The organism is Pseudomonas sp. AC193 (assembly GCF_979258075.1).
Genome location: NZ_OZ409832.1, coordinates 4567501 through 4623515, shown reverse-complemented (window position 1 = coordinate 4623515; position 56015 = coordinate 4567501). Strand labels below are relative to the sequence as shown.

At 60.3% G+C, this 56015-nt stretch carries 51 protein-coding genes (2 of these 51 only partly in view); 18 read left to right on the top strand and 33 right to left on the bottom strand.

Features of this window, described 5'->3' with window-relative positions; all coding sequences use genetic code 11:
* Window positions 1–1717, top strand: partial view of a pilus assembly protein TadG-related protein gene (locus tag ACZZ0D_RS20860; protein ID WP_463554175.1) — the 3' portion only. The gene continues 272 nt to the left of window position 1, outside the view; only the last 1717 of its 1989 coding nucleotides appear in the window; the start codon falls outside the window, past its left edge; its stop codon occupies window positions 1715–1717.
* On the opposite strand, the gene ACZZ0D_RS20855 is transcribed toward ACZZ0D_RS20860, so the two are convergent.
* On the bottom strand, window positions 1714–4467 hold the full coding sequence (locus ACZZ0D_RS20855) for a PAS domain-containing sensor histidine kinase (RefSeq protein ID WP_463554174.1): 2754 nt from the start codon (window positions 4465–4467) through the stop codon (window positions 1714–1716). The genes ACZZ0D_RS20860 and ACZZ0D_RS20855 overlap by 4 nt on opposite strands.
* On the bottom strand, window positions 4464–4919 hold the full coding sequence (locus ACZZ0D_RS20850) for a TadE/TadG family type IV pilus assembly protein (RefSeq protein WP_463554173.1): 456 nt from the start codon (window positions 4917–4919) through the stop codon (window positions 4464–4466). The genes ACZZ0D_RS20855 and ACZZ0D_RS20850 overlap by 4 nt, the downstream gene beginning before the upstream one ends.
* Before the next feature lie 75 nt (window positions 4920–4994).
* Between ACZZ0D_RS20850 and ACZZ0D_RS20845 the strand changes: the two genes are divergently transcribed.
* A complete protein-coding gene (locus ACZZ0D_RS20845) occupies window positions 4995–5465 on the top strand; it encodes an A24 family peptidase (protein WP_463554172.1) in 471 nt (156 codons plus the stop codon).
* A 126-nt stretch (window positions 5466–5591) separates the two neighbouring features.
* Window positions 5592–6359, top strand: coding sequence for a response regulator (locus ACZZ0D_RS20840; protein WP_463554171.1), 768 nt, complete (start codon window positions 5592–5594; stop codon window positions 6357–6359).
* A gap of 685 nt (window positions 6360–7044) precedes the next feature.
* On the opposite strand, the gene ACZZ0D_RS20835 is transcribed toward ACZZ0D_RS20840, so the two are convergent.
* Genes ACZZ0D_RS20835 through cpaB form a run of 8 tightly spaced genes read right to left on the bottom strand, consistent with a single transcriptional unit; the run spans window position 7045 to window position 14500 of the window.
* Window positions 7045–7317, bottom strand: coding sequence for a DUF3613 domain-containing protein (locus ACZZ0D_RS20835; protein ID WP_463554170.1), 273 nt, complete (start codon window positions 7315–7317; stop codon window positions 7045–7047).
* A 10-nt stretch (window positions 7318–7327) separates the two neighbouring features.
* The gene (locus ACZZ0D_RS20830) at window positions 7328–8050 is read right to left on the bottom strand and encodes a tetratricopeptide repeat protein (protein ID WP_463554169.1); all 723 of its coding nucleotides are present in this window, start codon (window positions 8048–8050) and stop codon (window positions 7328–7330) included.
* 23 nt (window positions 8051–8073) lie between these two features.
* Window positions 8074–8958 carry a type II secretion system F family protein gene (locus ACZZ0D_RS20825; protein WP_463554168.1) on the bottom strand — a complete coding sequence of 295 codons (885 nt, stop codon included), beginning with the start codon at window positions 8956–8958 and terminating at the stop codon, window positions 8074–8076.
* A 1-nt stretch (window position 8959) separates the two neighbouring features.
* Entirely contained in the window at window positions 8960–9844 is an 885-nt protein-coding gene (locus ACZZ0D_RS20820) for a type II secretion system F family protein (RefSeq protein ID WP_463554167.1), read from the bottom strand.
* Window positions 9845–9862: 18 nt separating this feature from the next.
* Window positions 9863–11131, bottom strand: coding sequence for a CpaF family protein (locus tag ACZZ0D_RS20815; protein WP_463554166.1), 1269 nt, complete (start codon window positions 11129–11131; stop codon window positions 9863–9865).
* Window positions 11128–12318, bottom strand: a complete 1191-nt coding sequence (locus ACZZ0D_RS20810; protein WP_463554165.1) for a pilus assembly protein — start codon at window positions 12316–12318, stop codon at window positions 11128–11130. Before ACZZ0D_RS20810 ends, ACZZ0D_RS20815 begins: the two co-directional genes overlap by 4 nt.
* Window positions 12315–13538, bottom strand: a complete 1224-nt coding sequence (locus ACZZ0D_RS20805) for a type II and III secretion system protein family protein (protein WP_212546352.1) — start codon at window positions 13536–13538, stop codon at window positions 12315–12317. The genes ACZZ0D_RS20810 and ACZZ0D_RS20805 overlap by 4 nt, the downstream gene beginning before the upstream one ends.
* A gap of 20 nt (window positions 13539–13558) precedes the next feature.
* Window positions 13559–14500 carry a Flp pilus assembly protein CpaB gene (cpaB, locus tag ACZZ0D_RS20800; protein ID WP_463554164.1) on the bottom strand — a complete coding sequence of 314 codons (942 nt, stop codon included), beginning with the start codon at window positions 14498–14500 and terminating at the stop codon, window positions 13559–13561.
* A gap of 338 nt (window positions 14501–14838) precedes the next feature.
* Between cpaB and ACZZ0D_RS20795 the strand changes: the two genes are divergently transcribed.
* The 3 genes from ACZZ0D_RS20795 (at window position 14839) to ACZZ0D_RS20785 (ending at window position 15850) form a co-directional block, all read left to right on the top strand.
* On the top strand, window positions 14839–15045 hold the full coding sequence (locus tag ACZZ0D_RS20795) for a Flp family type IVb pilin (RefSeq protein ID WP_463554827.1): 207 nt from the start codon (window positions 14839–14841) through the stop codon (window positions 15043–15045).
* A 118-nt stretch (window positions 15046–15163) separates the two neighbouring features.
* On the top strand, window positions 15164–15376 hold the full coding sequence (locus ACZZ0D_RS20790; RefSeq protein WP_159813475.1) for a Flp family type IVb pilin: 213 nt from the start codon (window positions 15164–15166) through the stop codon (window positions 15374–15376).
* A gap of 63 nt (window positions 15377–15439) precedes the next feature.
* A complete protein-coding gene (locus ACZZ0D_RS20785; protein ID WP_053116932.1) occupies window positions 15440–15850 on the top strand; it encodes a response regulator in 411 nt (136 codons plus the stop codon).
* A gap of 596 nt (window positions 15851–16446) precedes the next feature.
* On the opposite strand, the gene ACZZ0D_RS20780 is transcribed toward ACZZ0D_RS20785, so the two are convergent.
* The 4 genes from ACZZ0D_RS20780 to ACZZ0D_RS20765 form a co-directional block, all read right to left on the bottom strand.
* A complete protein-coding gene (locus tag ACZZ0D_RS20780) occupies window positions 16447–18117 on the bottom strand; it encodes a ShlB/FhaC/HecB family hemolysin secretion/activation protein (protein WP_463554163.1) in 1671 nt (556 codons plus the stop codon).
* A gap of 131 nt (window positions 18118–18248) precedes the next feature.
* On the bottom strand, window positions 18249–20063 hold the full coding sequence (locus ACZZ0D_RS20775; protein ID WP_463554162.1) for a collagen-like triple helix repeat-containing protein: 1815 nt from the start codon (window positions 20061–20063) through the stop codon (window positions 18249–18251).
* A gap of 487 nt (window positions 20064–20550) precedes the next feature.
* Complete coding sequence (locus tag ACZZ0D_RS20770; protein ID WP_463554161.1) at window positions 20551–21405, bottom strand: MaoC family dehydratase; 855 nt, start codon at window positions 21403–21405, stop codon at window positions 20551–20553.
* A 3-nt stretch (window positions 21406–21408) separates the two neighbouring features.
* Complete coding sequence (locus tag ACZZ0D_RS20765) at window positions 21409–22761, bottom strand: 3-oxoacyl-ACP reductase (protein ID WP_463554160.1); 1353 nt, start codon at window positions 22759–22761, stop codon at window positions 21409–21411.
* A 257-nt stretch (window positions 22762–23018) separates the two neighbouring features.
* On the opposite strand from ACZZ0D_RS20765, the gene ACZZ0D_RS20760 reads away from it, so the two are divergent.
* The 3 genes from ACZZ0D_RS20760 to ACZZ0D_RS20750 all read left to right on the top strand — a co-directional run bounded on the left by ACZZ0D_RS20760 (window position 23019) and on the right by ACZZ0D_RS20750 (window position 26880).
* Window positions 23019–24296 carry an acetyl-CoA C-acetyltransferase gene (locus ACZZ0D_RS20760; RefSeq protein WP_159813463.1) on the top strand — a complete coding sequence of 426 codons (1278 nt, stop codon included), beginning with the start codon at window positions 23019–23021 and terminating at the stop codon, window positions 24294–24296.
* A gap of 319 nt (window positions 24297–24615) precedes the next feature.
* Entirely contained in the window at window positions 24616–25512 is an 897-nt protein-coding gene (locus ACZZ0D_RS20755; RefSeq protein ID WP_053116938.1) for a PA4780 family RIO1-like protein kinase, read from the top strand.
* Between the two features lie 159 nt (window positions 25513–25671).
* The gene (locus ACZZ0D_RS20750; RefSeq protein WP_463554159.1) at window positions 25672–26880 is read left to right on the top strand and encodes an MFS transporter; all 1209 of its coding nucleotides are present in this window, start codon (window positions 25672–25674) and stop codon (window positions 26878–26880) included.
* On the opposite strand, the gene cueR is transcribed toward ACZZ0D_RS20750, so the two are convergent.
* The 3 genes from cueR to ACZZ0D_RS20735 form a co-directional block, all read right to left on the bottom strand.
* Window positions 26834–27247 carry a Cu(I)-responsive transcriptional regulator gene (gene cueR, locus ACZZ0D_RS20745; RefSeq protein ID WP_064387762.1) on the bottom strand — a complete coding sequence of 138 codons (414 nt, stop codon included), beginning with the start codon at window positions 27245–27247 and terminating at the stop codon, window positions 26834–26836. The genes ACZZ0D_RS20750 and cueR overlap by 47 nt on opposite strands.
* Window positions 27244–29637 (bottom strand): copper resistance metal-translocating P1-type ATPase CueA, encoded by a 2394-nt coding sequence (gene cueA / locus ACZZ0D_RS20740; protein WP_463554158.1) that lies wholly within the window; start codon window positions 29635–29637, stop codon window positions 27244–27246. The genes cueR and cueA overlap by 4 nt, the downstream gene beginning before the upstream one ends.
* Before the next feature lie 164 nt (window positions 29638–29801).
* Window positions 29802–30185: a hypothetical protein gene (locus tag ACZZ0D_RS20735; protein WP_053116942.1), complete on the bottom strand. Its 384-nt coding sequence runs from the start codon at window positions 30183–30185 to the stop codon at window positions 29802–29804.
* Window positions 30186–30333: 148 nt separating this feature from the next.
* Here ACZZ0D_RS20735 and ACZZ0D_RS20730 point away from each other — a divergent pair, with 148 nt between their 5' ends.
* Both ACZZ0D_RS20730 and ACZZ0D_RS20725 read left to right on the top strand, forming a co-directional pair.
* Window positions 30334–30531 (top strand): cation transporter, encoded by a 198-nt coding sequence (locus ACZZ0D_RS20730; RefSeq protein ID WP_025111719.1) that lies wholly within the window; start codon window positions 30334–30336, stop codon window positions 30529–30531.
* A 170-nt stretch (window positions 30532–30701) separates the two neighbouring features.
* Window positions 30702–31904 carry a multidrug effflux MFS transporter gene (locus ACZZ0D_RS20725; RefSeq protein WP_053116943.1) on the top strand — a complete coding sequence of 401 codons (1203 nt, stop codon included), beginning with the start codon at window positions 30702–30704 and terminating at the stop codon, window positions 31902–31904.
* A 5-nt stretch (window positions 31905–31909) separates the two neighbouring features.
* On the opposite strand, the gene ACZZ0D_RS20720 is transcribed toward ACZZ0D_RS20725, so the two are convergent.
* The 3 genes from ACZZ0D_RS20720 to ACZZ0D_RS20710 all read right to left on the bottom strand — a co-directional run bounded on the left by ACZZ0D_RS20720 (window position 31910) and on the right by ACZZ0D_RS20710 (window position 33619).
* Window positions 31910–32083 carry a hypothetical protein gene (locus tag ACZZ0D_RS20720; protein ID WP_172680068.1) on the bottom strand — a complete coding sequence of 58 codons (174 nt, stop codon included), beginning with the start codon at window positions 32081–32083 and terminating at the stop codon, window positions 31910–31912.
* A gap of 196 nt (window positions 32084–32279) precedes the next feature.
* Complete coding sequence (locus tag ACZZ0D_RS20715; protein WP_463554157.1) at window positions 32280–33293, bottom strand: zinc-binding alcohol dehydrogenase family protein; 1014 nt, start codon at window positions 33291–33293, stop codon at window positions 32280–32282.
* A gap of 32 nt (window positions 33294–33325) precedes the next feature.
* A complete protein-coding gene (locus tag ACZZ0D_RS20710) occupies window positions 33326–33619 on the bottom strand; it encodes a putative quinol monooxygenase (RefSeq protein WP_159813453.1) in 294 nt (97 codons plus the stop codon).
* A gap of 119 nt (window positions 33620–33738) precedes the next feature.
* On the opposite strand from ACZZ0D_RS20710, the gene ACZZ0D_RS20705 reads away from it, so the two are divergent.
* The 3 genes from ACZZ0D_RS20705 to ACZZ0D_RS20695 all read left to right on the top strand — a co-directional run bounded on the left by ACZZ0D_RS20705 (window position 33739) and on the right by ACZZ0D_RS20695 (window position 37208).
* Window positions 33739–34668, top strand: coding sequence for a LysR family transcriptional regulator (locus ACZZ0D_RS20705; protein ID WP_053116946.1), 930 nt, complete (start codon window positions 33739–33741; stop codon window positions 34666–34668).
* 315 nt (window positions 34669–34983) lie between these two features.
* Complete coding sequence (locus ACZZ0D_RS20700) at window positions 34984–35718, top strand: ArsR/SmtB family transcription factor (RefSeq protein ID WP_463554156.1); 735 nt, start codon at window positions 34984–34986, stop codon at window positions 35716–35718.
* A gap of 107 nt (window positions 35719–35825) precedes the next feature.
* Window positions 35826–37208, top strand: a complete 1383-nt coding sequence (locus ACZZ0D_RS20695; RefSeq protein WP_463554155.1) for an MFS transporter — start codon at window positions 35826–35828, stop codon at window positions 37206–37208.
* A gap of 118 nt (window positions 37209–37326) precedes the next feature.
* Here ACZZ0D_RS20695 and ACZZ0D_RS20690 read toward each other — a convergent pair whose 3' ends face one another.
* The 3 genes from ACZZ0D_RS20690 to ACZZ0D_RS20680 form a co-directional block, all read right to left on the bottom strand.
* Window positions 37327–38280, bottom strand: a complete 954-nt coding sequence (locus tag ACZZ0D_RS20690; protein WP_008082147.1) for an adenosine deaminase — start codon at window positions 38278–38280, stop codon at window positions 37327–37329.
* Window positions 38281–38360: 80 nt separating this feature from the next.
* Window positions 38361–39326 carry a 2-oxoglutarate and iron-dependent oxygenase domain-containing protein gene (locus ACZZ0D_RS20685; RefSeq protein WP_463554154.1) on the bottom strand — a complete coding sequence of 322 codons (966 nt, stop codon included), beginning with the start codon at window positions 39324–39326 and terminating at the stop codon, window positions 38361–38363.
* Between the two features lie 145 nt (window positions 39327–39471).
* Window positions 39472–40545 (bottom strand): BMP family ABC transporter substrate-binding protein, encoded by a 1074-nt coding sequence (locus tag ACZZ0D_RS20680; protein WP_053116955.1) that lies wholly within the window; start codon window positions 40543–40545, stop codon window positions 39472–39474.
* A 287-nt stretch (window positions 40546–40832) separates the two neighbouring features.
* On the opposite strand from ACZZ0D_RS20680, the gene ACZZ0D_RS20675 reads away from it, so the two are divergent.
* Window positions 40833–41924 carry a calcium:cation antiporter gene (locus tag ACZZ0D_RS20675; RefSeq protein ID WP_422606684.1) on the top strand — a complete coding sequence of 364 codons (1092 nt, stop codon included), beginning with the start codon at window positions 40833–40835 and terminating at the stop codon, window positions 41922–41924.
* Between the two features lie 126 nt (window positions 41925–42050).
* Here ACZZ0D_RS20675 and ACZZ0D_RS20670 read toward each other — a convergent pair whose 3' ends face one another.
* The 3 genes from ACZZ0D_RS20670 to ACZZ0D_RS20660 form a co-directional block, all read right to left on the bottom strand.
* On the bottom strand, window positions 42051–43409 hold the full coding sequence (locus ACZZ0D_RS20670) for an 8-oxoguanine deaminase (RefSeq protein ID WP_212546367.1): 1359 nt from the start codon (window positions 43407–43409) through the stop codon (window positions 42051–42053).
* Window positions 43410–43667: 258 nt separating this feature from the next.
* Window positions 43668–44351 carry an SDR family oxidoreductase gene (locus ACZZ0D_RS20665; protein ID WP_150709029.1) on the bottom strand — a complete coding sequence of 228 codons (684 nt, stop codon included), beginning with the start codon at window positions 44349–44351 and terminating at the stop codon, window positions 43668–43670.
* A gap of 25 nt (window positions 44352–44376) precedes the next feature.
* A complete protein-coding gene (locus ACZZ0D_RS20660) occupies window positions 44377–44727 on the bottom strand; it encodes a MerR family transcriptional regulator (RefSeq protein ID WP_008088665.1) in 351 nt (116 codons plus the stop codon).
* 83 nt (window positions 44728–44810) lie between these two features.
* Here ACZZ0D_RS20660 and ACZZ0D_RS20655 point away from each other — a divergent pair, with 83 nt between their 5' ends.
* Window positions 44811–45245 carry a hypothetical protein gene (locus tag ACZZ0D_RS20655; RefSeq protein ID WP_463554153.1) on the top strand — a complete coding sequence of 145 codons (435 nt, stop codon included), beginning with the start codon at window positions 44811–44813 and terminating at the stop codon, window positions 45243–45245.
* A gap of 40 nt (window positions 45246–45285) precedes the next feature.
* On the opposite strand, the gene ACZZ0D_RS20650 is transcribed toward ACZZ0D_RS20655, so the two are convergent.
* The 7 genes from ACZZ0D_RS20650 to ACZZ0D_RS20620 form a co-directional block, all read right to left on the bottom strand.
* Complete coding sequence (locus ACZZ0D_RS20650) at window positions 45286–46212, bottom strand: ABC transporter permease (RefSeq protein WP_008088667.1); 927 nt, start codon at window positions 46210–46212, stop codon at window positions 45286–45288.
* On the bottom strand, window positions 46212–47318 hold the full coding sequence (locus ACZZ0D_RS20645) for an ABC transporter permease (RefSeq protein ID WP_463554152.1): 1107 nt from the start codon (window positions 47316–47318) through the stop codon (window positions 46212–46214). The genes ACZZ0D_RS20650 and ACZZ0D_RS20645 overlap by 1 nt, the downstream gene beginning before the upstream one ends.
* A gap of 13 nt (window positions 47319–47331) precedes the next feature.
* The gene (locus tag ACZZ0D_RS20640) at window positions 47332–48879 is read right to left on the bottom strand and encodes an ABC transporter ATP-binding protein (RefSeq protein WP_463554151.1); all 1548 of its coding nucleotides are present in this window, start codon (window positions 48877–48879) and stop codon (window positions 47332–47334) included.
* Window positions 48880–49486: 607 nt separating this feature from the next.
* Window positions 49487–50068, bottom strand: a complete 582-nt coding sequence (locus ACZZ0D_RS20635) for an IMPACT family protein (RefSeq protein WP_463554150.1) — start codon at window positions 50066–50068, stop codon at window positions 49487–49489.
* 7 nt (window positions 50069–50075) lie between these two features.
* Window positions 50076–50726 carry a TetR/AcrR family transcriptional regulator gene (locus ACZZ0D_RS20630; RefSeq protein WP_008088675.1) on the bottom strand — a complete coding sequence of 217 codons (651 nt, stop codon included), beginning with the start codon at window positions 50724–50726 and terminating at the stop codon, window positions 50076–50078.
* 88 nt (window positions 50727–50814) lie between these two features.
* Window positions 50815–52203 carry a uracil-xanthine permease family protein gene (locus tag ACZZ0D_RS20625; RefSeq protein ID WP_053116961.1) on the bottom strand — a complete coding sequence of 463 codons (1389 nt, stop codon included), beginning with the start codon at window positions 52201–52203 and terminating at the stop codon, window positions 50815–50817.
* A gap of 143 nt (window positions 52204–52346) precedes the next feature.
* On the bottom strand, window positions 52347–53267 hold the full coding sequence (locus ACZZ0D_RS20620; RefSeq protein ID WP_053116962.1) for a LysR family transcriptional regulator: 921 nt from the start codon (window positions 53265–53267) through the stop codon (window positions 52347–52349).
* Between the two features lie 138 nt (window positions 53268–53405).
* Between ACZZ0D_RS20620 and aptA the strand changes: the two genes are divergently transcribed.
* Complete coding sequence (aptA, locus tag ACZZ0D_RS20615; RefSeq protein ID WP_008088681.1) at window positions 53406–54755, top strand: omega-aminotransferase AptA; 1350 nt, start codon at window positions 53406–53408, stop codon at window positions 54753–54755.
* A 145-nt stretch (window positions 54756–54900) separates the two neighbouring features.
* Window positions 54901–56015, top strand: the 5' portion of a protein-coding gene (locus tag ACZZ0D_RS20610) for a CoA-acylating methylmalonate-semialdehyde dehydrogenase (RefSeq protein WP_053116963.1). Its footprint extends 379 nt past the window's final position; only the first 1115 of its 1494 coding nucleotides appear in the window; it begins with the start codon at window positions 54901–54903; its stop codon lies beyond the right edge, outside the window.

The following is a 56015-nucleotide window of genomic DNA, read 5'->3' as shown; positions in this document are numbered from 1 at the left end:
CACCCTCGCCACCACCTGTGGTTCGTTAGTCACGGCCGCGACTGGATTGCGCTCGTTCACCGTGGATGCCACGCAAGCGGCAGCGGTGCGCGTAGTCGGCAGTCACACCCTCACCACCAGTTTTGCTGGCGGCGTGCAGGCGTTATTCAGCGGCACGGCGGTCAGCCTCAACACCACGCTTAACGCCACGGCCGTCGCCGCGAAACCCCAGCCGACCATCGCCCAACTGAACATTCGCAGCACCTTGGCCACGATCAATACCGCGCAATCGAACATCCTCAATCCGCTGTTTTCCGGGCTGCTCGGCGGTAACGTCAACCTCACGGCGCTGGGCTGGGACGGCTTGCTCAAAACCGATATCAACCTGCTCAGCTACCTCAACCAATTGGCGATCAACCTCAACGTCGCCGCCGGTAATTACACGCAACTGCTCAACACCCAGGCCACGGTCACTCAACTGATTCAGGCCGCCGCGACGGTGGTGCAACTTAACGGCGCCACCGCAGAGGTGATCACCGCGCTGGGCCAGTTGCAGGTGGCGGCGATCAACGCGGCGCCGGTCAAACTTGGCGATATTCTGCAATTGCAGACCGGCACCACGGCGGCGGGGCTCGACGCCAATCTGCAACTGCTGCAACTGGTGCAGGGCGTGATTCAACTGGCCAACAGCAAAAGCGCGGTGGCGGCGACGTTGCCGATCAGTGTGTTGGGGCTGGCGAATGTCACGGTGAAAGTGAAGGTGATCGAGCCGCCGCAGTTTTCTGCGATTGGTGATCCGGCGCGCGCCAAGGTCGACCCGTTGGGTGCGGATCGGATTTTTGTGCGCACCGCGCAGATTCGCACTTTGATCTCGGTGGATCTGACGGGATTGTCCGGGGTCACCGGGCTGACCAATGCGGTGCTGGGACTGGTTGGTGGATTGACCTCGACACTTAATGCGGCACTGAACCTGAATCTCGTGGCGATACTGGAATCGGTTGTTTGCATTGGCTGCAAGCAACTGGATCCGAAGCTGTTGTCGACCCCGAAAATCGATATCAGCCTGGATGCCGGCGGCGCGGAAAGTTATGTCACCGATTACAGCTGCCCAACCGGAACAACCGGCACCAAGAGCCTGACTGCGCACACCGTCACTTCAATTGCCGACCTCAAGCTCGGCACGATCGATCCAACTAACGCCTTCTCTTCCGTCGCCGAGCCCACCGTTACACCGTTGCCGCTGATAGACCTTGGCATCGTGAGTTGCTACCGGATCATCGGGCTGGGCAGTTGCGACCCCTCCACACATATTCAGTACGGTGCTGGTGGTATTGCAATCATGCTCGACACCAGCGTCGCGCAAAACTCGCAGGATCTGTTGTTCTCCAGCGCCACCCCGTTCGCGACTCCAGCCAACCTCAAATTGCCGCCGAGCATTCAATCGGCGGTGCCTACCAATAATATTGTCGGCAGCCTGTCGAGCACCTTGGCGGGTATCAATCTGATCGTTTACAGACCGCTTGGCAGCAATCCATTGGGGGCTATCGTGACGGGTGTTGCCTCTCTGATCAGTGATGTCACCAGCAAGATATTGCCCGTAATCACCAACCTGCTAAGCCCGCTCCTCGACCCCTTACTCAACAACCTGCTAAAAAGCCTAGGCATCAACCTGATGGACGTCGACGTCGGCGCCAACATGACCTGCGGCCAGACCGGCAAAGCCTATCTAGTCATCTAATCGTCCGCCGCAATCGGCAGTTCAATACAAAACCGCGCGCCCTCGACCGAGTTGCGCACGCTCAAAAGCCCACCCATGTTGTCGATAATCCCGTAACTCACCGACAGCCCTAACCCCGTGCCGACACCGATCGGTTTGGTAGTAAAAAACGGCTCGAAAATCCGCTCGAGCAATCGCGGATCAATGCCGCCACCGTTGTCCTCGACCCAAAGCCTGACCTTCTCATCATCACGCTCGGCATAAATCGAAATCCACGGTTTGAAGCTCGAATCCTTCTCGCGCTTGCTCAACAACGCATCGCGGGCGTTGACCATCAGGTTGATCAACACCTGCTCCAGTTGATCGACATAACCGCGCACCTGCACCTGAAAACCGGTGTCGCTGATGCGCAGATCCACGCCTTTACCGCGCATGCCTTCAGCCAACAGTGACAACGTGCCTTCGATGGCCGACGCCGGATTGAACAGTTGCTGCTCGATCTCCGAACGGCGGCCGAACACGCGCATGTGATCGACAACCTTGGCCGCACGCTGCACCTGCGCGTCGATGCGGTTGAGTTTGTCGGTCAGGTAATCAACCTGCACATCGCCGTTGCCCAAGCGCTTGAGCACGTTGACGATGGCCATGCGCATCACGTTCAGCGGCTGATTGATTTCGTGGGCGAGCCCCGTGGCCATCTCGCCGAGGGTGGCCATTTTTGCGCTCTGCGTGAGCTGCTGCTGCGAACGGCGCACTTCGGTGTTGTCGCGACCCACCGCTTGCACTTCGATCAACTGCCCGCGTTCATCAAACACGCCGCGATCCGACCACACCCACCAGGCATGTTCGCGGCCAGGCAATTGCAGACTTATTTCAGCGGTGCTCACCGGGTTGTCCGGGGTCAGCAGCGTCAGGCGCTGGACGAACGCGGCGCGCTGCTCGTCGGACATCCAGGTGCCCAGATCGATGCCCGGCAATTGTTCCGGCGTGCATTCCAGATAGTTAGCCAGTGGCCGGTTGCCGAAAGTCAGGGTCAGATTCGGGCGATAGCGGCAGATCATCGCCGGTGAATCTTCGACCAGAATCCGGTAGCGCTCTTCGCTTTGTTTGATCCGCTCAGCGGCCAGCGTTGCATCGGTGACATCCAGCCACAGGCCAACGGCTTCGACCGGCAAACCGAGGTCGTTGCGCAGCAATTTGGCCTCGTCAAGCAGCCAGTGATAATCGCCACGGCTGTCACGCAGGCGATAACGCGCACGCACCGAACCTTCGCGCAGCAACTGCCGAGTACGCTGGAAATACACCTCGCGATCTTCCGGATGCAGGCGCTCGATCAGCGCCGCCGCGCTGCAATCTTCCAGACGCAAACCGAGCAGCGGTTGCAGGCTGGCGCTGAAAAATGCTGGTTGCAACGCACCTTCGGCGTAGTGCTGCACGTAAATTACCGCCGGTGAACTGGCGATCAGATTGTCCAGCCGCGCATGAGCGGCGGCGGCCAGTTGTTGCTGGTTTTTGATGTCGCTGATGTCGAGCATGAAACCGACCAGCCGCCGGTGTTCGGCGCTGCCGGTGACTTGTCCTTGCACGCGAAACCACGTCGGCGCCTGCTCGTTATCCGCAGGGTGCAGACGCACGCTCAAGGTCAGCGGCTCGCCGTGTTGTTGCAGCGCGTGCAGACCGCTGCGCATTTCCTCGCGATCGGCAGGGTGGATCTGCGTCAGCCATTCTTCCTGGGTCAATCGTGTCGCCTGCAGATGCAGGGCGGCCGCCAATGACGGTGCCAATTGCACCGCATCGCCGACACCGGGGATTTCCCACCAACCGGTGCCGAGCAAGGTCTGTAGGGATTCCAGACGTTCGTGCTGGCGATGATGTTGCTGCTCGCGCAGACGCCCGAGCAACGGCGCCGCCAGTGAACTTGCCAGCCACATCCAGTCGCGCACGGTCAGATAGGGCGCTGCGTGATCAACGTCGTAAAAACCGCAGAGCAGCCATGCGACCACGCCGCGATCATCGCTGTAGGGCACGGCAAAACCGTCGGCGTTGCCGAAGATGATCTGTACGCGCGAATGTTCGTTGAGGCCGTGGTGCGCATCGAGTCGCTGCGGCGCGGTGCCGTTCAAACTGTCGAGCGGCGTGCCCAGTCGCTGACCGTCGTGCCACAGCGTGGGCGCGTCATGGGCCTGGAACTGTCGATAGATTTGCCAGCCCTGTTCCTGTTCATCGAGCAGCGCCAATGCCAGACAAGGGATGTGCCAGCGCTGGGCGATGACTTGCAGTTGTTCGCTGACAATCGCCGGCAAACGCAGCGGGCCGCAACTGCGCAATTGTTCGCTGATTTGCCCGGCGATCACTTGGCAGGCGTCGTGGTGACGCGCTTGCTGGCGTTCGATGAGCAAGTCGGCGATGTCCATCAATTGCAACAGCCAGCCGTTGCCCCAGCGCTGCGCCCAGCCGCGCAAATGCAGTACCTGATCGCCGAGGCAGGCGAAGTCGAGATCGAGCAGTTGCCCCTGCCAATCACTCGGCTGACCCTCGATGGCCAGGCAACTGTGGGCGAGCAAGTAGTCGGTCAGTGGCAATGGTTGAGCGTGAGGTTTCTGTTGTTTGAGCACATGGCGCAACGGCCCGGCCATCTGCAATACCGCGCCGTCATCGTCGAGATGAATGTGCAGGCCCAGCATCGGCGAGACCAGAGGCTCCAACGGTTCGTGAGCGACGATCGCTGAACGCTTGAGCAACCGCCCGAAAAGTTTATCGCCCGCCGTCAAAATTGCAGACTCGATTGGGCGGTCAGATTGGTCGGCAGGCTGGGCACGGTGCCAACTCCCGGCAGCACCAGAAACGGCAGCACCTGATTGAGTTTGCTGACCGGGTAATTGACGCTGACGGTGAGCGTGCCGTTGAGACCTTTAGTGCTGTCGAAAACCGCGCTGGTATCGGTGCCAATCACCAAATTGAACGACGACGGCACCCACGATAGTTGTTGAGTCAGAGCCGCATTCGCAGCATTGACGACCGCCGTCGCATAACCGGGCGTCGTCGGGTCAACGGCGACGCTACGGCGCACGGCTTCAGCCGTTGCCTGATTGAATGATTGCATCATCACGAACGGCAGGCTGTAGCTGATCAAGCCGTAAAACACTGCAAAAAAGATCACGAACACCAAGGCGAACTCAATCGCCACCGCACCTTTTTGCGACTTCCGAAAGCCGTTTTTCATGAGTGCGTCTACCCTGACAGTCACTGCGTAGTATCAGCATAGAATCATTCAGCAAAAACGGACGGTTTTTACCGGATGCAGAGTTTTATCCTTCTCGTATGGCTGCTGGTTTGCGCCGCTCAGGACGCCCGGCAGCGGCGCATCACCAATCTCTTGACCGTCGGTGTCGGTGCCTTGGCGCTGGGGTTTTTATTGGCCACCGGCAGCACGTGGCTGGGGGCTCAGGCCGGGCAGGGCGGCTGGGCGGTTTTGTTGGCGTTGGCGTTCACCCTGCCGGGTTATTTGATGGGCCGCATGGGCGCCGGCGATGTGAAATTAATGACAGCTCTGGGCCTTGCGACGGACGGTATTTTCGTTCTTTGGACATTTGTCGGCGCCGGTATCGCCAGTGTGCTTTGGCTGCTGCTCGCGCCAAGAGTCTGGCTGCATATGAGTCAAGGGCTTAGAGATCGTCTTCGATATTTGGGCCCGGGATCGTCAAGAAAGCTGCCATTTGCGCCGTTTGTGCTGCTCGGCACGGGGCTGGCTTTCTATTGGATCCACTAGTCGCCGGGTGCCACTAGTTCTATGTACATAGTCGGAAAGTACGTCTACTTTCAAAGGAGCTGGTTATACAGCCGAGAGCTGTCAGTACAGGAATGGTCAGCTTTGGCCTAGGGCATGGAGTGGCACGTGAACAAGCTTACGTCTGCGGTAAAAGTCCTCGTGGTTGATGATCAACCCTTGATTGTCGAGGAGTTGTGCGAGTTTCTCGAGTCCAGCGGTTATCGCTGCGTCCCCTGCGTTTCCAGCCAAGAGGCGATCGAGCGTTTTACTGAAGACGCGCAGATTGGTCTGGTGTTGTGCGATCTGCACATGCCGGGGATGGACGGCATTGAACTGGTGCAGGCGTTGCAGCGGCTGGCTGGCAAGCAGCGGGCGTTCGAGGCGATCATGTTGACCGGGCGCGCGGACAAGCAGGACGTGATCAAGGCGTTGCGCGCGGGGATTGCTGATTATTATCAGAAGCCGATTGATCTGGCGGAGTTGCTGGAGGGTTTGCAGCGTCAGGAGTTGGCGTTGCAGGAGCGGCACAAGAGTGTGCAGCTTGGGCATTTGAATCAGAAGTTGCAGTTTTTGTCTGAGTCGATTGATGACCTTTATCAGGATCTGGATAAGGTTCGGCGTAGTCCTGCGACGGTGGTGCGGGATAGTTTGGGTGGGGAGGCTGAGGCGGCGGAGATGCCGGAGATTTTCAATCAGTTGTCGCCACGGCAGTTGGATGTGGCGCGGTTGGTGGGGAAGGGGCAGACGAATTATCAGATTGCTTGTGAGTTGGGGATTACCGAGAACACGGTGAAGCTTTATGTTTCGCAGGTTTTACGGTTGACGCATATGCATAATCGGACGCAGTTGGCGTTGGCGCTTTCGCCTGGGCGGGGGCGGGTTACGGCGCATTGATTTGGGTACATATCCTTTGTTTGTGGTGGGGCGGGTATTGGTTCCGCCCTTACGGCGGGTCACTTTTGCAGACGCCCAAAAGTAACCAAAACGCTTTGCCCTGACGTCCGGCCCTCGCTAAGGCTCGGGTTCCTTCGCTCCGGGTTCATCCGGGGGCATCGCCTACGGTTTGCTTCGCTGCACCTCCTCTCGATGCTTTCCCCGTATGAATCCCTCCCGCTCAGCCTCCCGACGGGCTCTAAGATCAAAATCAAAAGCTTGTCGAGCTTGCGCTCATCCTTTGTAGGAGCTGCCGAAGGCTGCGATCTTTTGATCTTCGTTGGATTCGCCCCTCACCCCAGCCCTCTCCCGAGCGAGAGGGGGCCGATTTTTGGGCTTTTCAAAACTTGAGTTCAACTCGGTATCCCACGTCGGCGTACCTCGCCCAAACAGCCCGGTCAGTCCCCTCTCCCTCCGGGAGAGGGCTAGGGTGAGGGTTTGCTTTTGATGGTTGACTTTGTATTTGGAATCACCGGGATCTTTCCAAAGGTTTCAGGCTGTCCGGGTTGATCCACAGACGTAAGACCGTGTCATCGTTCTTCGCGAGCAAGCCCGCTCCCACAGTTGACCGCATTCCAGCTGCAGGAACTCGGTCAACTGTGGGAGCGGGCTTGCTCGCGAAAGCGGTCGGATGGTCAACCCGCTTCTAATTTTTGGTCTCAATCTTCCCGCCCGCATCCGGGTCATACAGATCCGGGATTTCGTATTTGTATTTTTTGATCCAGCGCTGCATCGCCAATTCACGCTCAGTGGCGGTCGCCGGTTGTGGGTTTTTCGAGGCGGCCTGGTTGCGGCTTTGCAGGACGAGCCAGCCTTCGGTTTCCTGTTGTTGCGCCGAGGCGGGGCCGGCGTCGATGGCGTGGGCGCTGAGGGGCAGGCTGAGCAGGGTCAGGTAGCACAGGCCTTTAACGGAATTCATGGCTGTCTCCTTATTTGATCGAGGACGGCATTGGGTCGGCGACGACCGCGACCTGGTTGCCGGGCACGGGTTTGGCTTTGACCGGGGCTTTGAGTTTTTCCGCGCGTTCCTGGGCTTCGGTGAATTGATCCGGGGTCAGTTTGGCGCGGCTGACGATTTCGGCGGCTTGCGGCCAGTTGTTCTGGTAGAGCAGTAAGGTGACCAGGTTCTGCGCCGCCAGTTGGTTGTTTTGCTTGAGTTCGAGGGCGGTGAGGAATTCGAAGCTGGCGTCGTTCAGGCGCAGTTGGTTGAGGTAGACCACGCCCAGGTCGTTGCGGATTTTTTCGTCGGTGGGCGCCAGGCGCACGGCGCGTTGCAGGTGCGCCTGGGCCTGGCCGTTGTCGCCGCGCGCGGCATAGAGTTGGCCGAGGCCGTGTTCGGCTTCGGCGGTCAGGCAGCCGCCGACGAGGCTGCGGTAAAGCGGTTCGGCTTCGCTGCGGCCGAGCAGGCGATAGACCTTGGCTTTGCGCAGACGCACTTCGCTGAGGTTATCCGGCAGGCTTTCGAGGTTGGCGAGGCTGGCGTGCAGTTTGCCGTCGTTGGCCAGGTCGTCCGCCAGGTTCAGCGCCAGTTCCTGTTCCGAGGAAAGTTTGCTGCAACTGGACGGCGACAGCAGCGACGTCCACGGCGCCTGGCCGTTGGTGGCGCAACCGCCGAGCAGCAGCAGACTGGCGATGACTATCAGTACTTTCATCAAACACGCTCCATGAGTCGGATTCAGGATGCAAACGCCCGGGTAATCGCAGTGAAGCCGGGGCCGGCGAGGACGATCAGCAGCGCCGGGAACAGGAACAACATCATCACCACCGACATTTTTGCCGACATCTTCGAGATGTATTCCTGCAAGCGTGTCAGTCGCCGGTCATCCAGCAGTTGTTTGAGCGCCAGCAGCGATTTCATCGCGCCGCCGCCCTGTTGGATCAGTTGTTGAAGGATCACGCAGGTGTCGGTGAATTCGTCGACGGCGAGCATCACCGCGGCTTTGTTCAGCTCCTGACCGAGCTCCAGTCCGGAGTCGACACGGACGAGGATCAGGCGCAGTTCGCTGGTCAGTTCCGGCAGCAGTTTTTGCCCCTCGATGCTCAGCACGCGCAGCGCTTGTTCCACCGCCATGCCGGATTCGAAGAGGATGCGCAGCAGCGGAATGAACGTCGAAATTTCCACCGAGATGATTTTCTGCCGACGCCCGGCCGCGTAGGCGAGCAGGCGTTTGGGCAACAGGTAACCGACGCCGGCAGCGAGCATCGGCATGATCCATTCGTTGTCGGCGTGAGGGAAAAACACTTCCTGCAGAAACACCGCGACGCCAAGGGTCAGCAACGGTGTACCGATCTGGCAGGCGGCGAACAGCGCGCGCTCGTTGGCGCGGCGCCAGCCAATGCGGCTGAGCAGGGTTTGGGTTTCGCTGTCGATGCTCACCGAGCGCCGACCAAAACGCGTGTTGCCGAACGCGCGCAACCAAGTGCCGAAGCGGTTTTCGCGCACCAGATGCCCCTGCAAACGCTGGTTGACCTGACGTACGCGACGGCGCTCGGTGAGCAAGTGGTTGGCCACCAGCAGCAGGGCACCGAGCAATAACATCAGGGCGGCGAGATAGAGCATTTCAAACACTCCGCAACATGCGCCACAGCGCCAGGCATCCGAACACTTGCAACAGCGCTGCGATGATCAACATGGTGTGGCCGCCCGAGTCGTGCCACATGCCGAGCATGTAACCGGGATTGGTCAGCATGAAATAGCTGACGAGGATGATCGGCAGCGAGCCAAGCACCCACGCGGTCATTCGTGTTTCTCCGGTGAGGGCGCGCAATTGACGGGCGCCCTGATCGCGTTCGCGGATCAGTTTGATCAGGTTCTCAAGCAGCTCGCTGGCGTTGCCGCCGTAGCGGTGATTGACCTTGAGGCCGAGGGCGAACATGCGCAGTTCGTCCTGCTCGTACAGCTCGGCAAAGTCGCTGACCGCGTCGGGCAGATTGACCCCGAGTTGCACGTTGCGCTGCACCCGGCCCATGGCTTTTTTCAGCGGATCGTCACTGGCTTCGATGCCGCCCATGACCGCGTCGCTCAAGGTGCGCCCAGACTTCAAACTGCGCACGGTGTGATCGAGTAACTGCGGCAGCTGCTCGATCATGCGCTTGATTCGGCGCCGATAAAGGAAGGCGATGTACAGCCGCAAAATCAGCGGCGGAGCGACCAGCATCACCAGCAAACCAACCCAGTCGAACAACAGATAACCGAGGCCCATAGATACCGCCCACAGGCTCATCCACAAACCAAATCGCTCGGTCGGACGGCCTAATCCTGCACGCAGAAACATGCGTTCAAGGCCCACCCATCTGGGTTTTTCTTCAGCCAGTTGCGGTTGCCCGGCGGCCAGTCGACCGAGGACTTTTTCGTTGGCGGTTTTACGCAGGCCGTGCAGGAACAGATAGAGCGACAGCCCGAGCAAAACCAGACACAAGGTGATGAGAATGAACGCTCCCAGCATGCTCTGCACTCCTTGCCGTCAGCCGAGGTGAGTCTCGTGGCGCAACTTGTCGCCCGCCGGATTGACCGCTTCACGGAGGAAGCCGAAACCGGTGCGGCGGTCGAGGCGGAACAGGGTGTTGGTGACGTAGACGTCTTCGCGGATGCCGACCACTTCCACCACTTCGCTGACGCAGCGGCGGCCGTCGGGCATGCGGGTCAACTGGATGATCACGTCGAGCGCCGCGCAGATCATCTGGCGCAAGGTGCGCTCGGCGATGGCGCGACCGGTCAGGCCGACCAGCGTCTCCAGACGCAGCAGCGCATCCTGCGCATTGTTGGCGTGCACAGTGCTCATCGAACCGTCGTGGCCGGTGTTCATCGCGGTCAGCACATCGACCACTTCGACCCCACGAATCTCGCCGAGGATGATGCGGTCGGGGCGCATCCGCAGGGCGTTGCGGATCAGGTCGCTGGCCTTCACTTCGCCGTGGCCCTCGGCATTCGGCGGACGGGTTTCCAGACGCACCACGTGCGGGTGGCCGAGCTGCAATTCGGCGACGTCTTCGATGGTCACCAGACGTTCGTGCGGGTTGATCAATTGGCTGAGGATGTTCAGCAGCGTGGTTTTACCGGTGCCGGTACCGCCGCTGATAAGAATGTTGCAGCGCTTGCCGACCGCGTCCTGGAGGAATTCGAAGATCTGCAGATCGATGGTTTGCATCGCCATCAGGTCGCTGCTTTTCAGCATGTCTTTACGGAATTTCCGAATCGACAGGCACGGGCCGTCGAGGGCAATCGGCGGAATGATCGCGTTGACCCGGCTGCCATCCGGCAGGCGCGCATCGACCATTGGCGACGACTCATCGAGACGCCGACCGAGCGGCGCGAGAATCCGTTGCATCACCCGTTCAACGTGATGCGCATCGATAAAACGCAGGTCACTTTGATGCAGCACGCCGTCGCGTTCGATGAACACCCGGTGCGGGCCGTTGACCAGAATTTCCGTCACCGTTGGATCGCGCAGCAGCACTTCCAATGGGCCAAAACCGGTGAGCTCGTCGACGATTTCTTCGCCCAGCCGCTCCATCTCATAACGCGAGATCGCCAGGTGCAAACGGGCGATGTATTCAGCGACTTTGTCGGTGACGAATTGCGCGAGTTGCTGGCGCGAGCCCTCCAGCAGGTTTTTCCCCGACTCTTCGATGGCATCGATGATGTAGCGGTGCAGCACCAGTTTCAGGCCTTCGTGGTCGGTGTTGCCCGTCGCCCCGCGTTGAGCGGCGCCGAAGAGTTTTTCGCTGCTCATGTGTTGCCTCGCAGGCGCCCGAACCAGGTGATTTTCGGTTTCGCCAGACCTTCGGAGCGTTTCGCCAGACGTTCGCCGAGGGCGCGCAGGCTTTGCGTGAGTTTTTCTCGCGGGGCCAGTTCGAACAGGCTGACACCCTGATTTTTCGCGTTGAGACGGACTTCGGCGTTGGCCGCCAGAACCGCGATAACTTCCAGGTTGTAGGTCTTGCCGAGGGTTTCCGCATCCGGCGCGACGTTGCTTAAATAGCGGTCGATCAGCAGTCGGCCGTGGTCGAGTTTCATGCCTTTCTCGCGCCAGTTATTGAGCACGGCGAGGTTGCGTCGGCAGTTGAGCACGTTCTGATCGGTGTACCAGAGCAGCTTGTCGCAATGGCTGACGAAGGTGCGCAAGGCTTCGCTGTCGGCTTGCCCGGTGAGGTTGACGACGATGTGCTGGAAGTGCTGACGCAGGGCGCTGAGCAGCATGAACAATTCGGCGGCGCTGGTGGTTTCCAGCGGCTCGTCACTGCTGGCGTAAGCGAGGATGCGCAGCCCGGCTTCGGCGCTGGTGAAGGCGCTGTCGATCAGCGTGGCGTCGAGGCGTCTTAGATGGCGCAGGGCATCACCGAAGTGGAAAGAGCTCTCCAGCCCCAGCAACGCGAGGCTGTCACCACGGGGCAGACCGAGGTCGAGGAGCAAGGTTTGCTGACCGCTCTTTTGCACGACCATCGCCATGTGATTGGCCAACAGTGCGCCGTCGGAGCTGCTCTGCACGCCATACATCACGGTCAGGCCACCCAGTTGCGTGTTCGGTGCCACCGGCGGCAGACGTTTGCTCAGGCGCCGCACCAATCCTGCGACTTCGCTGGAGCGCGAACCGTAGGCGACGAAATCCCGTGCACCGGCGCGCATCGCATTGAGCACCAGTTGATTGTCCATGCCGTCGCCGAGGGCGACGATCGCCAGCATCGGTTTGGCTTCCAGCGCACCTTCGATCAGCGCGCTCTGCGCCACGACGTGTTCGCGATCAAGGCCGACAAACACCAGATTGGCGAAGGTGACATCGACCAGCGCGAGCAATTCGTCGAGGCTGCCGCCACCGGCGCTGACCACTTGGCCGAGCGGCGCGAGGGCGCTTTGCAGCCATTCCAGATCGGTGCTGTTGCGGGTGATGGCGAGGAACGTCTGGCTCAGGCTCTGGCTCATTGGGACAACCCACTGCGCTTGTCGAAATTGCCGTTTTCGAGGAAGAACATGCGATAGAAATTCGGGTCATAGTTGCGCAGTTTTTCCCCCGGCAACGACGGCAGTTGCGCGTCGGCGGCCAGCGGCTGCACCAGGTGCGGGGTGACGATCATCAGCAGTTCGCGCTCTTCGCGTTTGATCTGCGAATCACGGAAAAATGCGCCCAGCACCGGGATGTCGCCCAGGCCCGGAAACTTGTTCACCTGCGAAGTGTTGGTGGTGCTGATCAAACCGCTGATGACGAAACTTTCGCCGTCGGCCAGCGACACGCTGGTGTCAGTGCGGCGCACGGTCAGCGCGGGCACTGGGGTGCCGCCGATGTTGATGGCGTTGGCGTAATCCAGTTCGCTGACTTCTGGTGCGACTTTGAGGGTGACGCGATTACGGTCGATCACGGTCGGCGTCAGCGTCAGACGAATACCGAATTCCTTGTATTCGATGGTCACTGTGTCGCTGCCGGAGCTGGGCACCGGAATCGGGATTTCACCGCCAGCAAGGAAGCTTGCGCTCTGCCCGCTCAGCGCCACCAGACTCGGCCGCGCCAAGGTGTAAGCGAAGCCGCTGCCTTCAAGCGCATTGATGATCGCCATGGTCTTGCCGCCGATCCACGAGAAGTTGAACAGACCGTTGTTCACCGGCAAGCGTGGCTGCGGCACACCATCAATATTCGGCAATGTGCCGGGCGAGCCGAACAGGAAGTTGCCGCGCACACCGATCAACGAGGCGGTGGCTTCCTTGAGTTTGGTGCGGCTGACTTCGACGAAACGAATGTCGGTCTGCACTTGCGACGGCAAGGTCGGATCTTCTGACGGCGGCAGGCTGGCGCCGGTGAGTGCGGCGGTGGCGGCGCCTTGCACGAACACCATGCTTTGGCGCGGTTCGCTGGAGCACGACGTCCAGACCATCAGGCTGGTGGCGCCGGGCGCGACGCCGGTGAGCAGAAAAGACGAGCTGCCGTTGGCGTGCACGTCAGCGATTTTCGGATCACCAATCGCCAGCCGCGTGATCGCCACCGGTGATTGCACATCCTGTTGAAAGCCCTCGCCGATCTCGATCACCGGCGGCATGCGCCCGAGTGCCGAGCAATTACCGGTGGCCGCCCACACGGCGTCCATCGACAGGCCCATCAACAACATGGCCTGCAGCATTGGTTTTAAGGTCGGCCAGCAACGACTCGGCATGCACTTGGATCCTTGCGCAATCATGGGGTTTGTTGAGTGATCTGGTTGCCGCGAATGATCTCCACCGCCGGCCGTGCAACTGCCCCGGAGCCACCGCTGGACGGCACTTTTGGCGCCGCGCCGAGGGCCAGTTGGGTGAACTGGAAGAGTTGACTGTTGGCGTTATCGATGTGGGCGGGCGCCTGACTTTCGCCGGCCCAGTATTTCGCCAGACGTTGTTCTTCACTGCTGCGCACGGCCAGGCGCAAGGTGCCGACCTGGGTCGCGAGCATCATCCGGCTGAGCAGTTGTTCCGGTACCGCCAACACCACGGTGCGCGCGGCGATGCGGCGCTGATCCTGTTTGATTTTTTCGTCGGCGCTCAGCGCGGGGGAGGCGGGTTGACCGTCGTTGGTCAGGCCGTATTGATCACCGACGCCGAGCACGCGCATGGCCGGTAAAACGATTTGCGCCGACTGCTGCAAGTTGCTGCCGTCCTGGCGCAGGTAGAGGAGGACATCGACGTAGTCACCGGGAAGTAATTGCCCGGCAGCGCTGATAACTTCGTCGACGGCCACGGTCAGCGCGCGTTCATCGCTGTGGATCATGCGTGCCAGTGAGCCACCGGCGGAGAAGCTTTCATCGTTCAGCCAGGTGCCGGCGCTGAGGTGCCGCCATGGTGTGCGGCCGACCGCTTGATCGACGCTGCTCAAGCTGCCGGCCGGGGCGCTGCGCAGTTTTTCCACGGTGACGTCGGCGGCGATCAGCGGCGTGAATGGCGGCACGTCGTGGAGCAGAACCACCACCGGTTGGCGGGTCTGGTCTTCGGCGATCGCGACAGTTTTTTCAACGGCGACGTTCGGCGCGGCAGGCGCCTCGGCAACAGGTGCCGGTTGGCGGCTGAGCACCAGCCCCCAGTAACCGACAAAAACGGCGCCGAGCAACAACACTGCTGCAAGGCCCATGGTGACGCGACTGTTCATGACGGCTCTCCCTTTCCTGCTGCACGACCCACCGCTTTTTTCAACGAGAGATTTCGCAATCCGGCAGCTATGAACATTCAACTATTTCGCTATTTCCACGCTAGCTGATCCAAGCCAAAACGCCATTAGTGACAGACAAATAACTGACTAAAGTAGGGGTGTTGGCCAATTAACAGCAGGAAACGGCCGATCACCAATGGACTAATCCTTTGTGATTAATCCGTTCTTACAGTTGTTGGGAGGGGGTTTGTTGACAATGCTCAAATGGCACGGTGGAACCTTGCCGCTGTAGCGTGACATCGGCGCCAAAGGCGCGAAGGAGTGGACGTATGTTTCGTATGACTCTCGACTATCTGCGGGCACGTGCCCGGACATTCTGCAAAAGCGACGAAGCGGCGTCGGCGATCGAGTACGCGATCGTTGTGGCGATGGTCGCCGTGGTCGTCGTGGTGTTTGTGACACCTATCGGCGACAAGGTGCTGGCGATTTTCAACGTGATTCTGACCAATCTTAAAGGCACGGCGCAGACTAAACCCGGTATCTGATCAAACTCACTCTTCCTTTTTCATGGCCTGTGCGCGCTGACGAATAGCGGGCTCAGGCTTTGACGAGGCTGTTGGATTTTCCGTGTCCGGCCAGTGGTTGGCGCGAAGGAGAATAGCCATGTTGCTTGAATATGTGATTGCTCGTGTGCGCTCGTTCCTGGGGAGCACCGAGGCGGCGTCGGCCATCGAGTACGCGATTGTGGTGGCGATGGTCGCTGTGGTGGTTGTGGTGTTCGTTACGCCGATAGGAGCGAAGGTCTATGCCATTTTCAGCAGTGTGCTGACGTCCTTGGGCGGAACCCCGCCAGCGGCTCCGGTGCAGACGCCCTGATCGCGATGATGGGCGAATGACGCGCTACACTCGGGTTCACTTTCGGTTTTTCAGGGATTGCCCATGACTGCTTCCTCGCTGCCGCGCCAACAGTTGCTTCTGGTTGACGATGAAGAGGATGCGTTGCTGGAACTGGCTGAGTTGCTGGAGGGTGAGGGGTTTGTGTGTCATACGGCGACGTCGGTGAAGTTGGCGTTGCATCATTTGACGCGGCATCCGGATATTGCGTTGGTGATTACCGATTTGCGCATGCCTGAGGAGTCGGGCATGTCGTTGATCAAGCGCTTGCGTGAGCATACGTCGCGGGCGCATTTGCCGGTGATTGTGATGTCGGGGCATGCGGATATGGAGGATGTCAGTGATTTGCTGCGGTTGCAGGTGGTGGATCTGTTTCGCAAGCCGATTTATCACGTGAGGTTGTTTGAGACTTTGGATAATTTGTTTCCCAAGCCTAGGGGGGTTGGGCGGGGGTGAGGTTTTTGGGGTATATCCGTTTTTTTTGTGATGGCGGATATGGGTTCCGCCCTTACGGCGGGTCACTTTGGCAAACGCCCCAAAGTAACCAAAGGTCTTTGCCCTGACGTTCGGCCCTCGCTAGGGCTCGGGTTCCTTCGCTGCGGGATTGATCCGGGGTTCATCGCCTACGGTTTGCTTCGCTGCACCTCCTCTCGATGTGTTTGGCTGCGCCAAACGGTCGCTGCGCTCCCACCCCGGATCAATCCCTCCACTCAGCCTGCCGACGGGCTCCAAGATCAAGAGCTGCACCCGAGCTTGCGCTCATCGTGTTGAGTGGTTAGGGGCAAAGGCGATGGGGTTTTTGCTTTTGATCTTCGTAGGAGCTGAGCTTGCTCGCGAAGGCGGCCTGAGAGCCGACCAATCTCCACATGAACACACCCAATCAAACTGTAGGAGTGAGCCTGCTCGCGATGAGGCCCGCCCAGCCAGCCACTCTCTACCTGAATGCCTCCAACCCAAACTGTAGGAGCTGCCGAAGGCTGCGATCTTTTGATCTTGCTCTTAAAAAAAATCAAAAGATCGCAGCCTTCGGCAGCTCCTACAGGGGGCTCGCGTCATAGCTGATAACTAAAACTGATGCTATATCGCGTGCGCCGGTTAAACGTATCCAGCGCTTCATCCGACATCGCCTTCGCCGCTTCCAGGGCAACGTTGTAGTACTTGGCATCGCCAAACCTTAATCCCAGCGCCGCCGAGGACAAGCTGTTCGCCTGCACCGGCAGTTGATTGAACCAGCTGCGCGAGCGATCCAGCACCACATACGGTTGCAGTATCCGCACCCAGCTTCCTTCGCGGTTGTAGCTGTAGTTGACCTCGTATGCCACGCCCCAGCCTTTGTCGCCGGACGCTTGGTCATCGGGATAGCCGCGACCGAAATTCTGTCCACCAAATACCGCGCGTTCGCTGTCGGGCACGCTGTCGTCGCTCCAGTACAGAGCGGCGGAGAGCACGCCTTGCCAGTTGTCGAAGAATTTATCGCTCTGCACCCCGGACAGTCGTGCGCGGAAGAAGTCGAGGTCGATGGCGGTGTTGTTGGTTTTTGCGCCCATGCTGTCGAGGCCTTGGTAGAGGCCGGCGCTGAGGATGCGCAGTTGTTTGGCATCGGCTTTGCGCCAGTCGCCTTCGAAGGCGAGGGCGCGGATGTCGGTGCGTTCTTCGACGCTCAGCGGGTAGCCGACGACGTTGTAGCGGGTTTTGTCGTTGACGGCGTAGAGGCGCGAGCCGGCTGTTAGCAGTTCGTTGGAGGCGGCGATCAGGGGAACGGTGAAGCCGATCGAGTAGCGATCGTTTTCGCGGTGCGGTTTGAGTTCCAGGCCGTTGTCCAGTCGCAGGTTGGTGCCGGGGTCGGCGCGGTAGCGTGAGGCGGACAGGGCCAGTTGTGTGCCCTCGGATCCGAGGAATTGGCTGTAGTCGGCGCGGTAGTAATGTTCGTCATCGTCACCTGGCGGGAACAGGCCGCTGAGGGTCAGTTGTTCGCCCATCGAGGTTTGCGAATTGCTGCTGACACCGAGCAATGCTTGAGTGCCGTTGCGGTTGTCTTCGGTGGTGCTGAGTGTGCTGGTGAACGGCTTGCGACTGGCCTGGGCGATCAGGGTGGTGGCGCCGTCGGTGGTGCCCGGTGGTGGCACTTGCGCCTGGATGGTGACGCCGGGGATGCGTGTCATCAACGTGGTGTAGCGTTCGAAAGTCTTGCGGGTCAGCGGGCGTTCGGCCTGGATTTTGGTGATGAATTTATCCAGCAGACCTCTGACGCGGCCGACGTCGCCTTCGACTTGTACGTCGCGTACGTAACCTTCCACCAACACCACGCGCGCAACGCCGTCGTCGAATTTCTGTTGCGGCAGGAACGCGTAGGACAACAGGTAGCCGTCCTGTTGATAACGGCGGGTGATGTTGCGCGTGGCTTCGATCAGATCGGCGAGGCTGGTTTCGCGGCCGATCAGGGGCTTGTAATTTTCCGCCAGTTCAGTGAGCGGGTAGATCGTGCCGCCTTCGATCTGCACGGTTTTCAGGTTGATCTTGGTGCTCATCATCAACGGCTGCGCGGCGGCAGCGCCGGGATCCGGGACTTGCACGGGCGCGGCGTTCGGGCGATAGGCATCGGCCGGCAGGTTGGGCACGGGCAGGTTGCGGATGGTTTCGTTGGAGTTGAGAAAGGTCGGCAGGGTGTCGGCGAGGGCAGTGGAACTGAGGCTGAGGAACAGCAAAGACGCCATTACGCGCATAGGACACTCCGTGGTCATCACAGCACCGGGCTGATTTTTCCTAAGAAAAAAGCGGAAGACTCGTGGGAATCTTCCGCCCTCAACCAAGCGTAGGCGCTGTAGGTGAGGCCGTCGAATCGGCCAGGTGCAATTTAGCGTTTGTTGCCGCCCAGGGTGCCGGTCAGACCACCGAGTACGCTGCCCAGACCACCACCGGTGGCGGTGCCGCCAGCGCCGGACGCGGTGCTGGTGACTGTGTTGAGTACGCCGCCTACAGTGCCGCCGACAGTGTTGACCGTATTGCCGACGGTGGCGCCGACGTTACTGACCAGTGAGGTGACCGGGTTTGTCGCGCCAGTACCTCCGCCCGCCGTGCCGGCGTTGACCAGGCCTCCGACAGCGCCGACGGTGGTGCCCACGCTGGCGACGGTGCCACCGACGGCGCTGAGAACCGGGTTGCTTGTGGCACCGGCGATGCCGCCACCGAGGTTGCTGACTGCGCCGCCCACCTGTGCGGTGAGGCTGGAGACCGGGCTGCCAAGGCCGGTCGCTGCGCCGACATTTTGCGTCAGGCTGGTGACGGCTGTCGTGACCGGAGCAATGCCTGTACTGACGGTGTTGGTGATGGTTGCCAGGGTTGCGGTCGGTGCGGTGATCGGTGTGCCCGAACCGCCCAGAGCCGTGTTAAGCGAGGCGACGGTGTTGCCGACCGAGACGACGGTGCCGCCCGGAGCTGCCAGTGCGCTGTTGCCAGTGCTCAAGCCGCTGCCAACATTGGCCACCGCGCCGCCGACGGTTTGCAGCAGGCCAGTGCCGCCCAGACCACCACCGACACCACCCGAACCGCCACCGGTACCGTTGGATACCAGGCCGCCCGCCTTGCCGACGGCGGTGCCGGCATTGCTCAACGCTCCGCCGACTGTGTTGGTCAGGGCATTGCCGTTGCCAGCGCCGGTGACTTTGCCACCCAGGTCGTTAACGGTGCCGCCGACTTTCTGGATCACGCCGTTGAGTGGAGCGCCCAGACCGGTAGCGCTGCCGATCTTGTCGGTGGTGCTTTCAACCATGGCAATCACCGGCACCAGTTTCTGACTGACCTGGGTGGTTAAGCCGCCGAGGGGGCCTGTCGTCGTCGCTGTGCTCAGGGTGTCACCGAGCATGGTGACTTTTTCGCCGACGCCATCCAGCAAAGGGGCGACTTTGGTGACGATACCGCCGACCACTGGCACGCTGCTGGTTGCGGTGGCCAGTTTGCCACTGACATCGGATACGCCATCACCGACATCTGCTACTACGCCGCCGACCGATGACGCCGTGACGCCAACACCGTTGGGTGTGCTGGCCAGTTTGCCGATGCCGTTGCCCAAGCCATCCCCCAAGGTGCTGACGACATTGCCGGTGGTGTTGGCAACGCTTTGCACGACGCCACCCACCACGGGAACAGTGCTCAGGGAATCGCCGACCTGGCCAACGCCGCTGCCGACGCCGCTGACGGTGGTGCCGACATCTTGCACCAATGTCGTGGTCACCAAGGTAGGGACGGTTGGATTGGTCGGGTTGGTTGGATCTGTAGGGTTGGTCGGATTGGTCGGGTCAGTGCCGCCACCGGTTCCGCCTGTGCCTCCAGTGCCTCCAGTACCGCCGGTTCCACCCGTGCCACCAGTGCCCGCGGTGCCGCCATCAGTGCCACCGGTTCCGCCCGTGCCGCCAGTTCCAGCGGTGCCGCCATCAGTGCCACCGGTTCCGCCTGTGCCGCCGGTTCCATCAGTACCGCCTGTGCCTCCAGTGCCGCCAGTTCCCGCAGTATCTCCGCTGCCACCGGCGCCACCCGCAGCGCTATCGCTGGCCGGCGCAGAACTGCCGGAGCTGCTGTGATGGCCGCCACCGCCGCTGCTGCAACCGGCGAGACCGAGAGAGAGAACCACTGCCAAAGCGATTGCAGATTTTGACCAGACTTGAGTTTTCATGATCGAGATTCCTTGCACCTGTCACAACGTTCGTTGCCTTCGATGACTCGCCGATTCATGTCGCCGGCAATGTCCTCGTCCGTTGCTGCAATCTCAGTCCAGGCGCGGGTTCCCGCCATTCTCAAGTTGGTATTAACGCCTTTATATAGAGGGCCGTTTGCAGCGCCTAAGGACTAATACCGAGGTGATAAACGCGCAAAAAAAAGCCTTGAAAATCAAGGCTTGGATTTTTTCATTGGAAGGGAGGGGAGGCGGGAAAACTTAAGTGATATATACACAATTAACAGGTCGACCCTTCCGTTTCCGGGATCAACACAATCCTCTGTGCGACCTCAAGCCTGTGGTGAGGGGATTTATCCCCGATCGGCTGCGCAGCAGCCGCAAATCCATTCAATGCGGTGAATCAGGATGAACGTGTTTGCTGGGTTTGGGGCGGCTGCGCCACCCATCGGGGATAAATCCCCTCACCACAAGGGTTCTGCGTTTATTACGCGATCGGTTGCCACAGGCCAACCATATGCTCCAGATCTTCCGCACCCACCAATCGCAACTCACCACTCGACCCCGCAGCACTCGCCAGCAACGTCACCTCGCTCGGCAGTCGCACCGGCTTGCGAAAGTGCACAGTGATTTCCAGATTGGCCTTGGGCAAATGATCGGCCAGTGCCGCCAATGTCCGTGCCTTGTTCCACAAACCATGAGCAATGGCCGTAGGAAAACCAAACAGCTTGGCACTCGCGGCGCTCAAGTGAATCGGGTTGTAGTCACCGGAAACCTTGGCGTACTGCCGGCCAATGTCCGCCGGCGCTTTCCAGCGCGCCACTTCGCTCAACGCTTGCGCAGGCTCCCAGTGCTGTTCCACCGGTTCGCCCTCGAGCTTCACCCCGCGACAAAGCATCTGACTTTCCGCTTCCCACAACGGCCCTAGTTGATCGTCCAGCGTGGTCAGCACATCGAACGTCGCGCCCTTGGGGTGCGGCTGCAAGTTGTGCACACGCACGCTGACCTGCGCGCGACTGATCCCGCCCATTGGCCGCAACACGCGAATGCGATTGCTCAAATGAATCAGCCCCAGCAGCGGAAACGGAAATTCTTTTGCCGTGAGCAATTGCATCTGCAACGCGAACGCGAGGATGTGTGGATAAGTCGGCGGCAACAGCCCGTCATCGGCAAAGCCGCAGACCTTGCGATAGTCCGCCAGGCGCTTGCCATCGACATCGACCCAACAGCGCAAACCGCTGTCGGGCAGGGTGGTGCCGGTGATTTTGCGTCGCGTCGCGGCCCGTGCGTAAAGCCCCGGCAGGCTCGGTTCGCGATCCAGCGTGTGCCATTCGATGCTCATGCCTTAAGCCCCCAAAACACTTTGCCCACAAACCCGCAACGCCTGACCGGTGAACGCGCCAGTGCCCGGTTGACCCAGCCACGCGACGGCTTCGGCGACGTCTTGCGGCAAGCCGCCCTGGCCCAGCGAACTCATGCGCCGCCCGGCTTCACGCAAACCGAACGGAATGTGCGCGGTCATCTGCGTTTCGATAAAACCGGGGGCGACCGCGTTGATGCTGATGCCACGCTCCAGCAACGTCGGCGCCCATGCTTGGGCCAGACCGATCAAACCGGCCTTGCTCGCGGCGTAGTTGGTTTGCCCACGGTTGCCGGCGATGCCGCTGATCGAGGCGAGCAGAATCACCCGCGCATTGTCGTGCAACGTGCCGTTGTCGAGCAGCGCTTTGGTCAGTACTTGCGGCGCGTTGAGATTGACCGCGAGCACCGCGTCCCAGAATTCCGGGGTCATGTTGGCCAGGGTTTTATCGCGGGTAATGCCAGCGTTGTGCACCAGAATGTCGAGGCCGTCCGGCAGGTGTTCGGTCAACTGTGTAGCGGCGTCTTCGGCGCAGATATCGAGGGTGATCGCGCGACCACCGAGGCGGGCGGCGAGGGCTTCGAGATCGGTTTTCGCTGGCGGCACGTCGAGCAGAATCACTTCGGCGCCATCGCGGGCGAGGGTCTCAGCGATCGATGCGCCGATACCGCGTGCCGCACCGGTGACCAGCGCTTTGCGACCGGCCAGCGGACGCGTCCAGTCAGTGACTTGTGTGGCGCACGCAGTCAGGCGAATCACTTGTCCGGAGACAAAGGCGCTTTTCGGCGAAAGGAAAAACCGCAGCGGGCCTTCCAGTTGATCCTCGGCACCTTCGCCGACATAGATCAGCTGCAACGTGCCGCCGCTGCGCAGTTCTTTGGCCAGCGAACGCGAAAAACCTTCGAGCGCGCGTTGTGCGCTGGAGGCGAACGGATCGCTGAGAGTTTCCGGGGCGCGGCCCAGAATCACCAGATGCGCGCTGCTCTCAAGATTTTTCATCAGCGGCTGAAAGAATTCGCGCAATTGCTTGAGCTGGTCGGTGTGCTGCAATTCGCTGGCGTCGAACACCACCGCTTTGAGTTTCGGGCCATGGCCGGGAATCCATTCGGTGGCGGTCGCCGGTTGCTCGCCGTAGCGGTAAATGCTTTCGGTCAGACGGTTAGCGAACGTGCTGACGCGCTCGGCCAGCGGCCCGCCACCGATCAGCAGCGCACCTTCCACCGGCCGCAGGCGCCCAGCCTGCCAGCGTTCCAGTCGCACCGGCGACGGCAGGCCCAGCGCCCCGACCAGACGATGGCCGAAGGACGAGTTGGCGAAGTCGATATAGCGGTCAGACATGGAACGCTCTCCAAAAGTTGGGGTTCAAAGTGTGGACTACCGATGGCAATCAATCGTTCGATCCACGCAATAGGGCCTACGCTAGAACACTGAGGTTTAGCAGGTCTGGCAGATAAATGCGGAAACTGTGGGAGCGAGCTTGCTCGCGAAAGCGTCCGGTCAGCCCCTGCACATAGTGAATGTGCCGGACTCTTCGCGAGCAAGCTCGCTCCCACAGGAACAGCATCAAATTCGATAATGTGGAAAAGGAGTTATTCATGAGTCAGCTGCGCCGCGTCGCGATCATTGGCGGTAACCGTATCCCTTTCGCCCGTTCCAACGGGCCGTACGCCACGGCCAGCAATCAGGTAATGCTCACTGCCGCGCTCGAAGGCCTGATCGAACGCTACAACCTCCACGGCCTGCGCATCGGCGAAGTCGTGGCGGGCGCGGTGCTTAAATTGTCACGGGATATGAACCTGACCCGCGAATGCGTCCTCGGCTCGCGTTTGTCGCCAGCCACTCCGGCCTACGATATCCAGCAAGCCTGCGGCACCGGTCTGGAAGCCGCATTGCTGGTCGCCAACAAAATCGCCCTCGGCCAGATCGATTGCGGCATCGCTGGCGGCGTCGACACCACGTCGGACGCGCCGATCAGCGTCAGCGAAGGCCTGCGCAAAATCCTTCTGCAAGCCAACCGCGCGAAAACCACCGGCGACAAACTGAAAACCTTTCTGCAACTGCGGCCCCAACACCTGATCCCGGAATTCCCGCGCAACGGCGAACCTCGCACCGGCCTGTCGATGGGCCAGCACTGCGAATTGATGGCGCAGACCTGGAACATTCCGCGTGAAGAGCAGGATCAACTGGCCCTCGAAAGTCACCAGAAACTGGCGGCGTCCTACAGCGAAGGCTGGCACAACGATCTGATGACACCGTTCCTCGGCCTGACCCGCGACAACAATCTGCGCCCGGATCTGACCCTGGAAAAACTCGCCGCGCTGAAACCGGCGTTCGAGAAAAGCGCCAAAGGCACGCTGACGGCAGGCAACTCCACGCCACTCACCGATGGCGCCTCGGTGGTGCTGCTCGGCAGTGAAGAGTGGGCGAAGGAGCGCGGCTTGCCGATTCTTGCCTATCTGCGCGATGGTGAGGCGGCGGCGGTGGATTTCGTCAACGGTGCCGAGGGCCTGTTGATGGCGCCGGTGTACGCGGTGCCACGCTTGCTGGCGCGCAACGGGCTGAGCTTGCAGGATTTTGATTACTACGAAATTCACGAAGCGTTTGCGGCGCAGGTGTTGTGTACGCTCAAGGCTTGGGAGGATCCCGAGTATTGCAAATCCCGGTTGGGGCTGGATGCGCCGTTGGGGTCGATTGATCGTAGTCGGCTGAATGTGAAGGGCAGTTCGCTGGCGGCGGGGCATCCGTTTGCGGCAACCGGTGGACGCATCGTCGCCAACCTGGCCAAACTGCTGGAGGCGGCGGGCAAGGGGAGAGGTCTGATTTCGATTTGTGCCGCCGGCGGGCAAGGTGTTACCGCGATCATCGAACGCTGACCACAGTCCCTTGTAGGAGTGAGCCTGCTCGCGATGACGGCGGTAAAATCGACATCATCGTTGCCTGATGTACTGCTATCGCGAGCAGGCTCACTCCTACAGGGAGCGCTCTGCATGTCAGATTCTGTCGCAAATGCCCTCGACGGCCGATACCAACAAGTGACACAGGCTCGGCTATGATTCGCAACGGTCGATTTTTTCGGCACAGTGTGTGCATTCACAGGTTCACAGGTCGGCAACCCCTCCCCGTACTGCGAGGATTGCCGTATAACGAGTGACATTCGCGTGTTTGGTAATAAAGGACCCACAATAAAAGCTGATGAAGACTCCAAAACGCATTGAACCGCTGATCGAAGACGGTCTGGTTGACGAGGTGCTGCGACCACTCATGAGTGGTAAAGAAGCAGCTGTTTATGTGGTGCGCTGCGGCAACGAGTTACGTTGCGCCAAGGTCTACAAGGAGGCAAATAAACGTAGTTTCCGCCAGGCAGCCGAGTATCAGGAAGGCCGCAAGGTGCGTAACAGCCGTCAGGCGCGCGCGATGGCCAAGGGCTCGAAATTCGGTCGCAAAGAGACCGAAGACGCTTGGCAGAACGCCGAAGTGGCGGCGCTGTTCCGTCTGGCTGGTGCCGGTGTGCGCGTGCCCAAGCCGTTCGACTTCCTCGAAGGCGTGCTGCTGATGGAACTGGTGGCCGATGAATACGGCGATGCGGCGCCGCGTCTTAATGACGTGGTTCTGGAAGCCGATCAGGCCCGTGAATATCACGCGTTCCTGATTTCGCAGATCGTGCTGATGTTGTGTACCGGTCTGGTGCACGGTGACCTCTCGGAGTTCAACGTGCTGCTGACACCGACCGGCCCGGTGATCATCGACCTGCCACAAGCGGTCGATGCTGCCGGCAACAACCACGCGTTCAGCATGCTTGAACGTGACGTTGGCAACATGGCTTCGTACTTCGGTCGCTTTGCACCGGAGTTGAAGAAGACCAAGTACGCGAAAGAAATGTGGGCGCTGTACGAAGCCGGCACCTTGCACCCGAACAGTGTGCTGACCGGTGAGTTCGACGAGCCGGAAGAGCTGGCCGATGTCGGCGGGGTTATCCGCGAGATCGAAGCGGCGCGGCTTGATGAAGAGCGCAAGCAAGCAATCCGCGCGGCGGATGACGAGCCTAAGGGCAAATCAGAAGAACCACCGCCACCCCCGTGGATGCAGTGATCGTTTGAACAGAAACCCGGCTTCGGCCGGGTTTTTTGTCTTCAGCACACCACCAATCCCTTGTAGGAGCTGCCGAAGGCTGCGATCTTTTGATTTTGGCGATCGATCAGAACAGGATCAAAAGATCGCAGCCTTCGGCAGCTCCTACAAGGATCGTATGTGAGTACCCAACGCAACACCCACCTGATTATTACGGCGCGGCTTATCTCCGATTTCGGCGCCTTCCTCAACATGGTCGCGCTGGCCACCTACGTCTACCTGCTCAGCAACAGCGCCATGAGCGTCGGCATCTTCCTCGCCAGTCGCGTCGGCGGCGGGATTTTTGCCAGCCTCATCGGCACTGCGTTTTACCGGCGCTGGAGCGGTCGCGCGCCGCTGATTGCCTTCGACCTGTTGCGCGCCAGCGTGCTCGGTTTGCTGTTGATCGTACCGGTTAGCCAGCAGGTCTGGTTATTGCCGCTCATTGCCTTCGGCCTCGGCCTGGGCAATTCGATGTTCGCCATCGGCCTCAACAGTCAGCTGCCGCGTTTGATCCCCGCCCATCAACTGCTCAAAGCCAACGCCTGGATCACCGCCGCCTCATCAGCAGCGATGGTCGGCGGCAGTCTCGTATCGGGTTTGCTGGTAGCTGCATTCGGATTTGAAACGGTATTCGCCCTGAATGCCGTGACCTATCTGCTCGCGGCGCTGTTGATCGTACCGTTGCGCTTCAACGCGCCGACGGACAACGAGGAACCCGAACGCGGTGAATGGTCAGCGCTCAAGCACGGCTTGCGCAGTGCGCCGGTGATTGCCGCGATGCTCGCGGTGACGATGGCCGACACCTTGGGCAGCGCCGCGCACAACGTCGGTTTTCCGATCATCTCGAAACTGCTCACGCCCGATTCGGCGAGTACCACGTTGGGCCTGATGCTCGCTGTGTGGGCCAGCGGCAAACTGCTCGGCGCGCGCATCGCCAGTCGCCTCAAAGGCTCGGACAATATCCATCTGGAGCGGCGGTTTTTCTTCGGTGTGGCACTGATGTCCTGCGGTTTCATTCTGATGTTCCAGCAGCACAGCCTCTACGGATTGCTGCTGTTTTCATTGCCGGCGGGGCTGGGCGATGGCTTTTCCGAAGTCGGCCTGATGTCCCGTCTGCAACGCGAGCCCGAGCACTTGCGACTGCCAATCTTCAGCGTGCTGACGTTGCTGCAAATGACCGGTTTCGGCATCGGCATGCTCATCGCTGCGCCGTTCTACGCGTGGTGGACGCCGGGCGCCGTGGTCATGTTGTTCCACGGCATTCCGCTTTGCACATTGCTCACGGTTAAACTGTTGGCGCTCAAACGCGCGCGGGTTGTGCGCAGCAGCCCGACGCCAGTTCCTTGAGGATCGGGCAGTCGGGGCGGTGGTCGCCATTGCAATGTTCGACCAGGTCTTGCAGGGTGTCGCGCAGTTCGCCGAGTTCGCGAATCTTCTGATTCAGCTCGTCGATGTGCTGACGCGCCAACGCCTTCACATCGGCGCTGGCGCGTTGGCGATCCTGCCAGAGTGTCAGCAGTTTGCCGACCTCTTCCAGTGAAAAGCCTAAGTCCCGCGAGCGTTTGATAAACGCCAGGGTGTGCAGGTCATCGTCGCCGTAGACCCGGTAACCGCTGTCGGTGCGATGCGCCGCTTTGAGCAGGCCGATCGATTCGTAATAGCGGATCATTTTCGCGCTCAGGCCACTGTGTTTGGCCGCTTGACCGATGTTCATCGGTGCTCCTCCAGATCCTTGGGTTTCCAGGTTTTCAACAGTAGCGCATTGCTCACCACGCTGACGCTCGACAGCGCCATCGCCGCCCCGGCGAGTACCGGGTTGAGGAAGCCGAACGCCGCCAGTGGAATGCCGATCAGGTTGTAGACGAAGGCCCAGAACAGGTTCTGACGAATTTTCGCGTAGGTCTTGCGGCTGATTTCCAGCGCCGCCGGCACCAACCGTGGATCGCCGCGCATCAGAGTGATACCCGCCGCGTGCATGGCGACATCGGTGCCGCCGCCCATGGCGATGCCGATGTCGGCAGCGGCGAGGGCCGGGGCGTCGTTGATGCCGTCGCCGACCATCGCGACCACGCCGGTTTTTTTCAGCTCGGCGACGGTCGCGGCTTTGTCAGCCGGGAGGACTTCGGCGTGGACATTGCGGATGCCCAAGGCTTCAGCGACCACGCGAGCGCTGCCACGGTTGTCGCCGGTCAGCAGATGGCTGTGGATATCTCGTGCGGCGAGTTGCTGCACGGCTTCCAGTGCGCCGGGTTTCAAGGTGTCACCGAAGGCGAACAAACCGAGTACTTTCGGCTCCGGACTTTGTTCGATCAACCATGACAACGTGCGACCTTCGGCTTCCCAGACTTGGGCAGATTCGCTCAGGTTGCCGGCGCTCAAACCACTTTCGTCGAGCATGCGCCGATTGCCCAAGGCCAGACGTCGGCCATCGAGATTACCGGCGATGCCGCGACCGGTCAGCGACTGGCTGTCGCTGACATCGGGCACCGGCAGATTACGTTCAGCCGCTGCATCCAGCACGGCTTTGGCCAGTGGGTGCTCGCTACCGCGTTGCAACGCGCCAGCCAGCTTCAGCAGGGTATTTTCGTCGCCATCCACCGCACTGAGGTGGGCGATGCGCGGCGTTCCGGAGGTCAGTGTGCCGGTCTTGTCGAACACCACGCTACTGACTTCATGAGCACGTTCCAGCGCTTCGGCGTCCTTGATCAGAATGCCGTGACGCGCGGCGACGCCGGTGCCGGCCATGATCGCGGTCGGCGTGGCGAGGCCCAGTGCACAGGGGCAGGCGATAACCAAAACGGCGACCGCGTTGATCAGTGCGGTTTCCAGCGGCGCGCCGTACAGCCACCAGCCAATCAGCGTGGCCAAAGCGATCAGCAACACGGTCGGCACGAAAATCTGACTGACCTTATCCACCAGTTTCTGGATCGGTGCTTTCGCCGCTTGAGCATCCTCGACCAGACGAATGATCCGCGCCAGCACAGTCTCGGCGCCGAGCGCCTGAGTGCGCACCAACAAGCGACCTTCACCGTTGATTGCGCCGCCGGTGACTTTGTCGCCCGGTTGTTTCGGCACCGGCAGGCTCTCGCCGCTGATCAACGCTTCGTCGGCGTGGCTCTGGCCTTCGATGACTTCACCGTCGACCGGGAAGCGTTCGCCGGGTTTGACCAGCACCAGATCATTGAGGCGCAGGGCGCTGATGGCGACATCTTGTTCGCGGCCGTCGAACACTTGAGTCGCCCGTTCCGGCCGCAAGGCTTCGAGGGCGCGGATGGCGCTGGCGGTCTGGCGTTTGGCGCGGCTCTCGAGGTATTTGCCGAGCAGTACCAAGGCGATGACCACCGCCGACGCTTCGAAATACAGATGCGGCATGCGCCCGGCGGCGGTGGCCCATTCGTAGAGACTCAAACCGTAACCGGCGCTGGTGCCGAGGGCGACGAGCAAGTCCATGTTGCCGGCGCCCGCGCGCACGGCTTTCCACGCAGCGACGTAGAAACGCGCACCGAAGATGAACTGCACCGGCGTGGCGAGGGCGAATTGCGCCCAGGCCGGCAGCATCCAGTGAATGCCGAACGGTTGCAGCAACATCGGCGCCACCAGCGGCAAGGCTAGGGCGATCGCGCAGATCAGCGCCCAGCGTTCGTGCTTCAGCTTCTGCTGTTGGCTATCGGTTTGCGGGTGTTCGGCTTGCCAGACGCTGGCGGAGTAGCCGGCATTGTTCACGGCGTCGAGCAGGATTTGTTGATCGACCTGACCGAGCAATTCGAGGTGGGCGCGTTCGTTGGCCAGATTGACGCTGACGCTTTTCACCCCGGGGACTTTATTCAGGGCGCGCTCGACGCGGCCGACGCAGGAGGCGCAGGTCATGCCTTCGATATTCAGTTCGAGAGTTTGCTGCGGGACGCTGTAACCGGCGCGCTCGACCGCTTCCATCAAGGCCGCAAGGCTGTCACCCGGCGCTTGCACACGGGCCTGCTCGGTGGCGAGGTTGACGCTGACGGCACTGGCGCCGCTGACTTTGCTCAAGGCCCGCTCGACACGCCCGGCGCAACTGGCGCAGGTCATGCCGGCAATCGGCAGATCGAAAGTGATGGAATCGGACATCGGTCGTACTCCCTGTAGTAGATGCCTACAAGGATCAACCTTGCCATGCGGGCAAGGTCAAGCGCCAATCCAAAAAGCAAAAGATCGCAGCCTTCGGCAGCTCCTACAGAGGACTGCATTCCAATGTAGGAGCTGCCGAAGGCTGCGATCTTTTGGCTGACGACTCAGTATTCGAGATCGGCGCGTTTCAGGTAGACGCCTTCGGAATTCATCGCCAAGCGATACTTCAGCACATCCCCGGCACGCAGTTTGATCTCCTGCGAACCCGGCGCAAGCATGCCCGGATTGCAACCGGCGACTTGCCCCGGCAGCAACTTCAAGCGCAGCGACACGGTGCCCGGCGGCAGGTTGAAGGAAATACTCTGCTCCTGCAGCAGCCGCGCCGAGAGCTGATCCTGGATGTACACGCCGATCTCGCAGGAGGTCGACACTTCCAGACGCTCGCGGGAGATGATCAGCACCGCGTAATCCTCCCCGGCGGCTTGCACTTGAGGGACGGCGGCAAAGAGGCTGAGCAAGCCAAACAGGCTGAAAGCTGACCAGCGCATGGCTGAATCTCCTGAATTTAAGTCATTGATGCACGCAGCTTGGCCGAGCGCGGCGCCGATTGCCAGCCCGGCAGATGATTGCAGAACTTGACCTTGCCATCATGGCAAGCTCGACACTGCCGGCAACCTCACTCAAAGGAGTCATTCCATGCAAGTGTTCAACGTTCAAGGCATGTCCTGCGGCCACTGCGTCAAAGCCATCACCAACGCCGTGCAGGCCAAAGACCCGGCGGCCAGCGTGCGCGTCGATCTGGCGGCGAAAGAAGTGGGCGTTGAAAGTGCGCTGAGTGCCGAGCAGGTGATCGAGGTCATCAGCGAAGAGGGCTACGCCGTCAAACTCGCCTAGAAGCAAAAAGATCGCAGCCTTCGGCAGCTCCTACAGGAGACGCATTCATGTAGGAGCTGCCGAAGGCTGCGATCTTTTGCCGTTTTTATAGTTAGCGAGCTATCGGAATGTTCAAGGCGTCCAGCCGCAGCTAGACTGTCGGGCTGCCGACTTGCCTGACTGGATGCCTGATGAACTTCCGTACCATTTTGATTCTCGGTGCCTTGACCGCCTTCGGGCCCTTGGCGATCGACTTTTATTTACCTGCATTTCCCGCGATGGCGCTGGCGTTCGCCACCGACGAGAAGCACGTGCAGATGACCCTGGCCGCCTATTTCGCCGGTTTGTCCCTCGGCCAGTTGGCCTACGGCCCGGTGGCGGATCGCTTTGGTCGGCGCATTCCGCTGCTGGTCGGCCTGACCCTGTTCACCCTCGCTTCATTGGCCTGCGCCTACGCGCCGAACCTCGAATGGCTGATCGGCGCGCGCTTCGTGCAGGCGTTGGGCGGCTGTGCGGGCATGGTGATTTCCCGCGCCGTGGTCAGCGACAAATGCGACGCCGTCGGCTCGGCGAAGGTGTTTTCGCAGCTGATGCTGGTGATGGGTCTGGCACCGATTCTGGCGCCGATGCTCGGCGGTCTGCTGGTCAACACCACCGGTTGGCAGTCGATTTTCCTGGTGCTGACCGGTTTCAGCGCCCTGGCCGGCCTCGCGGTCGCGCTCGGTCTGCCGGAAAGCATGCCAGCGAGCATGCCGCGCCAACCGTTGTCCGGTGCCTTTCGCCAGTACGCACGCCTGCTGAGTGATCGCGTTTACCTCGGCCACGCGCTGACCGGCGGCATCGCCATCGCCGGGATGTTTGCCTACATCGCCGGTTCGCCATTCATCTTTATCAAACTGTATGGCGTGCCCGCCGAGCATTTCGGCTGGCTGTTCGGCACCAACGCGGCGGGCTTCATTCTGGTAGCGCAGGTCAACGCGCGGCTATTGGCCAAGCGTGGCCCGGCATTCCTGCTGGCGCGTGCAGTCTGGGTTTATCTGGCAGCGGGCCTGACGTTGTTGGCGGTCAGCGCCTTGCACACCGAATCGTTGTGGCCGCTGCTGATTCCATTGTTTATCTGCGTGTCGAGCCTCGGCTGCATCAGCCCCAACGCCGCCGCGTGCGCGATGAACGGGCAGGGCGGGCGCGCCGGCAGTGCGTCGGCGTTGCTCGGTTGCATGCAATTCAGCGTCGCCGCCGGGGCTTCGGCTCTGGTCGGTGTGTTGCACGACGGCACCGCCGTGCCGATGGCGATTGTCATCAGCGTTTGCGGGTTGCTGGTGGTGTGCGTCGCGATGCTGACCCGACGTTTGCAAAACGCCCGGGCGCTGGCGCAGGCTCAAGCCGAGGTCTGAAACACTCAGCCGGCGGCGCGCTGCTGGCTGCGGTCGGGAATCTGATGGGGCGCAAATATTCGCGCTTCGAGGGTGCGGGTGAAGGCCAGGGCTTCGGCTTCACTGCGGAATGTCACGGCGTGCTGGTCGAGACGAACCTGCCATTGAGACTTTGCCACTTCTTTTATCAGGATCTTCATTGCTGACCTCCTTTGCGTAAAAGATGTACCGCAGAGGCTTCGATTGTAGTCCTGAATACCATCGCAATTGTGACAAGGGTCAGCCATCTGACTGACGGCAAAGATCGCAGCCTGCGGCCGCTCCTACACGGCCGCGCCCACTCCACCGTGGCTCTACACCCCTGTAGGAGCTGCCGAAGGCTGCGATCTTTCGACTTTAGAAACTTTCTAAAACAATTTTCCCCTTGGCTTTGCCACTCTCCAGCAACTCATGCGCCCGACGCAGATTGGCCGCATTGATCACACCGAAATGCTCGCCCACCGTGGTCTTCAACGTCCCCGCATCAATCAGCTCAGCCACACGATTGAGCAGGTTGTGCTGCTCGATCATGTCCGGCGTCTCGAACAGCGAGCGGGTGTACATGAACTCCCAGTGCAGCGACAGGCTCTTGCGCTTGAGCTTGCTCACGTCGAGCGACTTCGGATCGTCGATCAGCGCCAGTTTGCCTTGCGGCGCCAGTGCCTCGACCAGTTGATCCAGATGCTGATCGGTCTGGGTCAGGCTGGCGACGTGAGTCACGCTGTCGATCCCGGCGCGTTTCAGTTCTTCGCTCAACGGCTTGCTGTGATCGATCACCAGATCGGCGCCCAGTTCTTTCACCCAATCGCTGGTCTGCTGGCGAGAAGCAGTGCCGATCACTTTCAGCCCCGTCAGTTGCTTGGCCAACTGAGTGAGGATCGAACCGACACCGCCGGCCGCGCCGACGATCAGCAGGCTTTGGCCTTCATCGGTTTTGCCTTCGCGGATTTGCAGACGTTCGAAGAGCAATTCCCACGCGGTGATCGCGGTCAGCGGCAACGCAGCGGCTTCGGCGAAACCGAGGGATTTCGGCATATGGCCGACGATGCGCTCATCTACTGTGTGCAGTTCACTGTTGCCGCCAGCGCGGGCAATCGAACCTGCGTAGAAAACCTTGTCGCCAGCCTTGAACAGCGTCACGTCGCTGCCGACAGCCTTGACCACACCGGCGACGTCCCAGCCCAACACTTTCGCCGCGCCGTTTTCCGGCGCCACGTTTTGCCGCACTTTGGTGTCGACCGGGTTGACCGAGATGGCTTTGACTTCAACCAGCAGGTCGCGCGGGCCGGCGACCGGTTCTGGCAGTTCGATGTCTTGCAGGGACTTGGCGTCGCTGATCGGCAGGGACGCGTAATAGGCGATGGCTTTCATGAGTGGCTCCGTACAGGTAATAGAAGAAGGAATCAGGCAATCGCGCCGAGGCGCTTGAGTTCGAAGTGTTCGATGGTCTGCGCGGCAGTGGCCTGAAAATTCTGGAAATGCGCGCTGGCGTTGTGCGTCTGGAGGATTTCCTCGCTGGCCCAATGTTCGATCACATAAAAAACCTGTGGGTCGGCGAGGTCGCGGTGCAAGTCGTACTGGCTGCAACCGTCCTCGGCGCGGCTCGGTTCAACCAAGGCGCGCAGGGCTTGTTCGAGGGCGTCCTGCTGGCCGGGTTTGGCGATCAGGGTAGCGATGGCGGTGAATGGCTGGGACATGCGCGGCTCCAGAGAAGCGGGATGAATTCGATGAGCGGATGATTAGCTATTTCTCTGCGGGATAAAACCGGCTAAAACAGCAGTCTCTTTCAATATTTTTTTGATAATCGAGGCTGAGGATGCTGCGTTTCGATGACTTGCAGTTGTTTGTCCGAGCGGCGGATCTGGGCAGCCTGTCGGCAGCGGCGCGGGTGATGGACATGTCCGCCGCCGTGGCCAGCGCGGCGTTGAAGCGCATCGAACAGCAACTCGGCGCACGTTTGCTGGCGCGTTCGACCCGCAGTTTGCGCCTGACCGCCGAGGGCGAGGGTTTTCTCGAATACGCGCGGGCGGCGTTGAGCAACCTCGACGAAGGGCGGCGCTTACTGGCCAGCGGGCAGGATCAGGTCAGCGGGATCTTGCAGTTATCGGCACCCTCGGATTTCGGTCGCAATTTGTTGCTGCCGTGGCTGGATGAGTTTCAGCGCGAGCACCCGAAACTGACCGTGCGCTTGCTGCTCGGTGATCGCATCGCCGACCTGTTCCGCCAACCCGTGGACATCGCCTTGCGCTATGGCGAGCCGGAAGATTCCAGTCTGGTCGCCATGCCGATCGCCCCGCACAACCGGCGCGTACTCTGCGCCTCCCCGGCGTACCTGGCCCGACACGGCGAACCGCGTCAGCTCGAACAACTGGCGCAACACAATTGCCTGCTGTACATGCTCGGCAGCCGGGTTCACGACCACTGGAGTTTTCACGACGGCAAGCGCGAAGTCGGGCTGACGGTCAGTGGCGACCGTTTCAGTGACGACGCCGATGTCGTGCGCCTGTGGGCAGTGGCCGGCGCAGGCATCGCCTACAAATCCTGGCTCGACGTCGGCGCCGATGTCCTCGCCGGACGCCTCAAAGTGCTGCTTCCGGAGCTGTTATGTGAGCGCGCTCCGCTGAATTTGTTGTGCGCACATCGCGCTCAATTGAGTAAGCCAGTGAACCTTCTGAGGGAAATGCTCGCCAGCCGATGCGCTGAATTGAGTAGTCAATTTCCCGCTTTCTCGAAAGTTGATCATTAGTCGCAGGTAAATAGAGAAATTTCTCTCAGCAACAATCACCACCCGTGCAGGCCCCGGCGCGGGACGCAGCCTGTAACCCGCTTATACTAGCGGCCGCCTCATGCCGTACCGACACCCCGATCCACAGACCTTCACCGCCCGTCGCCGGGAACGGGTGACGGGCGCGCAACGGCGACTGATTCAGTGCCCAGGCAGATTGCGTCAGTGGCCAGCATGGCCCCGGTACATGGCGTATTTCGCGTCTTGGCCGACGACTCATTAGTGGTCAAGATGTCTGCGAGCAGTAGACGATACGATTCAACAGGGAGTGAATATATGGAACATGCACCTTGCATCAGCCAGATCGCCACGTTGCTGGCTGACCCCAAGCGCAGTGCGATGATGTGGGCCTTGATGGATGGCTCGGCGCGGCAAACCGAAGAGCTGGCGTTGCTGGCGGGGTTATCGCCGTCCTCGGCCAGCGCTCATCTGGCGCGACTCTCCACTGGCGGCCTGTTGAAAGTCGAAGTGCGTGGGCGCAAGCGCTTTTTCCGTCTGTCGGCGCCCGAGGTCGGCGCGGCGATCGAAGCGCTGGCCAGCGCCACCATCGCCAGCGCACCGCGCGACATTCCCGCCGTGTTCAAACGCGCAACGCCGATTGCCAAACCGCAGACGGCGCCGTCTTCACTGCTGCGCGCACGCTTCTGCGACGACCACCTCGGCGGCACGCTCGCTGCCGATTTGTATCAACGTTTGCTCGATGCCGGCTGGATCGAGCAGATCGAACAGCGCGTGGTGGTCACGCACAAAGGTTCGACACAACTGGCCAAGCGCGGGGTGTTCATTCAGGCGCTGGCCCATCGCAACGTGCAAGTCGCCTGCGCCTGCCCGGACTGGAGCGAAAGGCGTCCGCACATGGGCGGCACCCTCGGCGCGGCGCTGTTGCAGTTGTTCATGCAATCCGGCTGGCTGACCTTGCCCCACGACTCCCGTGCCTTGCAATTGACCGCCACCGGCCAGCGCGAAATCCATCGCTTCGCCAAGGAGACTGAGCTGGAAATGGCGTTGTAGAGCAGTCGCCGCGTCGCCCACGGCTGCGAACAGGTCGCATCCAGCACGAACGCCTGAACGCGATCGCGCACACTCGATCCGGGGACTTTTCGGATGGGGGAGGCGGCATGGACACTCAACACTTCAGTGCGGCAGAGCGGCTGGAACGCCTGCCGATCAGCGGTTATCACCGGATCATTTTCATCATCATTGCCTTGGCGTTTTTCTTCGATTCGATGGATCTGGCGATGATGACGTTTCTGCTCGGCTCGATTAAGGCCGAGTTCGGACTGAGCAGTGCGCAGGCCGGGTTGCTCGCCAGTTCGAGCTTTTTCGGCATGGTGCTGGGCGCGTCGTTGTCGGGCATGCTCGCCGACCGTTTCGGGCGTAAACCGGTGTTCCAGTGGAGTATCGTCTTGTGGGGCGTGGCCAGTTATCTGTGCTCGACGGCGCAAACGGTCGAGGCGCTGACGCTGTTCCGCATCCTGTTGGGAATCGGCATGGGCATGGAGTTTCCTATCGCGCAGTCGATGCTCTCCGAGCTGATTCCGGCACAGCGGCGCGGGCGTTATATCGCCTTGATGGACGGCTTCTGGCCACTGGGTTTTGTTGCGGCGGGCGTGCTCTCGTACTTCCTGCTGCCGCTGATTGGCTGGCGCGACATCTTTCTGGTGTTGGCGATACCGGCGGTGTTTGTTTTGGCCATTCGTTTTTTCATTCCCGAGTCGCCGCGCTGGCTGGAACAGGCCGGGCATGATGAAGCGGCGGACAAGGTGTTGAACGGCATCGAAGCGCGGGTGCGTACATCTCTCGGCGGTGCGGCGCTGCCGGAACCGATTCGCTTGCCGCGCACCGTGACGCCGCCGGGCAACTTCTTTTCCGCGCTCAAACAGATCTGGTCACCGCAGTATCGCCAGCGCACGACGATGATCTGGAGTCTGTGGTTTTTCGCCCTGCTGGGCTTTTACGGGTTGACGTCGTGGCTGAGTGCGTTGCTGCAACAGTCGGGTTTTGCCGTGACGCAGTCGGTGTATTACACGGTGCTGATTTCGTTGGGCGGGATTCCCGGGTTTCTGATGGCGGCGTGGCTGGTCGAGCGCTGGGGGCGTAAACCGGTGTGCATCGTCACCTTGCTCGGCGGCGGGGTGATGGCGTTTCTGTATGGGCAGAGCGCAGTGTTCGGCGGCAACGTGGCGCTGCTGATCGGCACGGGGTTGTTGATGCAGTTTTTCCTGTTCGGTATGTGGGCGGTGCTTTACACCTACACGCCGGAGTTGTATCCAACGTCGGCACGGGCAACCGGTTCGGGCTTCGCCTCGGCTATTGGCCGCGTGGGCTCGTTGCTCGGGCCATTGGTGACCGGGCTGGTGTTTCCGATTACCGGGCAGGGCGGGGTATTCGCGCTCGGCGCGGCGTGCTTCGCGATTGCGGCGGGGGTGGTGTGGTTGTTCGGGATGGAGACGCGGGGCAAGACCCTCGAAGAGCTGACCGAAACCCAATCCAACGGCTAACACCGATCCAATGTAGGAGTGAGCCTGCTCGCGATTGCGTTCTGTCAGCTAACACATCGGTGTCTGACACTCCGCTATCGCGAGCAGGCTCACTCCTACAAGGGTTATGCGGTGCTGCTTACGGTTTTACCAGGCGCGCATCCAGGCTGTTTTGCGCCAGGCGCTTGGCCTGATCCTGGGTCATGCCCAAATGCTCATGCAGCGCGTAGAAGTTCTCGGTCACATAACCACCGAAATACGCCGGGTCATCGGAGTTCACCGTGACCTTCACGCCACGCTCGAGCATGTCGAGAATGTTGTGCTGCGACATGTGATCGAACACGCAGAGTTTGGTGTTCGACAACGGGCACACGGTCAGCGGGATCTGCTCGTCGATGATCCGCTGCATCAGTCGCTCGTCTTCGATGGCGCGTACGCCATGGTCGATGCGCTGGATTTTCAGCAGGTCGATGGCTTCCCAGATGTACTCCGGCGGGCCTTCTTCGCCGGCGTGGGCGACGGTCAGAAAGCCTTCGTGACGGGCACGATCGAACACGCGCTGGAACTTGCTTGGCGGGTGGCCCATCTCGGAACTGTCGAGGCCGACAGCGACAAACGCGTCACGGAACGGCAGCGCCTGATCAAGAGTTTTCTCGGCTTCTTCTTCGCTCAAGTGGCGCAGGAAGCTGAGGATCAGACCGCTGGTGATGCCCAGTTGCTGCTCGCCATCCTTCAATGCCGCGGCGATGCCGTTGAGCACCACCTCGAATGGAATGCCCCGGTCGGTGTGGGTCTGCGGGTCGAAGAACGGTTCGGTGTGAATCACGTTCTGCGCCTTGCAGCGCAACAGGTACGCCCAGGTCAGGTCGTAGAAATCCTGCGAAGTGCGCAGCACGTCGGCGCCCTGGTAATACAGGTCGAGGAATTCCTGCAGGTTGTTGAAGGCGTAAGCCTTGCGCAGGGTTTCCACGTCGTTCCACGGCAGGGCGATCTTGTTGCGCTCGGCCAGGGCGAACAGCAGCTCGGGCTCCAGCGAGCCTTCCAGGTGCAGGTGCAGTTCAGCCTTGGGCAAGGCGTTGAGCCAGTCGTACATATTCTTTTCTCATCAGGTGCAATGACGGCATTCTACAGATGCTCGCCGAAACAATTGGCAAAACCTGACCAAGCGATCCATCAAACGGCTTCCTGCTCACGGCGATAAGCGTAGGTATCGGCGAAGCGCGACAGGAGGAATTCGGCGCAAGTGGTCGTCGGATATTTCGCCGGATGCTGTGCGTCCTGACAACCGGGCAGGCATTCGATGCGCGTGTCCGGGTGCGGCTCGGCGAAGAACGGCATCGAGTAACGGTCAACGCCCAGCGGGCTGATCACCCGGTGCGGGGTCGAGCGATAACGATCATTGCTCCAGCGCGCCATCATGTCGCCGAGGTTGACCACGAAAGTGCCGTCGATCGGTGGCGCGTCGATCCATTCGCCTTTGACGTTTTTCACTTGCAAGCCGCCGGCGCTGTCCTGATAGAGCAGGGTGATGCAGCCGTAATCGGTGTGCGCGCCGGCGCCTTGCTGGTCGGCGGAACTGGCGGTGTGGCGCGGTGGGTAGTGGATCATGCGCAGCACGCTGACCGGATCAACGAAGCGGCTGTCGAAGAAATCGCGTTCGATGTCGAGGGCGAGGGTCATTGCGCGCAGCAGGGTTTGTGCGAGGGCTTGCATGTCGAGGTAGTGCTGCTCCATCAGCGCTTCCCAGCCCGGTTGTGCCGGATGGCGGTTGGGGCCGCGGAGCGGTTTTTCCGCGAGTACTTCGGGATGCTCGGCCGGCAGGTGCAGGCCCATGTCGAAGGTCTCTTTGAGGTCGCTGGGTTTACTCGGGTCGAGTTGCTCGGTGGCGATGGCGCCGTAACCGCGATGGTGGCGGGTCTGGGTGATGTCGATCTTGAGTTTTTCTGCGGCGGGCAGGGCGAAGAAGCGTTGGGTGTGATCGAGCACGGCGGCGATGCGCTGCGCTGAAATCGGATGACCCTTTATGTAGAAAAACCCCCATTCGCGGCAGGCCAGGTCGATCTGCTCGGCCACCGCAGGCCAGGCGTTTTCGTCGTCGGAATAGAGCGGGCTGATGTCGATGATCGGAAGCTGATCCATACACAATCCTTGAATACGCTGAAGATCCAACTGTGGGAGCGAGCCTGCTCGCGAAGAGGGAGTGTCAGACAACATTTTTGTTTGATGACACACCGCTTTCGCGAGCAGGCTCGCTCCCACAGGGTTATGTGTGACTAGTAAAAATTTACTTCGGCATCTCGGCTTTCATGCCTTCTACGTAGTAGTTCATCGACGCCAGTTCCGCATTGGTCGCGCTTACGCCTGCGGGGATTTTCTCGACGCCGGCCTGATCCTTGATCGGCCCGGTGAACGGCTGGAAGGCACCGCTCTTGATGTCAGCAATGATCTGCTCGGCTTCGGCTTTCACCGGCGCTGGCACCAGATCGCTGATCGGCAGTTCAATCGTGCCTTCCTTCAGCCCGCCCCAGTAATCCTGGGATTTCCAGGTGTGATCGATCACGCTTTGCGTCGCCTGAATATAGTGCGGCGCCCAGTCGTTGACGATCGAGGTCAGCACCGCTTTCGGGCCGAAGTGCGCCATGTCCGAGGCATAACCCACCGCGTACACGCCACGACGTTCGGCAGCCTGAATCGGCGCCGGGCTGTCGGTGTGCTGGAACACCACGTCGACGCCCTGATCGATCAGCGCGTTGGCCGCGTCGGCCTCTTTGCCCGGATCGAACCACGAGTTGACCCACACCACTTTGATCTCGGTGCCCGGGTTGTATTTGTTCAGCGCCAGTTGAATCGAGTTGATGTCGCGGATCACCTCGGGGATCGGGAACGAAGCGACGTAACCGATTTTTTTGGTCTTGGTCATCTTCGCCGCGAGGAAGCCGCCGACGTAGCGACCTTCATAGGTGCGCGCCAGATAGGTGCCGAGGTTCTTGTCCTGTTTGTAGCCGGTGGCGTGTTCGAAGGTCACCTTGGGAAACTGCTTGGCGACTTTCAGCGTCGGGTTCATGTAGCCGAACGAGGTGGTGAAGATCAGGTCGTACTTGTCCTTGGCCATGTTGCGGATGACCCGCTCGGCGTCGGCGCCTTCAGCGACGTTCTCGACATAGTTAGTGGTGATCTGATTGCCGAATTTCTCCGCGAGTGCCTTGCGCCCCTGCTCATGCTGATACGTCCAGCCGTGGTCACCGATCGGGCCGATGTAAACGAAACCGACCTTCAGCGGATCGGCAGCGCTGGCGCTCAGACTGATCCCCAGACCGAGGGCGGCGCACAGCAATTTGTGCAGCGGACGTATTTGCATGAATTCGAACTCCATTTTGTTGTGTGTGGTCAGGGCCAATGCAAATTGCTGACCAACAGGACAACAAACTTTCCGAAACCGCGTAACGGCCATCGCGAGCAGGCTCACTCCTACATTTGGAATGCGTTCCCCTGTAGGAGTGAGCCTGCTCGCGATAGCGCCCTCAAGGCCAATAAAAGTGCACCGGGCAAAGTACCGCTATCAGTTGGTGCGCTAATGTGTAACGAAACGTTAGCGCCGCTCCGCAGTCAGTAGCTCATTCGCACTCTTCGGTAAAAGGCCCGTCCATGCTCACCCTCCTCAAGCAAGAAAGTTTTCTGCTCCTGGCCGTCATCGCCGCGTGCGTTGCCTATCCGTTGGAACACTGGATGCTGCACAGCGGCCAGATCGTCGCGCTGACTGCCGGCCTAGTGCTGATCGCTTTCATTGTCGCCGCCTCGATGCGCGTCGCCCATCACGCCGAATTGCTCGCCGAAAAGGTCGGCGACCCTTACGGCACGATGATCCTCACGCTCGCGGCCGTGCTGGTCGAAGTGGTGATTCTGGCGATCATGATGAGCAACGAAGCGTCGCCGACGTTGGTGCGCGACACGATCTATTCCGCCGTGATGCTCGACATCAACGGCATCCTCGGCCTCGCCGCGCTGATGGGCGGGATCAAACACGGCGAACAGTCCTACAACGACGATTCCGCGCGCAGCTACAGCGTGATGATCCTCACCGCCATGGGCGTGTCGATGGTGGTGCCGGAGTTTATTCCCGAGGCCAACTGGAAGATTTATTCGGCGTTCACCATCGGTGCGATGGTGGTGCTGTATGCGCTGTTTCTGCGCATGCAGGTCGGCCCGCACAGTTACTTTTTCAGCTACAGCTATCCGGATAAACGCCGCAAGAAAGAACCGCAGGACGCGCAGGCGAAAGCACCGAGCATCGGCCTGTCGATCGGCATTCTGGTGTTTGGCATTGTGGTGATCGGCGCACTGGCCGAAGTGATGTCGAAGACCCTCGATCTGGGCCTGGAAGGCACGGGCGCACCGCCGGTGATCACGGCGATTCTGGTGGCGGCCATTTCTGCGGCACCGGAGATTTTGACCGCGTTGCGCGCGGCATTGGCCAACCGCATGCAGTCGGTGGTGAACATTGCGATGGGCGCGTCACTGTCGACGGTGATTCTGACGGTGCCGGTGATGGAGGCGATGGCGCTGTATACCGGCCAGCCGTTTCAGATGGCGATGACGCCGGTGCAGACGGTGATGATTTTCCTGACGTTGATCGTCAGTGCAATCAACCTCAATGACGGCGAAACCAATGCCATCGAAGGCATGACGCACTTCGTACTGTTTGCGACGTTCATCATGCTTTCCCTACTCGGCCTTTAAGCCCACCACAAAACCCAATGTGGGAGCGGGCTTGCTCGCGAAGGCAGTGTGTCAGGCTATTCAATACCGACTGACACGACGCTTTCGCGAGCAAGCCCGCTCCCTCAGTTTTGAACGGTGTTTGGATCAGGTACCGGCGATCAGTTGGCGAGCCGCCTGGCTGTGATCGGCGATCAGGCCTTTGAGGTCAAGGCCCTCAACCTGGCCATCGACCACGCGCCATTTGCCGCCAATCATCACCCGATCGGCACGATCGGCGCCGCACAACAGCAGCGCCGAAATCGGATCATGGCTGCCGGAGAAACGCAGCTCATCAAGCTTGAACAACGCCAGATCCGCCTGCTTGCCCACGGCAATCTCACCAATATCGGTACGGCCCAGCAAGCTCGCCGAACCCTTGGTCGCCCAGCCCAGCACGCGTTCCGGAGTGATCTTCTCGGCGCCATAACGCAGACGTTGGATGTACAACGCCTGACGCGCTTCGAGAATCATGTTCGACGCATCGTTAGACGCCGAACCATCGACGCCCAGACCAAACAGCGCACCGGCGTCAGTCAGATCAATACTCGGGCAGATGCCGGAAGCCAGACGCATGTTCGAACTCGGGCAATGGCAGATACCGGTACCAGCCTCGCCGAGACGCGCGATTTCGTCCGGGTTGAAGTGAATACCGTGCGCCAGCCAGGTGCGCGGGCCGAGCCAGCCGACGCTGTCGAGATAATCGACGGTGCGCAGGCCGAAACGCTGCAGGCAGAAATCTTCTTCATCGAGGGTTTCAGCCAAGTGTGTGTGCAGGCGCACGTCGAGCTTGTTCGCCAGTTCAGCACTCGCCGACATGATTTCCGGGGTCACCGAGAACGGCGAGCACGGCGCCAGCGCGATCTGGATCTGCGCGCCGTCGCCACGCTCGTGGTACTCGTGAATCAGGCGCTGACTGTCGTCGAGAATCACCTGACCTTCCTGCACGGTCTGCTGCGGTGGCAGGCCGCCGTCCTTCTCGCCGAGGCTCATCGAGCCGCGAGTGAGCATGGCGCGCATGCCCAGTTCACGCACGGTTTCGACTTGTACGTCGATGGCGTTTTCCAGACCGTCCGGGAACAGGTAGTGATGGTCGGCAGCGGTGGTGCAGCCGGACAGCAGCAGCTCGGCCAACGCGACTTTGGTGGCGAGCGCGAGTTTCTCAGGTGTCAGACGCGCCCACACCGGGTACAGGGTTTTCAGCCACGGGAACAACGGCTGATTGACCACCGGCGCCCAGGCGCGAGTCAGGGTTTGATAGAAGTGATGGTGAGTGTTGATCAGGCCAGGCAGGATCACATGCTCGCGGGCATCGAACACTTCATTGCACGGCGCCGACGGCTGTTGGCCGGCAGCCAGCACTTCGACGATGACACCGTCTTGCACGACTAGACCGCCACGGGCATCGAGCTCGTTGGAGGTGAAAATAGCGAGGGGATTTTTTAACCAGGTACGGGTCGCGGGCATGTTGCCGGCTCCTCTGAAAATTGGGTTCAGGGTTGCCAGCTCAGTGATGCCCTGTCTGCTGATCCAGGGTCGCCGCGGGGACGAGGTGCGCAGTTTCGAACAAAACGCTGCATCGGGCAAGCCCAACCCGACCAGACAACATCACACCGTCCCTGTGGGAGCGGGCTTGCTCGCGAATGCGTCGTGTCAGTCAATACATCAGTAGCCTGATAGACCGCATTCGCGAGCAAGCCCGCTCCCACAGGGAGTATGTGGTGTTTACCAGGGAATGGTTTCACCCTTGTAATTGATGAAGTGATGCCCGCCCTTGCCGGTGTACGCATTCACCTGATCAACCAACCCACGGGTGCTGGTTTCCACATCCAGATCCGCGCCTTCGCCACCCATGTCTGTCTTTACCCAACCCGGATGCAGCGACAACACGGTCATCTTCTGCTCGCCCAATTGCGTGATAAAACTGTTGGTCATCGAATTCAGCGCAGCCTTGCTCGCTTTGTACAACGCCAGCTCCGGCGCGTCCGGCACCGTCACGCTGCCGAGCCCGGAACTCATGAACGCCAGCACGCCACTGCCATCACGGATCTGCCCGACAAAACGCTGCGCCAGATTGATCGGCGCCACCGCGTTGGTGAAAAACAGCTGACCGACTTCAGCCAATGTCGCGCCGCCCGGGGTCTGATCGGCCGGGCCTTTGACCCCGGCGTTGACGAACAGCAGATCAAACGTTTCGCCCTTGAGCTGTTGGCTCAGGGCGATCACCGCTTGCTGATCGTCCATGTCGAGCTTCTCGATCCGCACCTTGCCTAATGCTTGAAGCGCATCGGCATTGGCAGGATTGCGCACGGTGGCGGTGACTTGCCAGCCATCGGCCAGCAGGGTTTTCACCAGACCGAGGCCAAGGCCCCGGGAGGCGCCGATGATCAGTGCGTTTTTTGCAGACATGAGGGGCTTCCTTGATGAATGAGGATCATGGATTCAATGGACAGGCCTGACCGAGCCGAAGTTGCAGCTCTTGCCGCAGTACGTCGAGTTCGCTCATGCGGGTTTCGATCAGTTGCAGTTTGTCGCGCAGCAACTGCGCCACGGCGTTGTCCGGATCGGGGGCGTTCCACAACGCCGCGACACTGTCGCCGATCTCGCCGAGGGTAAATCCCAGGCGCTGCGCGGTTTTGATATAGAGCACCAGTTGCACCATCTCCGGTGGATAGTCGCGGTAACCGTTGGCGCTACGCTGCGCCGCAATCAACCCGCGTTGCTCATAGAAACGCAGGGTGTCACGGCTGACGGCGCTGGCCAGGGCTAATTCACCGATGCGCATGGCGACTCTCAAAAGGGCTATTGACCCTGGAGCATACTCCAGGCTTTAACGTACTTGCTCCCTGAATTTCTGGAGCAAGGACGATGTGGACTTCAACGCAGTATCGCCACGTGGTGCGCGGCAGCGCCTGGTATGACTTGATCGTTACTGCGGCTTTTGCCACGCCGTGGAGTTTTGCGCTTGTGCATCGGTTGTTGAGTGCGCTGGATTTGCCGGGTGAGCTGCCGGCGTTTCAGCCTGTGCACATGTTGATGGCGAATCTGTTGGGGTCGGTGGTGTGTGTTTGGGCGGTGCTGCGGATTCGTGATCCGCAGGCGCTTTATGGACGGTATGACGCGGTGGCGCGGTTTTTGTTTGCGGCTTGGCAAGCGTATGCCTTGTTGCACGGTGCCAGTTCGATTTTGCTGGTTTTCCTGGTCTTCGAACTGGCGTGGGGCGTTGCTCAGGTTTTGCCTGTTAGAAAGCCATCGCGAGCAGGCTCACTCCTACAAGGAAATTGTGAACCCGATCCAATGTAGGAGTGAGCCTGCTCGCGATAGGGCCAACAAGGTCAACGCATTAATGCCCCGCCTGCCACGGCTGCCCCAACGAAACCGGTGCATACAACCGCGTACGCACCGCATCCCGCGACAACAGCACCAACACCAAAATCGTCGCCACGTACGGCAGCATCGCCAGCAAACTCGACGGAATCGCCAGCCCCAACCCCTGCGCCACCAAATGCAGGATGCTGGCGAGCCCAAACAAATAAGCCCCGAGCAACAACCGCCACACTCGCCAACTGGCAAACACCACCAGCGCCAACGCTATCCAGCCACGCCCGGCAGTCATGTTTTCCGCCCACATCGGCGTATACGCCAGCGACAAATAAGCCCCGGCCAACCCGGCCATTGCCCCGCCAAACAGCACCGCCAAGGTTCGTACGGTCAGCACCGGCAAGCCCATCGCACTGGCCGCATCCGGGTTCTCACCCACGGCTTGAATAATCAACCCGACACGACTTTTGATGATCACCCACGCCACCAGCGCAAACAGCGCGAACGACAGATACACCAGCAGATCCTGCGCAAACAGCATCCGCCCGATCAGCGGAATTTCACTCAGATAAGGAATCGCCAACGGCTCAAAACCGGCCAGTGGTTTACCCACCCAGGCCGCGCCGACAAAGGTCGACAGCCCGACACCAAAAATCGTCAGGGCCAAACCGGTCGCCACTTGATTGGCATTGAATACCAGCGCCACCAGCGCAAACAGTGACGACAACAACATCCCGGCCAACATCGCCAACAACACGCCAAGCCACAGGTTGCCGCTGTTCAGCGCGACGATAAAACCGATCACCGCGCCAAACAGCATCATCCCTTCCTGCCCAAGATTGAGCACACCGCTCTTCTCGCAGATCAGTTCACCCAGCGCCACCAGCAACAGCGGCGTGCCGCATCGCACCATGGCGTAGAAAATATTGCTCAACAGATCGATATCCATCACAGCGCTCCGGCGGTTACGGCGGTGGTCGACGTGCGCTTCACCCAGCGCAGGTTCAGGCGTGGCCGATAGAGGATCAGCACGTCACAGGCGAGCAGGAAAAACAGCATCATTCCCTGGAACAACTGGGTGATCGCCTGCGGCAGATTCATCGTCATTTGTGCGCTCTCGCCACCGATGTACAGCAGCGCCATCAACAGACTGGAGAACAGAATCCCGATCGGATTGAGGCGCCCAAGAAACGCCACGGTAATCGCCGCATAGCCGTAACCCGGCGAGACCTGCGGCACCAATTGGCCAATCGGCCCGGTAACTTCGCAGACACCCGCAAGCCCGGCCAAGCCGCCGCTGATCAACAGCGCGAGCCAGATCAGCCGCTTCTCGCGAAAGCCGACAAACCTCGCCGCACGCTTGTCCAGCCCGAGCACTTTGATCTGGAAACCGACAAAGCTTTTCTGCAACAACACCCACACCGCGACCAGTGCGAGCAGGGCGAAATACACCCCGGCGTGCACGCGGCCATCCTCCATCAACAACGGCAAACGGCTGGCGTCGCCGAACATCGCCGACTCGGGAAAGTTGAATCCGGCCGGATCCTTCAGCGGCCCATGCACACAGAACAGCAGCAGGTTCAGCGCGATGTAATTGAGCATGATGCTGGTGAGGATTTCGTTGGCGTTGAAGCGTGTGCGCAACCACGCGGTCAGTCCGGCCCACGCCGCGCCGGCGAGGGTGCCGGTGAGCAGAATCAACACCAGCGCCCAACGGCTTTGCATGTCGATGATGTTCACCGCCAACGCACTGCCGGCGAGGGCACCGAGGAGCAATTGACCTTCGGCGCCGATGTTCCAGATCCGCGCCTGATAGGCTACCGCCAGGCCCAGTGCGCAGAGCAGAATCGGCAGCGCCTTGACCAGCAATTCGGAGACACCATACAAATCGCTGACCGGCGCGATCAGCAGCGTATGCAAGGTTTGCAGCGGGTCGTGGCCGAGGGCGATAAACAGCAGCGAGCCGCAACCGAGCGTCAGCGCCGCCGCCAGTAACGGCGAGCACCACAGCATCAGGCGCGATTGCTGGCCACGGGGTTCGAGGGAAAGCAGCATGTGGAAAACTCCGTTAAACCGTGGCGGCAGAAGGTGGGTTGTCGAACTGGCCGGCCATCCAGCCGCCGACGTCGCTGAGTTGCGTATCGGTGGTGTTATGCAGCGCCGACAGGCGTCCGCCACACAAGGCGCCGAGGCGGTCGCTGATCTGGAACAGTTCGTCGAGGTCTTCGGAAATCACCAGAATCGCCGCGCCGGCGTCGCGCAACGCGATCAACGCACGGTGGATGGTCGCGGCGGCGCCGACGTCGACGCCCCAGGTCGGGTGCGCGGCGATCAGCAGTTTCGGTTGCTGAAGGATTTCGCGGCCGAGGATGAATTTCTGCAAGTTGCCGCCAGACAGGCTGCGCGCAGCGGTTTGCGCGTCCGGGGTTTTTACGCCGAAGCGCTGAATGATTTGCTGGGCGAGGGCTTCGACTTTGCCGCGTTCGATCAAACCGTGGCTGACCAAGCCTTGTTGGAAAGCGGTGAGCAGAGCGTTATCGGCCAGACTCAATTCCGGTACCGCACCATGGCCGAGACGCTCGGCGGGGACGAACGCCAAGCCCAATTTGCGTCGCGCGTCGGGGCGTAAATCGGCGACATGTTGCTCGGCGAATCGAATGGTTGCAGCTTGCGCGCGAGGCAAGGTTTGTTCGCCACTGAGCAAGGCGAGCAACTCATCCTGGCCATTGCCCGCGACCCCGGCGATACCGACGATTTCACCGCTGCGTACCTGCACATTAATGTCAGTCAGCGAGCAACCAAACGGATCGGGGTTGTGCCAGCTCAAGCCATTCACCTGCAAAAACGCCGCGCCACCGCTGACTTTCGGATAGTCGCCAATCAACGCCGCCGCTTCGCCAACCATCAACTGCGCCAATTGCTGATCGGAACATTCGGCCGGTACGCAATGCCCGGCCACGCGCCCGCCGCGCAGAACCGTCGCGCTATGACACAGCGCGCGAACTTCGCCGAGCTTGTGGCTGATAAACAGAATGCTGCAGCCCTCGGCGGCGAGACGGCGCAAGGTGATGAACAACTCGTCGGCCTCCTGCGGGGTCAGCACTGACGTCGGTTCGTCGAGGATCAGCAGACGAATGTCCTGCATCAGGCAACGGATGATTTCCACCCGTTGCCGCTCGCCGATCGACAGGCTGTGGACAAGTCGCTCCGGCTCCAGCGCCATGCCATAACGGCGCGACACTTCGCGAATTTTCGGTTCCAGTTGTTTCGGCGTGCCAGCCTTGGCGCCCATCGCCAGCGCGATGTTCTGCGCGACGCTGAGGGTTTCGAACAGCGAGAAATGCTGGAACACCATGCCGATGCCCAACTGCCGCGCCTGCGCCGGATTGCGGATGTTGACTCGCTGACCTTGCCAAAGCATTTCCCCGGCGTCGGCCTGGGTGACGCCGTAGATGATCTTCATCAAGGTACTTTTGCCCGCGCCGTTTTCACCGAGCAGTGCGTGAATTTCACCGGGCGCGATGCTCAGGTCGATGGCGTCGTTGGCCAGACAACCGGGGTAGCGTTTGCTGATGTGGCGCAGTTGCAGGCGCGCAGGAGTAGAAGCAATTGGCATGACAGGCTCGACTTGCTTGGAGTTGTGCCTGTGGATAAAGCAATTTCCTGGCCATTGAGTCAGGAACCCGAGCGGGCTGCGGATGCGGGCGCTCGGCGCAGAGCATTGCGCTGAAAATCGGCGGGATTTGCAGCACCAAATCGGAGCAAAGGTGTTGATCGGGCTCCAGTTTTGCCCGGCAGCAACTGATCAAAAAACGAGCAAACCCTTGGGAGCTAGGCAGAACCTGCGACTGCGGCGGTCATGAACGGGTTATCCACAGGTTGCTCCACAGTTATTGTGCGCAAGCCGAAACGCCGGGCATAAGCACTGTGGTGCTTTCTTCTAATAGTGATAAACGTAGCTAACTGATTGTTTCTGCTTGGAAATTACATTTCGTCGGGCAAATTGAACGAAAAGTGAACAAACCGCGCAAAGCCACGTGACAGAAGGGTTACAGCGTTATGTGCTCAGGTTATCCACAGTCGGGTGCACAGCAGATGTGGGCAAGTTTGCGGGATATGAAATTTCGAGGTCGCCCCAAAAGATCGCAGCCTTCGGCAACTCCTACAGGGAAACGCATTTCAATTGTAGGAGCTGCGGAACGCTGCGATCTTTTGACCTTGCTTCACCGCTGCAACAAAATCCGCCCCCGACTCAAATCCGCCAACTGTCCCTGCAACACCGCAATCTGCGCCTCACCCACCGCCAACTTCAACTCAACCCCATTCGCCGTAAAATTCTCTTCAACAACCAGCCCACCCAAATCCGCCACGCGCAACTTCACTAACGCCAACTCGGCAAACCCGCAGGCACAACTCAACGCCACCCGACTGATCAACTCAACCTTCGCCGCCGTCTGCAAACACTTGTTCGCCCCACCGCCATACGCGCGGGCCAACCCGCCAGTTCCCAGTTGAATCCCGCCGTACCAACGAATCACCAACACCGCGACCTGATCACAATCCTGCGCTTCAATCGCCGCCAATATCGGTCGCCCAGCAGTACCACCCGGTTCGCCATCATCATTGCTGCGATATTGATCGCCGAGTTTCCATGCCCAGCAATTGTGCGAAGCATTCAAATCGCTGTGCTGTTCAAAGAACGCCTGCGCATCAGCAGGGCTGCCGATCGGCGTGGCGAAGGTGATAAAGCGGCTTTTGCGAATCTCTTCGCGGTACTCGCAAAAACCGCTGAGGGTGAAAGGCATAAACGTCTTATAGAGAAGGAGTGAGGCCGCAGCCTTTGAGGATAATGCGGATCAGGTTGTTGCCGGCGTCTTCCATGTCCTGCTTGGTCAACTTGCTGCGTCCGCTGACGCGACAGATCTGCGTGGCGAAGTCGGCGTAATGCTGAGTGCTGCCCCACAACAGGAAGATCAGATGCACCGGATCGACCGCGTCCATTTTGCCCGCATCGATCCACGCCTGAAACACCGCCGCACGGCCAGTGAACCAGGCGCGGTAATCCTGATTGAAATATTCGGTCAGGCATTCGCCGCCGCTGATCACTTCCATCGCAAAGATTCGCGAGGCTTGCGGCTGGCGACGGGAAAATTCCATCTTGGCGCGGATGTAGCGGGTCAGCGCCTCGGCCGGATCGTCCTCGGCGGTGAGCGTGTTGAAGGTGCTGTCCCACAGCTCGATGATGTTGCTCAGCACCGCCACGTACAAACCGAGTTTGTTGGTGAAGTAGTAATGCAGGTTCGCCTTGGGCAACCCGGCATTCTGCGCGATGGTGTTCATGCTGGTGCCTTTGTACCCGTGACGGGCGAACTCGTCTTCGGCGGCTTTGAGGATGGTCTCTTCGTTTTTCTGACGAATGCGGCTGGCGGGTTTACCGCCGTGGGCTGGGACTTCAAAGGTCATAGGCACTTCCGGGTTTGTCTGTGGGTGCAACCAGTTGCGTTGATAGCGCACCCACAGGCATCCGACAAGTCTTTGCGCGATAAAACCGTTACGCCTGTTCGATCTTGTTCAGCGGCGCGTGGGTTTCAGTGGCTTCGGTTTTCGACTCCGGCAGCAACAGGCACAGGATGATTGCGGTCAGGCCACCGCTGGTGATCGCCGAGTCGAACAGGTTCTGCACCAGTTTCGGCAGCAGGTGCAGCAGGTTCGGTTGTGCGGCGATGCCCAGACCAACGCCGAACGATGTGGCGATGATCAACATGCTGCGCCGATCCAGCGACGACTGCGCGAGGATGCGCACGCCGGCCGCAGCCACCGCGCCGAACATCACCAGAGTCGCGCCACCCAATACCGGTTTCGGAATCTGTTGCAGCACCGCGCCGATCATCGGAAACAAGCCGAGACAAAACAGGATCGCGCCGATGTACAGCCCGACGTAGCGGCTGGCGACGCCGGTCAACTGGATCACGCCGTTGTTCTGCGCAAACGTAGTGTTGGGGAAAGCGCTGAAGGTCGCGGCGATCATGCAGCTCACGCCATCACCGAGCACGCCACCGCGCAGGCGGCTTATATAAGATGGGCCGCTGATCGGCTGACGAGCGAGCATGCAATTGGCGGTGAGGTCACCGACGGTTTCGATGGTGCTGATCAGATAAATCAGCGCGACCGGCAGGAAAGCTGTCCAGTCGAAGCTGAATCCGAACTTGAACGGCGTAGGAAAACTCACCAGCGGCAAGTCAGGCAATGGCTGCGGTACCAGTTTCCCACTGAACCACGCGGCCAGACTGCCGAGCACCAGACCAATGATGATCGCTGACAAGCGCACCCACGGCGTGTTCGAGCGGTTGAGCAGAATGATCGTCAGCAGCACGAACACGCCCAACGCCAGATTGCCCGGCGCACCAAAGTCCGGCGCGTTGAAGCCACCGCCCAGGTCAGTGATGCCGACTTTGATCAGACTGATGCCGATCAGGGTGATAACGATCCCGGTCACCAGTGGCGTAACAACTCGACGCAATTGCCCGATGAAACGGCTGAGGACGATCTGCACGATCGCGCCGAAAAAACACACACCGAAAATCATCGCCAGAATGTCTTCCGGGCTGCCGCCACGTTGCTTGACCAGAAACCCCGCCGACAGCACCGCACCGAGAAAGGCGAAACTGGTGCCTTGCAGACAGATCATCCCGGCGCCAATGCCGAACGGCCGCCGCGCCTGAATAAAGGTGCCGACGCCCGACACCATCAACGCCATGCTGATCAGGTAAGGCAGATAAGCGGTCAGCCCCAGCGCCGAACCAATCACCAGCGGCGGGGTGATTATGCCGACGAAACTGGCGAGCACGTGTTGCAGCGCTGCGAGCGTTGCGGCGAGTGGTTTAGGCCGGTCGTTGAGGCCGTAGATCAAGTCGCTGGACGGTGCGGAATCTGGCTGCATGGTTTAAGGCTTCTTATCAAAGGAACGAAGTAATTCCCCCTCTGCAAAAACCTGTCCACTTGCTCAACTTATTTTCTCTGTAGGAGCTGCCGAAGGCTGCGATCCCTTGATCTTGCTGTACTTCACCAACATCGCAATCCCGATCAACGCGTCGCCGCCAAACTCTCCAAAAAGCTCTCCAGCACCAAATGAGGGCGCCGCCCCTTGCGCGTGACCGATGCCAGACTCAAATCGTAAAACCGCGTCCCTGCTTTCAAAGCACGCAAACGCCCCTGCTGCACCCAAAGGCTGGCGTAATGATCCGGCAGATACCCAATGTAACGCCCGGTCAAAATCAAAAACGCCATGCCCTCTCGGTCAGAAGCACTGGCCGTGCAATTAAGCGCCTGGTAATGCGCCTGAATATCCGCCGGCAAACGAAACGTCGGCGCAATCGCGTCCTGACTGTTCAGGCGTTCGTCATCCAGTTGCTTGTCATCAACGTAAAACAGCGGATGACCCACCGCGCAATAAAGCAGTGAACGTTCGCTGTACAGCGGCTGATATTCCAGTCCCGACAAGGCACTGGCCTGCGGCACCACGCCGACATGCAGGCGGCCATCGAGCACACCTTGCTCGACTTCGTTCGGCGCAATCATGCGGATCTGAATCTGTACATCCGGCCCGCGCTCCTTCAGTTGTGCGAGGGCGTGGGTGATGCGCATGTGGGGGAGGGTGACGAGGTTGTCGGTCAGGCCAATGATCAGCTCACCGCGCAAATGCTGGTGCAGGCCGTTGACCTCGGTGCGAAAACTTTCCAGCGCACTTAATAGTTGCAACGCCGATTGATAGACCTCGCGTCCTTCCTCTGTCAGCGAAAATCCGGCGCGACCACGCTGGCATAGACGCAAACCGAGGCGCTGCTCCAGATCACTCATCTGTTGGCTGATCGCCGAGCGACCAATGCCGAGCACGGTTTCCGCCGCCGAGAAGCCGCCGCACTCGACCACGCTGCGAAAAATCCGCAGCAGGCGAATATCAAAGTCACTGACCTGGGCCAGCGGATCTGGGCGGCGGCTGCTCATCTTATCGTTCTCATTGTTTAGCAAAGTTCTAACTGAAGGTTAGAAGAGTTGAATTTCACCGACTTTATCGCCGTGGCAATTTAGCTGCAACAACGCTTTTTATCTCCCTGACGCTTATGCCCTGCGAGGTTTTGCCCGATGAACATGCCTGAAAACGCTCAGTCGCCACTGGCCAGCCAACTGAAGTTGGACGCGCACTGGATGCCGTACACCGCCAACCGTAACTTCCAGCGCGATCCGCGTTTGATCGTTGGCGCCGAAGGCAGCTGGCTGATCGACGACAAGGGCCGCCGGGTATACGACTCGCTGTCCGGTCTGTGGACATGCGGCGCCGGTCACACCCGCAAGGAAATTCAGGAAGCAGTCTCCAAGCAATTGGGCACCCTCGATTACTCGCCGGGCTTTCAGTACGGTCACCCGCTGTCGTTCCAGTTGGCCGAGAAAATCACCGAGCTGACCCCCGGCAACCTCAACCACGTGTTCTTCACCGACTCGGGTTCCGAGTGCGCCGACACCGCGGTGAAAATGGTGCGTGCCTACTGGCGCCTGAAAGGTCAGGCGACCAAAACCAAAATGATCGGCCGTGCCCGTGGTTACCACGGTGTGAACATCGCCGGCACCAGCCTCGGCGGCGTCAATGGCAACCGCAAGCTGTTCGGTCAGGCGATGATGGACGTCGATCACCTGCCGCACACGTTGCTGGCAAGCAACGCGTTCTCCCGTGGCATGCCGGAGCAGGGCGGTATCGCCTTGGCTGATGAGCTGCTGAAGCTGATCGAGCTGCACGATGCCTCGAACATTGCTGCCGTATTCGTTGAGCCAATGGCCGGTTCCGCTGGCGTACTGGTTCCGCCACAGGGTTACCTGAAGCGTCTGCGCGAGATCTGCGATCAGCACAACATCCTGCTGGTGTTCGACGAAGTGATCACCGGTTTCGGCCGTACCGGCAACATGTTCGGCGCCGACACCTTTGGTGTGACCCCGGATCTGATGTGCATCGCCAAGCAAGTCACCAACGGCGCGATCCCGATGGGCGCGGTGATTGCCAGCTCTGAGATCTATCAGACGTTCATGAATCAGCCGACGCCGGAATACGCCGTGGAATTCCCGCACGGCTACACCTACTCGGCGCACCCGGTGGCTTGCGCCGCTGGCTTGGCAGCACTCGACCTGCTGCAAAAAGAAAACCTGGTGCAGAGCGTCGCTGAAGTCGCGCCGCATTTCGAAAACGCGCTGCATGGTCTGAAAGGCTCCAAGCACGTTATCGACATCCGTAACTTCGGCCTGGCCGGTGCGATCCAGATTGCCGGCCGTGACGGCGACGCCATCGTGCGTCCGTTCGAAGCGGGCATGGCTCTGTGGAAAGCCGGGTTCTACGTACGTTTCGGCGGCGACACCCTGCAGTTCGGCCCAACCTTCAACAGCAAGCCGCAAGACCTCGATCGTCTGTTCGACGCGGTCGGCGAAGTGCTGAACAAGCTCGACTGATTCCACGCAGAACCTGTGGGAGCCGAGCTTGCTCGCGAAGGCGTTGTGAAGAGCGCCAAAGACATCCGGCTCCCCCACAAAGCTACCTATATATAGAAGGCGCCCTTCAATGGGCGCCCGCTGAACAAAAAATCAGGAGTTTTCGATGAGCGTTATCCCGCATTTGATCAATGGCGAACTGGTGACCGAGAACGGTCGCGCGGTTGATGTGTTCAACCCGTCCACCGGTCAGGCTATCCACAAGCTGCCATTGGCCACCCGCGAAACCATCCAGAAAGCCATCGATGCCGCCAAGGCTGCGTTTCCGGCCTGGCGCAACACGCCACCGGCCAAACGTGCCCAGGTGATGTTCCGTTTCAAGCAACTGCTGGAGCAGAACGAAGCGCGCATCTCGCAACTGATCAGCGAAGAACACGGCAAGACCCTCGAAGACGCCGCCGGTGAACTGAAGCGCGGCATCGAGAACGTCGAGTTCGCCTGCGCCGCCCCGGAAATCCTCAAGGGCGAGTACAGCCGCAACGTCGGCCCGAACATCGACGCATGGTCGGACTTCCAGCCGCTGGGCATCGTTGCCGGTATCACCCCGTTCAACTTCCCGGCCATGGTGCCGCTGTGGATGTACCCGTTGGCGATCGTCTGCGGCAACTGCTTCATCCTCAAGCCGTCCGAGCGTGACCCGAGCTCGACATTGCTGATCGCTCAGTTGCTGCTGGAAGCCGGTTTGCCGAAAGGCGTAATGAGCGTGGTGCACGGTGACAAGACTGCCGTGGACGCGTTGATCGAAGCGCCGGAAGTCAAAGCGCTGAGCTTCGTTGGTTCGACGCCGATTGCTGAGTACATCTACGCCGAAGGCACCAAGCGCGGCAAACGCGTGCAGGCACTGGGCGGCGCGAAGAACCATGCAGTACTGATGCCGGATGCCGATCTGGATAACGCGGTCAGCGCACTGATGGGCGCGGCGTACGGTTCGTGCGGCGAGCGTTGCATGGCAATTTCTGTTGCCGTGTGTGTTGGCGACCAGGTTGCAGATGCGCTGGTGGCGAAACTGGTGCCACAGATTCAGGCGCTGAAAATCGGTGCCGGCACTTCGTGCGGTCTGGACATGGGCCCACTGGTCACCGGTCAGGCGCGCGACAAAGTCAGCGGTTACGTAGATGACGGCGTAGCGGCGGGCGCGACCCTGGTGGTCGACGGTCGTGGTTTCAGCGTCGCTGGTCATGAAGAAGGCTTCTTCCTCGGTGGCTGCCTGTTCGACAACGT

Excerpts from the sequence above, each read along its gene's own strand:
- ACZZ0D_RS20850 (WP_463554173.1), bottom strand. The coding sequence starts at position 4,919 with ATGAAAAACGGCTTTCGGAAGTCGCAAAAAGGTGCGGTGGCGATTGAG.
- ACZZ0D_RS20845 (WP_463554172.1), top strand. The coding sequence starts at position 4,995 with ATGCAGAGTTTTATCCTTCTCGTATGGCTGCTGGTTTGCGCCGCTCAG.
- ACZZ0D_RS20835 (WP_463554170.1), bottom strand. The coding sequence starts at position 7,317 with ATGAATTCCGTTAAAGGCCTGTGCTACCTGACCCTGCTCAGCCTGCCC.
- ACZZ0D_RS20830 (WP_463554169.1), bottom strand. The coding sequence starts at position 8,050 with ATGAAAGTACTGATAGTCATCGCCAGTCTGCTGCTGCTCGGCGGTTGC.
- ACZZ0D_RS20825 (WP_463554168.1), bottom strand. The coding sequence starts at position 8,958 with ATGCTCTATCTCGCCGCCCTGATGTTATTGCTCGGTGCCCTGCTGCTG.
- ACZZ0D_RS20820 (WP_463554167.1), bottom strand. The coding sequence starts at position 9,844 with ATGCTGGGAGCGTTCATTCTCATCACCTTGTGTCTGGTTTTGCTCGGG.
- ACZZ0D_RS20815 (WP_463554166.1), bottom strand. The coding sequence starts at position 11,131 with ATGAGCAGCGAAAAACTCTTCGGCGCCGCTCAACGCGGGGCGACGGGC.
- ACZZ0D_RS20810 (WP_463554165.1), bottom strand. The coding sequence starts at position 12,318 with ATGAGCCAGAGCCTGAGCCAGACGTTCCTCGCCATCACCCGCAACAGC.
- ACZZ0D_RS20805 (WP_212546352.1), bottom strand. The coding sequence starts at position 13,538 with ATGCCGAGTCGTTGCTGGCCGACCTTAAAACCAATGCTGCAGGCCATG.
- cpaB (WP_463554164.1), bottom strand. The coding sequence starts at position 14,500 with ATGAACAGTCGCGTCACCATGGGCCTTGCAGCAGTGTTGTTGCTCGGC.
- ACZZ0D_RS20795 (WP_463554827.1), top strand. The coding sequence starts at position 14,839 with ATGACTCTCGACTATCTGCGGGCACGTGCCCGGACATTCTGCAAAAGC.
- ACZZ0D_RS20790 (WP_159813475.1), top strand. The coding sequence starts at position 15,164 with ATGTTGCTTGAATATGTGATTGCTCGTGTGCGCTCGTTCCTGGGGAGC.
- ACZZ0D_RS20785 (WP_053116932.1), top strand. The coding sequence starts at position 15,440 with ATGACTGCTTCCTCGCTGCCGCGCCAACAGTTGCTTCTGGTTGACGAT.
- ACZZ0D_RS20780 (WP_463554163.1), bottom strand. The coding sequence starts at position 18,117 with ATGCGCGTAATGGCGTCTTTGCTGTTCCTCAGCCTCAGTTCCACTGCC.
- ACZZ0D_RS20775 (WP_463554162.1), bottom strand. The coding sequence starts at position 20,063 with ATGAAAACTCAAGTCTGGTCAAAATCTGCAATCGCTTTGGCAGTGGTT.
- ACZZ0D_RS20770 (WP_463554161.1), bottom strand. The coding sequence starts at position 21,405 with ATGAGCATCGAATGGCACACGCTGGATCGCGAACCGAGCCTGCCGGGG.
- ACZZ0D_RS20765 (WP_463554160.1), bottom strand. The coding sequence starts at position 22,761 with ATGTCTGACCGCTATATCGACTTCGCCAACTCGTCCTTCGGCCATCGT.
- ACZZ0D_RS20760 (WP_159813463.1), top strand. The coding sequence starts at position 23,019 with ATGAGTCAGCTGCGCCGCGTCGCGATCATTGGCGGTAACCGTATCCCT.
- ACZZ0D_RS20755 (WP_053116938.1), top strand. The coding sequence starts at position 24,616 with ATGAAGACTCCAAAACGCATTGAACCGCTGATCGAAGACGGTCTGGTT.
- cueR (WP_064387762.1), bottom strand. The coding sequence starts at position 27,247 with ATGAACATCGGTCAAGCGGCCAAACACAGTGGCCTGAGCGCGAAAATG.
- cueA (WP_463554158.1), bottom strand. The coding sequence starts at position 29,637 with ATGTCCGATTCCATCACTTTCGATCTGCCGATTGCCGGCATGACCTGC.
- ACZZ0D_RS20735 (WP_053116942.1), bottom strand. The coding sequence starts at position 30,185 with ATGCGCTGGTCAGCTTTCAGCCTGTTTGGCTTGCTCAGCCTCTTTGCC.
- ACZZ0D_RS20730 (WP_025111719.1), top strand. The coding sequence starts at position 30,334 with ATGCAAGTGTTCAACGTTCAAGGCATGTCCTGCGGCCACTGCGTCAAA.
- ACZZ0D_RS20725 (WP_053116943.1), top strand. The coding sequence starts at position 30,702 with ATGAACTTCCGTACCATTTTGATTCTCGGTGCCTTGACCGCCTTCGGG.
- ACZZ0D_RS20720 (WP_172680068.1), bottom strand. The coding sequence starts at position 32,083 with ATGAAGATCCTGATAAAAGAAGTGGCAAAGTCTCAATGGCAGGTTCGT.
- ACZZ0D_RS20715 (WP_463554157.1), bottom strand. The coding sequence starts at position 33,293 with ATGAAAGCCATCGCCTATTACGCGTCCCTGCCGATCAGCGACGCCAAG.
- ACZZ0D_RS20710 (WP_159813453.1), bottom strand. The coding sequence starts at position 33,619 with ATGTCCCAGCCATTCACCGCCATCGCTACCCTGATCGCCAAACCCGGC.
- ACZZ0D_RS20705 (WP_053116946.1), top strand. The coding sequence starts at position 33,739 with ATGCTGCGTTTCGATGACTTGCAGTTGTTTGTCCGAGCGGCGGATCTG.
- ACZZ0D_RS20700 (WP_463554156.1), top strand. The coding sequence starts at position 34,984 with ATGGAACATGCACCTTGCATCAGCCAGATCGCCACGTTGCTGGCTGAC.
- ACZZ0D_RS20695 (WP_463554155.1), top strand. The coding sequence starts at position 35,826 with ATGGACACTCAACACTTCAGTGCGGCAGAGCGGCTGGAACGCCTGCCG.
- ACZZ0D_RS20690 (WP_008082147.1), bottom strand. The coding sequence starts at position 38,280 with ATGTACGACTGGCTCAACGCCTTGCCCAAGGCTGAACTGCACCTGCAC.
- ACZZ0D_RS20685 (WP_463554154.1), bottom strand. The coding sequence starts at position 39,326 with ATGGATCAGCTTCCGATCATCGACATCAGCCCGCTCTATTCCGACGAC.
- ACZZ0D_RS20680 (WP_053116955.1), bottom strand. The coding sequence starts at position 40,545 with ATGCAAATACGTCCGCTGCACAAATTGCTGTGCGCCGCCCTCGGTCTG.
- ACZZ0D_RS20675 (WP_422606684.1), top strand. The coding sequence starts at position 40,833 with ATGCTCACCCTCCTCAAGCAAGAAAGTTTTCTGCTCCTGGCCGTCATC.
- ACZZ0D_RS20670 (WP_212546367.1), bottom strand. The coding sequence starts at position 43,409 with ATGCCCGCGACCCGTACCTGGTTAAAAAATCCCCTCGCTATTTTCACC.
- ACZZ0D_RS20665 (WP_150709029.1), bottom strand. The coding sequence starts at position 44,351 with ATGTCTGCAAAAAACGCACTGATCATCGGCGCCTCCCGGGGCCTTGGC.
- ACZZ0D_RS20660 (WP_008088665.1), bottom strand. The coding sequence starts at position 44,727 with ATGCGCATCGGTGAATTAGCCCTGGCCAGCGCCGTCAGCCGTGACACC.
- ACZZ0D_RS20655 (WP_463554153.1), top strand. The coding sequence starts at position 44,811 with ATGTGGACTTCAACGCAGTATCGCCACGTGGTGCGCGGCAGCGCCTGG.
- ACZZ0D_RS20650 (WP_008088667.1), bottom strand. The coding sequence starts at position 46,212 with ATGGATATCGATCTGTTGAGCAATATTTTCTACGCCATGGTGCGATGC.
- ACZZ0D_RS20645 (WP_463554152.1), bottom strand. The coding sequence starts at position 47,318 with ATGCTGCTTTCCCTCGAACCCCGTGGCCAGCAATCGCGCCTGATGCTG.
- ACZZ0D_RS20640 (WP_463554151.1), bottom strand. The coding sequence starts at position 48,879 with ATGCCAATTGCTTCTACTCCTGCGCGCCTGCAACTGCGCCACATCAGC.
- ACZZ0D_RS20635 (WP_463554150.1), bottom strand. The coding sequence starts at position 50,068 with ATGCCTTTCACCCTCAGCGGTTTTTGCGAGTACCGCGAAGAGATTCGC.
- ACZZ0D_RS20630 (WP_008088675.1), bottom strand. The coding sequence starts at position 50,726 with ATGACCTTTGAAGTCCCAGCCCACGGCGGTAAACCCGCCAGCCGCATT.
- ACZZ0D_RS20625 (WP_053116961.1), bottom strand. The coding sequence starts at position 52,203 with ATGCAGCCAGATTCCGCACCGTCCAGCGACTTGATCTACGGCCTCAAC.
- ACZZ0D_RS20620 (WP_053116962.1), bottom strand. The coding sequence starts at position 53,267 with ATGAGCAGCCGCCGCCCAGATCCGCTGGCCCAGGTCAGTGACTTTGAT.
- aptA (WP_008088681.1), top strand. The coding sequence starts at position 53,406 with ATGAACATGCCTGAAAACGCTCAGTCGCCACTGGCCAGCCAACTGAAG.